Origin of the sequence: Billgrantia montanilacus (assembly GCF_003336675.1) — a bacterium.
Taxonomy (GTDB): Bacteria; Pseudomonadota; Gammaproteobacteria; order Pseudomonadales; family Halomonadaceae; genus Halomonas; species Halomonas montanilacus.
In genome coordinates this window covers 1-56,496 of record NZ_QPII01000015.1, presented here as the reverse complement: position 1 = coordinate 56,496, position 56,496 = coordinate 1, and the positions used below count along the sequence as shown (strand labels likewise).

The following is a 56,496-nucleotide window of genomic DNA, read 5'->3' as shown; positions in this document are numbered from 1 at the left end:
CACGGTGTCGTAGCCATAAGTGGTAGCGGTGTTGGCCGCCTCACCGAGCACATAGGGGGCCGATCCTTCCGGATAACGGTCGTGCAGGTTCTCGCCCTGGAACATGCCACCGAAGTGGAAGGGCATGAACACCACCTCACGGGATACTCGGGGCGTCACCAGGGCCTGGACACGGACGCGCCCGCCCTCGGCACCCTCGACCCAGACCATGTCGCCGTCTGCCACTGCCAGCTCGTTGGCCAGCGCCGGGTTGATCTCGACGAACATCTCCTGCTGCAGCTCGGCGAGCCACGACATGGAACGGGTCTCCTCGCCACCGCCCTCGTACTCCACCAGGCGTCCTGAGGTGAGGATGATGGGGTAGCGGTCGGAGTTGTCGTTGTCCTGGATGCTCTTGTAGAGGGTCGGCAGCCGATAGTGTGAGGCGACGTCGTCCCAGGTGGGATAGTCGGCGACCAGGTCGCGGCGGCTGGTGTAGAGCGGTTCGCGGTGCTTGGGGATGGGGTCGGGGAAGGTCCAGACGTTGCAGCGCGCCTTGGCATTGCCGAAGGGGGCGCACTCGTGGTCGATCGCCACCCGCTGGATGCCGCCCGACAGGTCGGTCTTCCAGTTCTTGCCCTCCGCCTCGACCTGTTCATCCGGGGTGAGGTCGTCCCACCAGCCCAGGTCCTTGAGCATCTCGGCGGTGAATTCCGGATAGCCGTCGTTGAGCTCGGATCCCTCGCTGAAGACGCCGTCGGCGAGTATGTTCTCGCCGTTGTGCTCGATACCGAAGCGAGCGCGGAAGGTCAGGCCGCCTTCGGAGACCGGCTTGCTGGTGTCGTAGAGGATCGGGGTGCCTGGATGGCCCATCTCGGCGGTGCCCCAGCAGGGCCACGGCAGGCCATAGTAGTCGCCATCGGCCGGGCCACCCTCGGCCTGCAGGGTGCGGAAGCTGAAGGTATGCCAGTTCTGCTGATGGGCCTTGAGCCGCTCGGGGCTCTGTCCGGTGTAGCCGACCGTCCACATGCCGCGGTTGAACTCGCGGGTGATGTCCTCGATGAGCGGCTCGGTGCCGTTCACCTGGATATTCTTGAACAGCTCGTCGGCAAATCCCAGCTTGCGCGACAGCAGGTACATGATCTCGTGGTCCGGCTTGGACTCGAACAGCGGCTCGATGACCTTGTCGCGCCACTGAAGGGCGCGGTTGGTGGCGGTGACGCTGCCGGTTGTCTCGAACTGGGTCGCCGCCGGCAGCAGATAGACCCCGTCGCTGCGACCGTGCATGACGCCGGCCACGGTGGGATAGGGGTCGACGATGACCATCATCTCGAGCTGCTGCATGGCCTTCTGCATCTCAGGGCCGCGAGACTGTGAATTGACCGCATGGCCCCAGTAGAACATCGCCTTGAGTTGGCTACGCTGGGAGATCGCGTCTTCCTCCTCGAGCACGCCGTCGACCCAGCGTGACACCGTGATGCCGTTGCTGTACATGGGCTGGCCATCGGCGTACTCGGTCTGATCGAAGCGACTCTTCAGCCAATCGAGGTCGAGGTCCCAGACGCGGGCCCAGTGGGCCCAGGCGCCCTCGGCGAGGCCGTAGTAGCCGGGCAGAGAGTGGGACATCAGCCCCAGGTCCGTCGCCCCCTGCACGTTGTCGTGGCCACGGAAGATGTTGGCGCCGCCGCCGGACTTGCCGATATTACCCAGTGCCAGCTCGAGGATGCAGTAGGCCCGGGTGTTGTTGTTGCCGGTGGTGTGCTGTGTGCCGCCCATGCACCAGACGATACAGCCGGGGCGATTCTCGGCCAGGCGGCGTGCGGTATCGTGCATCATCGCCTCGGGGACGCCGGTGATGCGTTCGACCTCACTGGGCGGGAAGTTGGCCACTTCCTCGCGTACCTCTCCCATGGCATAGACGCGCTGGTCGATGTACTGGCGATCCTCCCAGCCGTTCTCGAAGATATGCCACAGCAGGCCCCAAATGAAGGCCACATCGGAGCCGGGGCGGATGCGCACGAAGCTGTCGGCCTTGGCGGCGGTGCGGGTGAAACGCGGGTCGACGACGATGATCTGGGCGTGACTGCGCTCCTTGGCCAGCAGGATATGCTGCATGGCCACCGGGTGAGCCTCGCTGGGATTGGAGCCGATGAACATGATCGACCTGCTGTTCTGCATGTCGTTGAGCGAGTTGGTCATCGCCCCGTACCCCCAGGTATTCGCTACCCCGGCTACGGTGGTGGAGTGGCAGATACGTGCCTGGTGGTCGGTGTTATTGGTGCCGGCCAGGGCCGCGAACTTGCGCATCAGGTAGGCCTGTTCATTGTTGAACTTGGCCGACCCCAGCCAGTAGACGCTGTCGGGGCCGTGAGTTTCGGTAAGCTGGAGTACCTTGTCGCCGATCTCCTCGATCGCCTCGTCCCAGCTAAGGCGCTGCCACTCGCCGCCCACCAGCTTCATCGGATACTTGAGGCGCCGGCTGGAGTGACCATGCTGACGCAGCGAGGCACCCTTGGCGCAGTGGGCGCCGCGGTTGATGGGATGGTCGAAGGCAGGCTCTTGCTTGGTCCAGATCCCTTCCTGCACCTCGGCATAGACGCCACAGCCCACCGAACAGTGGGAGCAGATGGTTCGCTTCGTCTCCACTGGGGAATCAAGGACGGGGGTCTTGTCCGAGGCGTCGCTGCGGCGCATCATCGGAGCGCCCATGAAGCCGGCCGCAGCCAGGCCGCCCGTGGTGGCGCCGGTGCGCTTGAGGAACTGCCGACGGGAAATGCCCAGCCCGTGTGCCTTGGGGGCATCGCTTTTACGAGTCAGACGCATGGTGTGATCTCCTGGCTTATGGCTGTCGAGCCGTCAGTCCCGCAGGGTGGCGTAGAAGGTGCGGATATGATCGGTTTCCCGATAGCCTTGGGCCGTATCGACCACCGGCTCGGCCTTGTTCTCGGCCTGTACCAGGGTAACGTGACCGACGGCGGCAGCCGCGCCGGCGGCAGCCGCGCCGGCGGCAGCCGCGCCGGCGGCAGCAGTGCCGACCCCCAGGGTCTTGAGAAAGCGCCGGCGCTGCGGATTGTTGGTCTTGTTCATGGTGGTTTCCTCGGTCATGCCGTGGCCTTGAGTTGGCGTTGTTGTGTTTTTCTTGGTCACTCTTTCGATGCTGTTGCCCGTTCCCTTGCTGTCGGTATACGGACATCAGTCGAGGTCAGGGTTCCACCAGCCTGACGGGTTCATGCGCTGCCTCACGAGCGAGTAGCGCCTCTTCCCTGTCGATGAAGGCACGACCGAGTCGGCCGACACCGGAATAGAAATCACTCTCCACGCCGGCCAGGTCCGTCAGGCAGGTCGATGCCCATGGGGCGATGTGGGTCATGAAAAAGCGTGCCTCCGCACGAGAGCCGGATTCGATGAGCAGGGCCATCGCCTCGCAGAGCGCGGCGAGGTGGTCCTCGGGCTCACGCGTTGGTTCGTTGCGTTCGATGCCCAGCGCCTTGAGGTCGTGGCGCAGCGCGACCAATGCCTGATCCATCAGCTCGCCATTGCGGTACCAGGAGGCGTAAGGCGTCACATCGCCCTGGATGACACCGACGAGATGGCGGAAGTGCGCCCGAGCGAGCGTCTCCGGGCGCGACCCACGGGACGCTTCGCTGAGACCACGCCAGGAAACGGCCAGAGGGCTGGTGTCATCCTCCACCTGAAGATTCGCCAGCCAGCCCAGCAACTCCGTGTCGGGCGGCTCGCGTAGCAAGCGCGCCAGCAGTCGGTAGACATCGGCTCTCAGTGCATCGTCTTCGTCCAACTCACGCGCCTCCTCGTGCATGACTGTATCGCTCATGGATTCACACCTTCAGTTGCGATTCGGGGTCCCGTGCAAGTTCCCGCCACACGTCGCGCACACGACAGTCCTCACACATCTCTATCCGTGAGAGCGCATCGCCGGCGAAATAGGGATGGTCGGCCAGCTTGGCCTTGATGACGGCGATGGTGCTGGCGGTGGCGAATGGCTTCCCGCAGCGAATACAGTCGAAGGCCGCCTCTGAGTGACAGACATGCCGCTGGTTCCGAGCGGGGTCGGCCAGGAAGCCGGGGAGCAGGGCGATGGCGTCCTCGGGGCAGGCGTCCGCGCATAGGCCGCACTGCACGCAGTCGGCCTCGCGGAAGCTCAATTGGGGACTCTCATTGCCGGCTGACAGTGCGGGCGTCGGGCAGCCGGCGACACATGCCATGCAAAGCGTGCAGCGCTGGATATCTACCGCAAGCCCGCCATAGGCGGCATCGGGCGGTATGGCATGACGCTCTCCGTCCTGCCGACCCAGCGCGGCAAGGTGGTCGAGCACGCCGTTGAGCCGATCGCGCTTGCCGGTGCCGTCAAGCACGAGGCCGTCGGCGGGGAGCGGCGGATGGGCGGGCAGGGCATCCCTGGCCGCCGTGTCGCCGACAGCGATCGCCGAAATCCGCTCGCGCGGGTGGCCCAGTGCCTCGAGAAGGACATGTGCCTGGGCCAACTGGTCGTCGAGGAATGCGACCAGGCGCTCCGGCATCTCAGGGTGATGCTGTAGGCGAACCTCAGCGGCCCCGCCCGCCAAGGCAGTCAGCCACTGGTCGTGACCGGCCGCGCCGAGCTCCTCAAGGGGGACATCGATGACGTGGCCGGCGGGAGACTCGTCGGGTATCAGGTGTTCGGTCGACACGAAGCGCACCACCGGCTGGCCGCCGCCCGCCTGGCGGTAGGCCGCCAGCCAGGCCAGCAGGGTCTCCTGCTGGCGATGGGACTCAGGCATGCGAAATTCGATGGCGCCGGTGGGGCAGGCGCTGCTGCAGCTGCCGACACCGTGACAGCGATAGGGATCTATCTCGACGCGCGACTCGACCCGGCCTCGCAGGCTCTGGATGGCATCGGCGGGGCAGACATCCAGGCAGCGGGTGCAGCCCGTATTGCCACTGGCAGCGTGGGCACAGAGGTCGTGATTGATGTGGAAATAGCGAGGCTTGTCGAACTCGCCGACCATGGCGGCGAAGGCCTCGAGGCGAGCTTCGCTCTCGGCAGCCCCCCAGCGAGTGGTGACATAGCCCGGTGGGGGCAACTCCAGCGCCAGTACTGGTGTCGCGCCAAGATCCAGAATCTGGTCGAAATGGTTACGCTCGACCAGGGCCCGGGCCAGGTTCAAAGACTGATCTTCCTGCTCGAGCGTGACCTGAAAGTGACCCAGGTAGCCATTAATACGCAGGCTTGCGGCCTGCTCGCGCGTCAGGGGGTGGCAGGTCACTGTCCGTGTATCGGCCAGCAGGGTTTCGTCATCGGCGGGCGCCTCAGCGATGGCGGATGGGTCGATCGGCTCGGTGATCAGCAGGGACACCGAGGCCAGCCCGTGGCCGTGAAGCGCCCGTGCGGCGCGGCGTGCGTCACGCTCGTTGCCGAGTATCAGGGCATGTCCCTGGCTGGCATAGCTGACGCTGGATGGAGTGAGGTTGATAGGCCAGGAGACCCGGCGATGCATCGCCTCCCTTGCCTGGCGATTGCCGGCTTCATCCACCGGCATCGTGTGGATTAGATGATTCATGCCACCTCACGGTCTGGGTGCCTAATTGTTATATTGTGTTTCTAATGCTCAGTCTGGCTGATTATCGAGATCTTGCTAGACCGTCCTTGGTCTAACCTCCCTTTGTTGTCGACGTATTGCTTTCGGCGCTGGTCTCCAGCGCACGTCGGGCATCTACCGCGTCCTCGTCGTGGGAAGACGTCAATTCCTGGGGTGATTCCTGTGCGGACGCCTGGATGTTCGGCTCCTCGGGCGTGGCCAGCTCTGCACGCTCCACGGGATCGATGGTTTCTAGCTCCGGCTCTAGCTCCGGCTCTGGTTCGCTCTCTTCGAGCTTGCGAGTCCACTGCCTGAGGCGCTGGGCCATCTCGCTCGCCAGCGGCTTGAGAAGCTGGCGGTAGTCGTGATCGTAGTCGTCGAGACCATCGCGGATCCCATAGTGGTCACCCGAGAACATCCTGCGCAGGGCGCGCCGGCGCAGGGCATCGCTGACGCCGGCTTGCATGAACGCCTTGAAATCGCTGCCGGCGGGCAGGCTGTCTGGATCGGGAAGGGTGGCGTCGAGGCTACCGGGCTCGGGTGGCTCCGAGAGGGAGGAGGGGGAGTCGCTGTCGGGCTCATGCGTTGTCTGTTCCGAGGTGTGCACCGACTCGGCGAGCTCGGGCGCATCAACCTGGATGACATCGGTCTCCTCGCTGAGCTTGCGGCGTGACCAGCGGCTCAGTCGGCTCATAGGGTCTGCTCCCGGGCGCGCCCCGCCCCCTTGCGTTTCTTCTTGCGCCCCTCGTCCGGGGCCTCCCCGTGGCGGGCCAGGTAAGCCTCCAGCCAGGCCCGAATCGCCAGCGGCATCGCCACCTCCAGCACCTGCTGCTCGCCGTCGAGCCAGGAAGCGGCGACGTCCTGGCTGGCCGTGATCGCCGAGGGACGAGGTTCGCCACTGCTCTCGCCGCAGCGCACGAACAGGCGAGGCGTTCCGGCGTCGAGGTTGAAGCGGTAGGCGGCCCTTTCGGTGAGGTACAGCTGCAGCGACAGGGCCCAGGGCCCACTATCCCCAGGCACCAGATCGACGATCTGCCATCGAGTGGCGCTGAAACCCTTGATACGCCGGGTCTCGCTGGCAATATCAAGACTCAGGATTCGATGACTGCTTGGGTGGGTCATTGATGCCGCTCCCGCGGAAGTTGTCACTTCAGTAAAGACACTCGGCGGTCGGAATGCCATCATCGACTATCAACGATTGATCGAGGAGCCGTGGATGGACGATATCAGCCTTAGCCAGGCACGCCTGCCCACGACGCTGGAAGTCGAGGTGCTGGACGAGTTCGGTGAGTGCCGGCGTCAGGCCATTGCGGCCGAACGCTCGCTGACGCTTTATCTCAACAAGCGTGAGATCGTCACCCTGATGACGCTGGGAGCCGACCCGGAAGCGCTGGTGGTGGGGTATCTACGCAATCAGGGGCTACTTCAGAGCGCCGAGGATCTCGTGGCGGTACAGGTCGATTGGGAGGTGGAGGCCGCCGCCGTGGTGACCCGACGGCTGCCGGACGACATGGAGGCCCGGCTGGAGCAGCGCACCGTTACCACCGGCTGTGGCCAGGGCACGGTCTTCGGTCGGCTGCTGGAGTCGATCTCGTTGAAGCGCTTGCCCGAGACACGATTGTCGCAGTCGGTGCTCTATACGCTGCTCGAGCGTCTGGGTGACTACAACGAGACCTACCGCAGCGCCGGTGCGGTCCATGGCTGTGCACTTTGCCGCCAGGCTGACGTGCAGGACTTCGTCGAGGACGTGGGGCGGCATAACGCGGTGGACACGCTGGCCGGGCGGCAGTGGCTTGAAACCAGCGAGACCACGGGCTGCGATATCTTCTACACCACCGGCAGATTGACCTCTGAAATGGTGCTTAAGGTCGCCCAGATGGGGATCAGCGTCCTGGTGTCACGCTCCGGTGTCACCCAGAAGGGGGTGGAACTGGCCGAACGCTTCGGCGTCATGTTGATCGCCCGTGCCAAGGGGCGTCACTTCCAGGCGATCAATGCCCGGTCGAGGCTCGAGCTCGATGCCGTGCCAAAGCGGCGGCCGGGCGACCGCCAGCGTAGCTGAACTCAGGTCGTATCCCCGTGGGTACAGACCGATAGCACCACGGCATCCGCCTCGCTGAGCGAGACCAGCGCGTGGCCCATGTCGCTGTCGAAGTAGATGCTGTCCCCCTGGAAGAGCTGCAGCGGCTCGTAGAACTCGGTGTAGAGACAGATCTCGCCTTCCAGCACCATCAGAAACTCTTCCCCGTCATGACGGACCCACTCGATGAACTCATCGAAGCTGCGTGCCCGGACGATGGTCTTGAAGGGGATCATGCGTTTCTGGGCCAGCTCACAGCTGAGCAGTTCATGCTCGTAGGTGGGCGTGGGGTGGTGCTCGCCCTTGCCCTGCCGGGTCAGGTCGCGGCGCCCCATGGTACGAGGCTGGGCACGAGGGGGGGTGAGGAGCTGAGGCAGGTCGATGCCGAGGCCGTTGATCAGCTTCTGCACGGCGGTGAAGGTCGGTGAAATCTGGTTATTCTCGATCTTGGACAGGGTCGAGCGGGCAAGGCCGGTGCGCTGGCTGACGTCCTCGAGCGTCCAGTGGTTAGCCAGGCGAAGCTCCTTGAGTCGCTCGCCGAGTCGCAGCGGCTCCACGAAGGGCTTGCGACCGGATGCGATGCGCAGCGCGGCCTGCTGATCGGTGGTGGCGGGCATGGGCAGGTTCACTATAGGAAACTAGTTTCCCCAAAGCGTACCATAAATCGCGAGACGCGCGTTGCCACGGCGACATCGGCAGACTGGATCGCGACAGTCCGTTTCCTCACCGGGGAGAACGCGCCTCAGTCGCCGAAGGGAAGTCCCAGCAAAGCCTTCACATGTGCTTCGGCGCTGCGCCCGAGCGAGGCCGGGTCGTAGCCGCCTTCCAGGACCGAAACCAGGCGATTGTCGGCGTAGAGGGCAGCGATCTCCATGGCCATATGGGTCACCCAGTGGTAGTCCTCGTCTCCCAGGCAGAGTTCGGCCAGCGGGTCCTCGCGGTGGGCATCGAAGCCCGCAGAGACCAGCACCAGTTCCGGCTTGAAGGCGTGCAGGGCCGGCAGCCAGTCGTTCTCGATCTCACGGCGGAAGGCGGTACTGTCGGTACCGGCATCCAGCGGGGTGTTGACCACGTTCTGCCACTCGCTGCGCAGGTAGCGCCAGGGGTAGAACGGGTACTGGTAGCTGGTACAGATCAGGGTGTCCGGGTCGTCCTTGAAGATGTCGATGGTGCCGTTGCACTGATGAACGTCGAAGTCGAGAATGGCGATACGCCGGGCTCCGTACTTGGCCCGGGCGTGGGCGGCGCCTACGGCGATATTGTTGTAGAAACAGAAGCCCATGGCGTCGGTGGCTTCGGCGTGATGTCCCGGCGGGCGCACGGCACAGAAGACGTTGTCGGCCTGGCCGCGATAGACCTGATCCACGCCGCGAATGACGGCACCGGCGGCCATTCGCGCGGCCTGCAGGCTGTCGGGGTTCATCATGGTGTCACTGTCCAGCGTGATGATACCGGTTTCGGGCACGCACTTGTCCAGCGCCCGTAGGTGGCGAAGCGGATGAACCCGAGCCAGTTCGTCCTCGGTGGCTTCACGGGCATCCGACTGCATGGTTTGCTGCAGCAGGCCCGACAGGGCAAGGCGCGCTCTAATGGCTTCGAGTCGCAAGGGGCTCTCGGGGTGCTCCGGGCCCATATGGTGAAGATGACAGTCGGGGTGCGTGATGTAGGCCGTGATCATGCGGGCGCTCCAGAGTGACAGAGATCACCTTAATGCCGCCAAGCCCTTGCATAACAGTGGCAATAAGTCGTACACAGGATGGCAGAAACTGACCTGGTGGAGGAAGCGACTTGGGTACTCGATTCTTACGGCACTTCTTCGAGCCGCGTACCATCGCAGTGATCGGGGCATCGGAAAAGCCCCACTCCATTGGTGGTCTGGTCATTCGCAACCTGCAGGAAGCCGGGTTTCCCGGCACCATTTGGGCGGTCAATCCCAAGGGATACGAGTCGGTGTTTGGCCAGCCCTGCGTTGCGCGCATTCGTGAGCTGCCTGAGACCCCCGACCTGGCCGTCATCTGCTCACCGGCACATAGCCTGCCCAAGGTAATCACCCGTCTGGGTCGACTGGGCGTCAAGGCGACCCTGGTGCTCTCCGGAGGCTCGCGCCTTGACGAAGCCAATGATGACAAGGGCTCGATCCGAGAACGAATGTTGGTGGCGGCACGGGAATCGGGAATTCGCGTGCTGGGGCCCGAGTGCATGGGGCTGATCGTGCCGGGGCGCAAGCTCAACGCCTCCTACGCCAGCCAGCCGGTCAAGGCGGGCCGGGTGGCCTACCTGGGGCAGTCCGGTATGCTCGGCAACGCCATGATCGATTGGGCCGCCGGGCGGGGCATCGGTTTCTCCCATCTCATCACGGTGGGTGACAGTGTCGACGTGATGCTCCCCGACCTGCTCGACTATATCAACCAGTACTCTCCCACCCAGGCGATCCTTTTGCACCTGGAGCGTATCCAGGACTCCCAGCACTTCATGACAGCATTGCGCGATGCCTCACGGAATCGGCTCGTCCTCGCCATCAAGAGCGGACGGACACCAGAGTCGGACCTTTCCAATACCCCGCCGACACCGGGAGTCGCCAACCGGGACGTCGTTTTCGATGCGGCCTTTTCCCGTGCCGGTGTGGTGAGGGTCAACGATTCCGACGAGTTGTTCGATGCCTTGATGACCCTGTCCCAGATGAAGCCACTCAAGGGCGATCGGCTGGCGATCGTCTCCAATGGTCTGGGACCGGCCATGCTCGCCATCGACAAGCTCATCAGCGCCGGGGGGAAACTGGCGAGCTTTGGCGAGGAGACGCAACGCGCGCTGAAGAAAGGCGATTTCGACATGAGCAAGCCTGGCGAGAACCCGGTAGACCTGGGGGGCAACGCGACGCCGGAGACGCTGGTGGAAGCCCTGGAGATCGTCGCCGCCGACCCCGGCGTGGATGCCGTGCTGGTCGTTCATGCGCCAACGCGCCTGGCACCATCAAAGGCAACGGCACAGGCGGTGATCGCCAACCGCAAGCGCTTCCGCCGCAACCTGCTGACCAGTTGGATGGGGCTCGAGGCCGCGCTCGATGCCCGCCATGAGTGCAGCGTCGCCGGCATTCCGACCTACGTCTCGCCGGAGAAGGCGGTGAAGGCCTTCATGCACATGGTCGATTACCAGCGTGTCCAGGCACTGCTCCAGGAGACGCCGCCGACGCTGCCCTTCGTCACCACGCCCGATATCCGTGCCCGCTGCCGTACCTTGATCGAAGAAGCGAGGGCCGAGGGGCGCGAGACGCTGTCCCACTCCGAGACGGCCCAGGTGCTGGAAGCCTACGGCATTCCCATTGCGCCCAGCCACTATGTGCAGACGCCGGAAGAGGCCCTTGCAGTTGCCAGCAAGATTGACGGCCCCATGGCGGTGAAGGTCGTCCACGAGGGTAATTGTCGACCATTTCGCTACCGCCGGCAGCCGCACAGGCTGTCGGCGGGCCTGCTGCAGGACATTCATTCGCCCCAGCAGGCGGCCGAAGGCGTCACTCGGCTCGGCGACAAGCTGCGAGAACGGTTTCCGCCGGTAAGAATACGCGAGTACTGCCTGCAGCCCATGCAGCGAGGCAAGCACTCCATGCAGATCTGCGCCGGGATCACCCGCGACCCCATCTTCGGCCCGATCATTCTATTCGGCATCGGTGGCTACAAGGTCAACGTGCTGGCCGACCGTCAGGTAGCGCTGCCGCCACTGAACATGACACTGGCGGCCGACGTGGTAGGGCGTACCCACGCCGCTCGCCTGATACGCGAACACTCCAGCGATCCGGAGCGGGACCTGGAGCGCCTCTGCCGCTTGCTGGTCCAGCTGTCGCAGATGGCTTCCGACCTGCTCGAGCTGCGTGGCCTGGAACTCAACCCGCTATTGCTCAACCGCGACGGCATGCTGGCGGTCGATTTCGCCATGGACCTGGGGACGCCGGCACGCTTCGCCATCATGCCCTACCCGGAAGAGCTGCGGGAATGGACGACCCTCAACAATGGCATGTCGGTAGAGGTGCGCCCCATTCGTGCCGAGGATGCACCGCTGATCACCAACTTCCATGGCCAATTGTCCGAGGAGAGCATTCGCTTCCGCTACTTTCACAACAAGTCGGACCTGACCCAGCGTGATCTATCGATGCTGTCGCACATCAACTACGACCGTCAGATGGCGTTCATCGCCGAGCACCTTCGGGAGGACGGCAGCAAGGAGATGCTGGGCGTGGTCCGCGTATGGAACGACCCCGACAATATACGCACCGAATTCTCGGTGATCGTCCGTGACGACATGGCCGGGCAGGGGCTCGGAAGCCTGCTGATGAAGAAAATGATTGCCTACTGCAAGAGCGTGGGCACCCTGGAGATGATCGGCAAGATCATGGTCGACAACCATCCCATGCGGGCGTTGATGAAGCACCTGGGCTTTCGCTGCCGCTACAACATGGAAGAGCAGGTGGTGGATGCGGTACTACGCCTCAACGAGCCCGAGAACGAGTGGCAGCGGCATCGTCTGGAGAGCCTACCGGACTGACGGTAACCCTGATTCATTACGGCGCTCGATATATGAATCAGGGTTTCATTGTCCAGGGCTGCCTTGTCCAGGACCCTGCAGATCAGGGTGCCATGCGGAAGAAGTGCCAGCTGCCGTCGCGTAGCTCGTACCGAATACGGTCATGCAGTCGGCTGGGCTGACCCTGCCAGAACTCGATCATCTCCGGTATGACCCTGTAGCCTCCCCAGTGAACCGGGCGGGGAATCACCTGGCCTTCGTAGGCCTGCTCGAAGCGATGCTGGCGCTCCTCGATCCACTGCCTGCCGGGTATGACCACGCTCTGAGTGGCGATCCAGGCACCCAACTGGCTGGCCCTGGGGCGGCTATCGAAATAGGCATCCGACTCATCTCCATCTATCAGTTCGACACGTCCCTCGACGCGAAGCTGGCGGCCCAGCGACGGCCACCAGAAGGTGAGAGCGGCATGGGGAACATTGGCCAGCTCGCTGCCCTTGTGGCTGTGGTAGTTGGAGTAGAACACCAGGCCTCTTTCATCATAACCCTTGAGCAGGACGATCCGGGCATGGGGCAGTCCCTGGCTGTCCACGGTGGCCAGTGTCATGGCGTTGCCATCGTCACCCTCGGCGTCGAGTGCCAGGGTGATCCATTCGTCCAGAAGCACCATGGGATCAGCGGGTACCTTGTCCTCCTCCAGCTGGCCGCCCTCATAGTCGCGCCGTATGTCGGCGATCTTTCGTGTCATGGCGTTCTCCTAGAAATTTATTACATGGTCGCTGCTGCGGGGCCGAAGCACAACATGTCGACGGCCGGCCTGGGTGCAAGGGAGTGGGGCAACGTGGCAACCTGCTTGTGCCGGGGAAACTGCATGTCGTGAGTACCATTCTATTCCAGCAGCGTGGGCATTGCAGAGGTTCTGGCATCCATGCATGGAGGTCAGGTACCGCTGGCTGCCTTCATCTGGCGGCTGCGAAAGCGGGCGTAGAACATGCAACCGGTAAAGAGCCCCAGGGCGCTGATCGCTTCTAACCCGCCTAGCAGGCCCTGGCCAGGTAGTGTGGCGACCATGACGCCCTGTGTGAAGTAGAGCAGACTGACGAAGGCAAGCCAGGCATGCCCACGGGGGCGGCGGCCAATGATCGATGGCAGGAACAGGACCAGGGGCAGTATCCGAACCAGAATGGGGGTCAGCGGATTATCGCCGGCCTGCATCGACAGGCCGCTCCAGATCAACAGCACCATCAATACAATAAAGCTGCCCAGCACCAGTTGCCGTGCGCGATCAGTGAGGTTGTCCAGTCCTTGGCGTGCCTCGAGATCCTCCAGCCAGCGTCTCATGAGGTCTCCTTCAGGCTTTGTAGCGCCAAGGCCAGTCGGGCGATGCGTGCACCCTGGGCACGCACGAGGCGTCGTTCGCTATCGGCGAGAGGCTGATCGCTGCGTTGGCCGGCGACATGGCTGGCTCCGTAGGGTGTCCCGCCGGCGGTGGTGTCCATCAGGTTGGTTTCACTGTAGGGGAGCCCGGCGTAGACCATGCCGTGGTGGAGCAGCGGTAGCAGCATGGATATCAGCGTGGTTTCCTGGCCGCCATGGAGGCTCGAAGTGGACGTGAATGCCGTGGCCGGCTTGTCGATCAGGGCGCCATTGAGCCACAGCGTGCTGGTGGTATCGATGAAGTGCTTGAGTGGGGCCGCCATATTGCCGAAGCGAGTCGGGCTGCCGAGCGCCAGCGCGGCGCAGTGGCGCAGATCATCGAGGTTGGCGTAGATGGCGCCCTCGTCGGGTATCTCGGGATCGACGGCTTCGCAAGTGGGCGAGACGGCCGGTACGGTTCGCAAGCGCGCTTCGATGCCGGAATTCGACTCAACCCCGGCGGCGAGCTGCTCGGCCATGGCGCGGGTCGCGCCGTGTCGAGAATAGTAGAGGATCAATACATAGGGAAGGGGGTCGCGCATCTTGGCTCCTGTAGGGAAGGGGAGGCTGGGCTGGGGTCACTCGTCGATGTGCAGCAGAGCGAGTACATCTTCCGGCGGTCGGCCCAGCACGGCGCGCTTGCCATCGTCCGCGATGGGGCGCTCCAGCAGCCGGGGATGCGAGACCAGCGCCTGGATTACCTGCTCCTGGTCCTGCAGGTCGACGTCCAGCGTCTTCCACTCGGGCTCCTGGGTTCGAATCAGCGCCTCGCCGTCCGCATCCAGTCGCGACATCAGGTCACGCAGCTCCTCTTCATCGAGCGGATCGTCCAGGTAGCGACGGACCGTTACCTCTGCGCCATGCTCCTGGAGCAGGGCGAGCGCCTGGCGTGACTTGGAACAGCGGGGATTATGATAGAGCGTGATCGTCATGACGGTTTCCTCAATCCTTGGAAGTGGCGGCTATTGTAGAAGGGGGGTCGTGCTCACCACAACTAGGCATCCGCGGCATCGGTTTCCAATGGCGCATCGACACCAACATCGTCGTCGGCCAGCCTGCGATAGACCCACGCCGTTCGTCCGTCCGCCAGGCGCATCGGAACACGCGCATAACGAATGCCCAGTCGCTCATAGCGATCCAGCTTCTCCAGTTCATCGGCACTGACCACGATCACTTCGCCCGCCACCCGCTCGCCTGGCGCCTCGACCAGGTCCAGCCCCTCGCGACGGAAACCTTCCAGTATCGCTGGCTTGGACTCACCGGCTCGGCCCATCACGATCCAGCGAACCGGTGACAGGCGCAGGGTCCCATAGACGAAGACCTTGTGGGGCCCTTCGGCCACGTCAGGCAGGTGATCGGGGCGATCGTAGGTGAGGGGGCTGAGCATGGTAAACCAGAGCCAGGCCGCAACGGCCAGCGGCAGGGCCACCATGGCCACCAACAGGTATCGCAGTGCCTGCATTCCTGCTTCCTTATCGTCATGACACGGCGTCATCCTGCCACGGCATGGCGACGCTGTCCGCTTCAAACCCGATTCCGGGCTCTGGTAGGATATGAGGAGCCTGTCGAACTTGACGCTGATCTGCTGCGAGATCCGGTCAAATCCGACAGGCTCCTAGACAATGACGGAGGTGGCCCATGAATCAGTCTGCCCGTGACGATCAGGATTTCCGTGCGATGATGGGCGACGTGAGGCCGCTTCCTGGCGCCGCCAACCGGGCCAACCCCGGGCGGCGGATGATCCGTCCCACCGAGGCCCAGTTGGCCCGCCGCGAAAGCGCTCAGGCCGGAACGGCCGAGGACAGTTTCCTCTCCGACGATTTCGTCGAGCTATTGCCACCCTTCGATCCCGTCGAGTATCGCCGTGAAGGCATCCAGCAGGGGGTAGTGGATCGACTGCGCCACGGCGGCTATCCAGCCCAGTCGCGGCTGCACCTGTTACGCCGCCCGCTGGCGGAGTGTCGCCGGGTATTGCCGTCCTTCATCCATGAAGCCTATGCCCATGACCTGCGTTCGCTGCTGATCGTGCACGGCCGCGGTCGTGAGATCGATAGCCGGCCCAATGTGCTGCGCTCCTATCTGGTCAAATGGCTGGCCCAGTTCGAGGAGGTCCAGGCGTTCTCCTCCGCCCAGCAGGCCGATGGGGGCCTGGGGGCGACCTGGGTGATGCTGCGCAAGAGTGAGCGGGCGAGGGCGGACAATAGGGAGCGGCAGCAGAAGCGCCGCGGCTAGGCTTCGTCCGAAAAGTGCCTGCGCTTGGCCATACGGCGTTAAAAATTCAGCTCAAAGTACTCATTTACACCCCGTAAACTCCGTCTTCTCGCTGATTTTTGCCTTGCGACCCACAGGGATGTGGGAAGTGCGTTGGCCCGTAGGGAACGGGCCTAGCCCTGACCTTCGCTCGCCGACTTTTCAGCCGAAGCCTTGCGCTGGAAGCGAAGAAGCCGGCTCCAGGGAGCCGGCTTCTTCTTGGACGAGACGCGTGGCATCAGGCCATGGAGGCCTCTGCCTCGCGAATCGACTCGCGCAGCCGGTGACGAAAGAGCGGCTCCGGTTCGTCGACGGCCGGCTGGTAGGCGCGGCTGAAGGCGTTGAGTGCCTGCAGTGCATCTTCCAGCCACTGGTCTTCGCGCAGCGACAGGGCATCGAAACCGCAGCGGGTCAGGAAGAAGACCTGATCGATCAGCACGTCGCCGACGGCACGGATTTCTCCCGTATAGCCGAAACGTTCCCGCAGCAGGCGTGCCATGCTGTAGCCGCGCCCATCGGTGAACTTGGGGAAGTCGATGGCAATCAGTGGCGCATCGGCCAGTTCAGCGGCGAGTTCGGGTGTCAGCTCGGTATCGCTGCCAAGCAGGGGGGCCCGTTGCTGATTTCCTGCCTGCTTCCGCCATTCGTCCAATGGCACGATGGCGGGGCCATCGGGGAGCGACGACTCCGGATCACGGATCAGTGCCCAGCGATCCTCGGCCGGATGGCCCTGAAAGATGAAGGGGCGTGCGGTGGTAACTTGATCAGGCATAGACCCGCTCCTTGAAGGGTTTGAGGCCGATACGGCGATAGGTTTCGACGAAGGTCTCGCCCTCGATGCGTTCACCGACATAGACCTGCAGTACCTTGTCGATGACCTCGGGTACCATCTCGCGGCTGAAGGAGGGGCCGAGGATCTTGCCCAGCGACGCTTCATTGCCCTGGGCGCCCCCCAGCGAGATCTGATACCACTCCTCGCCCTTCTTGTCGACGCCAAGAATGCCGATGTTGCCGACATGGTGATGGCCGCAGGCGTTCATGCAGCCGGAGATGTTCAGCTCCACCGGGCCCAGGTCGTAGAGGAAGTCGAGGTCCTCGAAACGCTCCTGTATGGCGTGGGCGACGGGGATCGACTTGGCGTTGGCCAGGCCGCAGTAGTCGCCGCCGGGACAGCAGATCAGGTCGGCCAGGGTGCCCACGGTGGGGTTGGCCAGGCCGAGCTCGCCAAGGCGCTGCCAGAGTGCTTCCATCTGATCGACGGCCACATCGGAAAGCACCAGGTTCTGCTCGTGTGTCACCCGCAGCTCGCCGTAGCTGTACTCGTCGGCCAGGTCAGCCACCTGGTGCATCTGCTCCCAGGTCAGGTCGCCGGGTGAGTGGCCACTGCGCTTGAGCGACAGGGTCACCGCCTTGTAGCCGGGCACCTTGTGGCCATGCACGTTGTTGGTCACGAAGCGGGCGAAGGCGCGATTCTCGCTGCGCAGCCGCTCGTAGTCGGCGATTGCCGCTTCGCTGATCGGACGGCGCTCCGGGTCGACGAAGTGCTGCTGCATGTCCTCGACGGTCTGGCGGGTCAGCGTCTGGGGGCCATCCTTGAGGTGGGCCCACTCGGCATCGACGCGACGACGGAATTCATCCACGCCCAACGCCTTCACCAGTATCTTGATACGCGCCTTGAACTTGTTGTCACGGCGGCCGAACTGGTTGTAGACACGAACCAGAGCTTCCAGGTAGGTCAGCAGATGCTGCCAGGGCAGGTCTTCGCGAACTACCTCGCCGATCATCGGCGTACGGCCCAGTCCACCACCGGCCAGCACCTTGACCCGGACCTCGCCGTGGGCGTCGCGCCACAGGCGTAGCCCCACGTCATGGACCTGGATGGCGGCGCGGTCCTCGGCGGAGCCGGTGACGGCGATCTTGAACTTGCGAGGCAGGTAGGTGAACTCCGGATGGAAGGTCGACCACTGGCGGATCAGTTCACACCAGGGCCGCGGATCCACTTCTTCGTCTTCCGCGACGCCGGCGAACTGGTCGCTGGAGGTGTTGCGAATATCGTTGCCGCTGGTCTGGATGGCGTGCATCTCCACGCTGGCCAGCTCAGCGAGCATGTCGGGTACCGTTTCCAGCTTGGGCCAGTTCAGCTGCAGATTGGTGCGAGTGGTGAAGTGGCCATAGCCGCGATCATAATCGCGGGCCAGATCGCCCAGCTTGCGCAACTGATAGGAGGCCAGCATGCCGTAGGGAATGGCGATGCGCAGCATGGGAGCATGACGCTGGACATAGAGGCCGTTCTGCACGCGCAGCGGCAGAAATTCCTCTTCGCTGAGCCTCCCGGCCAGATAGCGGTTCATCTGGTCGCGAAACTGGGCGACGCGTTCATTGACCAGGGTCTGATCATGGGTGTCGTAGCGATACATTCAGCCGGTCCTGCTGCTGTGAGAGTGGCGAAGCGTCAGGGGCCACCTTAACGCCTCTGCGTTATTCTATGAAAGAATAAATATTCATATTTTTTATACGGAAAGTAATATAAGGCGTCAAGTCCCATGGCCGGCGGCTATACCGCAACCCGCTGCCAGCGGCGTCGCTGCCAGATGAGGCCGAACCAGGCCGAATTCAGGCAGCGGTAGCCGAGCTGAACCCACCAGATGCCCAGCAGGCCCTGGTCCAGCGCCACCCCGACCCACCAGGCCAGTGGCAGGAAGACCAGCCACTGAAGCGTCAGCGTCGTGGTCATCACGGTGCGGTTGGCACCGGCGCCGAGCAGCGCCTGGCCGAGCACCAGCGCCGCGGCATCCAGCACGATCATGGCTGCCGTAAGCTGCAGTGGCAACCGTCCGAGAGCGATCAGGGCAGGTTCATGGAGGAACAGGCCAAGCACCAGCTCGGGGAACAGCGCCATAGGCAGTGCCAGGGCCGCCAGGCAGAGCCAGGCCAGGCGTACCACGTCCCAGCCCCAGCGGTGTGCCTCCTGGTGGGCCTGCTGCCCCAGCGAGTGACCGACCAGGCTCATGGCCGCCATGCCCAGCCCCACGCCGGGCAGTATCAGCAACAGCGAGAGATTGACCAGGACATGCCCCACCGCCACGCTGGCGGCATCGATCTGCCCCAATATCCAGAACAGCACCGCGTAGCCTGCTGCAAACCAAAGCTGCTGGAAGGAGTGGGGTGTGGCCAGGCGCAGGGTGGTGGTGAAGGTCCTGCGCCGTGGCAGCTCGGCCAGAAAGCCACACGATACCGCATGCCGTGCGCTGACCAGCGCCCAGATGGCAAGCCCGACGAACAGCGACAGGGCGGTGCCGGCACCCGCACCGGCGGGACCCATTGCCGGTAGCCCCAGATAGCCGAAGATAAGCGTGAGGCTAGCGGCCACATTGATGACATGGGTGACCAGGATGATCCGCAGATAGATCCCGGTCTGCTGGATGCCGTTCCAGTAACCCCGGAAGCAGAAGATCATCGCCACCGCCACCAGCGAGAGGACGCGCCAGCGGAAATACTCGACGGCCACCGCGGTCACGGCGGGGTCCTGATTGATCAGGCCGAGCAGGGCGGGCGCCTGCCAAAGGCAGAGCAGGATAACAGGCAGCGATACCGTGAGTGCGATCACCAGACCGGCATTGAGTGGCATGGCGCAGTTTTGCCAATCCTTCTCTCCATGCCGCCTGGCGGTCTGCGCTTGCACGCCTGACGAAAGGCCGAACACCAGGGCGGTGATCAGGAACATGGCATAGCCGCCAATGCCGACGCCGGCCAGGGCCACTTCGCCGAGGGAACCGACCAGCGCCGCATCGACCAGGTTGATCAGGCTCTGCGAGAGCATACCGGCGATGATCGGCAGGGCCAGGCGCAGGATTTTCTGTCGGCGCAGCGATTCGGTCATGCAGGGTCGTAGGAGAGCACCGGTGAGAGCCAGCGTTCCAGCTCTTCCAGGGTCATCTCCTTGCGCTCCGCCAGGGCCTCCACCTGGTCCCGAGTGATCTTGCCGGTGGAGAAATACTTCGACTGTGGGTGCGAGAAGTACCAGCCGGACACCGCTGCCGCCGGCCACATGGCAAAATTCTCGGTCAGGTCAATGCCGGCATTCACGGAGGCATCGAGCAGGCGGAAGAGGGTGCGCTTCTCGGTGTGGTCGGGACAGGCGGGATACCCCGGCGCGGGACGAATACCCTGGTATTTCTCGGCGATCAGCTCGACGTTGTCCAGTTGCTCGTCCGGCACATAGCCCCAGAACTCCTTACGCACTCGCTCGTGCATGCGCTCGGCGAAGGCTTCAGCCATGCGGTCGGTCAGGGCCTGCACCATGATCGCACTGTAGTCGTCGCCAGCAGCCTTGTAGCGCTCGGCCAGCGCCTCGACGCCATGGCCGGTGGTCACGGCAAAGCCGCCGATCCAGTCCGGCTTGCCCGACGCCTTGGGCGCCACGAAGTCGGCAAGGCTGTAGCAGGCGCCGTCGCGGTTCTTGGTGGTCTGTTGGCGAATATGATGTAGACGCTCGACCACCTGGTTACGTGACTCGTCGGCGTAGACCTCGATGACATCGTCGTCGACACTATTGGCCGGCCACAGGCCGATCACACCACGTGCCTGGATGTGCTTTTCGTCGATCAACTTTTGCAGCATCTCCTGGGCATCGGCGAACAGGCTGCGTGCGGCTTCCCCGACCACCTTGTCGTCGAGGATCTTCGGATACTTGCCCGCCAGCTCCCAACTCATGAAGAAGGGCGTCCAGTCGATACGCTCGATCAACTCTTCGATATCGTAATCGTCGAAAACCATCAGTCCGGTCATGGCGGGGCGCGGCGGCGTATAAGCGGCCCAGTCGATGGGTAGCTTGCGCTCGCGGGCCTCGGCATAGCTGAGGTCGGCGGCCTTGGGGCGGCGACGGGCGTTGCGTTCGCGCACCTGGTCGTACTCGGCGCGAATCTCGGCGACATAGCTTGGCTTCAGCGCGGGAGAGAGCAATTTGCCGGCCACGCCCACGGCGCGCGAGGCGTCCGCCACGTAGATTACCGGGTGTTCATAGCCGGGTTCGATCTTCACCGCGGTATGCGCCTTGGAGGTGGTGGCGCCGCCGATCAACAGCGGAAGGTCGAAGCCCTGGCGCTGCATCTCCTTGGCCACATGCACCATCTCGTCGAGCGAGGGGGTGATCAGGCCCGACAGGCCGATGATGTCGGCCTTCTCCGCCCGGGCCGTCTGCAGGATCTTCTCCGCCGATACCATGACGCCGAGGTCGACCACATCGTAGTTGTTGCACTGCAGGACCACGCCGACGATGTTCTTGCCGATATCGTGGACATCCCCCTTCACCGTGGCCATGACGATCTTGCCCTTGGCCTTGGTGTCCTCGGTCTTCTCCGCTTCGATATAGGGGATCAGGTAGGCCACCGCCTGCTTCATGACCCGGGCCGACTTGACCACCTGGGGCAGGAACATCTTGCCGGCGCCGAACAGGTCGCCGACCACGTTCATGCCATCCATCAGCGGCCCCTCGATGACCTCGATGGGGCGGGCGGCCCGCTGGCGTGCCTGCTCGGTGTCGTCTTCGATGTAGGCAGTGATCCCCTTGACCAGGGCGTGGGAGATGCGTTTCTCGACCTCCCAGCTGCGCCACTCCAGGTCCTCCTTCTTGGCAGGGCCGCTGCCATCGCCCTTGTAGCGATCGGCGATATCGAGCAGCCGCTCGGTACCGTCGGGGCGCCGGTTCAGGACCACGTCCTCCACCGCATCGCGCAGTTCGGCGGGCAGGTCGTCATACACGGCTAACTGGCCGGCATTGACGATGCCCATGCTCAGACCGGCGCGGATGGCGTGATAAAGGAAGGCCGAGTGGATCGCCTCGCGCACCGGGTTGTTGCCGCGGAACGAAAACGAGACGTTGGAGACACCCCCCGAGACCATGGCGTGGGGTAGATGCTCGCGGATCCAGCGGGTGGCTTCGATGAAGTCGACCGCATAGTTGTTGTGCTCTTCGATGCCGGTGGCGATGGCAAAGATGTTGGGGTCGAAGATGATGTCTTCCGCCGGGAAGCCCACTTCGTCGACCAGGATCTGGTAGGCGCGCTGGCAGATTTCGGTCTTGCGGGCGAAGGTGTCGGCCTGGCCCTGCTCGTCGAAGGCCATCACCACTATGGCGGCGCCGTAGCGCCGGCACAGGGTCGCCTGTTCCCGGAACGCCTCTTCTCCCTCCTTCATGGAAATGGAGTTGACCACCGCCTTGCCCTGGACGCACTTGAGCCCCGCCTCGATGATCTCCCACTTGGAGGAGTCGATCATGATAGGCACCCGGGCAATGTCGGGTTCTCCGGCGATCAGGTTGAGGAAGCGGACCATGGCCTCCTCGGACTCCAGCATGCCCTCGTCCATGTTGATGTCGATGACCTGGGCGCCGTTCTCCACTTGTTCCAGAGCCACTTCCAGGGCGGTGTTGTAGTCCTCGTCGACGATCAGGCGCTTGAAGCGGGCCGAACCGGTGACGTTGGTACGCTCGCCGACGTTGACGAACAGCGAACCTTTCTCGATGTTAAAGGGCTCGAGACCGGACAGGCGGCAGGCTCGCGGCCGCTTGGGCACCTGGCGTGGCGGCATGTCCTGGATGGCGGCATGGATGGCGGCAATATGCTCCGGCGTGGAGCCACAGCAGCCGCCAATGATATTGACCAGGCCGCTCTCGGCAAACTCGGCGACGATGGCCGCCATCTCCTCGGGAGTCTGGTCGTATTCGCCGAACTCGTTGGGCAAGCCGGCGTTGGGGTGCGCGGAGACGAAGGTATCGGCCTTGGTGGAGAGTTCTTCCAGATAGGGGCGAAGCTCTGCGGCACCCAGGGCGCAGTTCAGGCCGATGGAGAGCGGCTGGGCATGGCGCACCGAGTTCCAGAACGCCTCGGTGGTCTGGCCGGAGAGCGTGCGGCCAGAAGCGTCGGTGATGGTGCCCGAGATCATTACCGGCAGGCGCTCGCCGCGATCGGCAAACAGCGCCTCCAGGGCGAAGATGGCCGCCTTGGCGTTAAGGGTGTCGAAGATGGTTTCGATCATGATCAGATCGGCGCCGCCTTCGATCAGCGCTTCAGCCGCCTCATAATAGTTCTCCCGCAGCGCATCGAAGGTGACGTTGCGCTTGGCCGGGTCGTTGACGTCCGGAGACAGCGAGGCGGTACGGGAGGTAGGCCCTAGAACGCCGGCCACGTAGCGAGGCACGCCGGTTTCGCTGGCCACGGCGTCGCACACCTCGCGGGCCAGGCGAGCCGATTCCCGGTTGAGCTCTGGCACCAGCGCCTCCATGCCGTAATCGGACTGGGAGAGGCGAGTGCTGTTGAAGGTGTTGGTCTCGATGATATCGGCACCGGCCTCCAGATACTGGCGATGGATTCGCGTCACCAGCTCGGGGCAGGTCAGGGCCAGCAGGTCGTTGTTGCCCTTGAGGTCGGAGGGCCAGTCGCTGAAGCGCTCACCCCGAAAATCGGCCTCATCGAGTTCTGCGTTCTGCAGCATGGTACCCATGCCGCCATCGAGCATCAGGATACGCTGACCGAGTTGTTCGGTGAGGGTGGCAGTCAAGGCAGAGGGAACGGCGGCCATGGGTCGGGTCGGTCTCCAGCGAAGTACGGGTAGCCGGCCGCGCAAGCGCCTCTGGGCGTCTTCTTGGGCGGGCCGAGTCGGCTCGTATGTTAACAAATGCGGCGCCCCGAGGGCAGGGCTGATCAAAAACCGACCAAAATGGTCGGGATTGTCTCGCCGGCCGGTTTTGCTTACCATGAAGGGTATGTCACTTACGGCCTGCCCGACTGGGCCGCGGCCAGAGCAGCGAGAACACCATGAGCGAGACTATCCAGATTACCGACAGTGCCCAGGATTACCTTGCCGAACTGCTGGAGAAGCAGAACGTCGAGGGTATCGCCGTGCGCATCTTCATCACCCAGCCCGGCACGCCCTATGCCGAAACCTGCCTGGCCTACTGCCGACCGGGTGAGGAGGAGCCCACCGACGAACGGGTCGAGCTGGAGAAGATCAATGTGTTCCTGGACAAGAACAGTCTTGCCTTCCTCGATGAGGCAGTCGTCGACTTCAATGCGGACCGCATGGGAGGGCAGCTGACCATCAAGGCGCCCAATGCCAAGATGCCCAAGGTCAACGCCGACAGTCCACTCGAGGACCGGGTCAACTACATCCTCTACAGCGAGATCAATCCCGGCCTGGCCGCGCATGGCGGCGAAATCAAGCTGACGGAACTGACCGAGGACAAGGTGGCAGTGCTGGCGTTCGGCGGCGGCTGCCAGGGTTGTGCTGCGGTCGACCTGACCCTGAAAGAGGGGGTCGAGAAGACCCTGATGGAGCGTATCCCTGAGCTCGCCGGCATTCGTGACGTCACCGATCATACGGACACCACGAACGCCTATTACCGCTGATGTCGTGGGGTTGGCGATGGCCTGAGGAGTGCCGAGGTTATCCATTGCGGAGGTTATCGGCTCTCGCCCTCGCTTCTGTCGACAGATTCGTTTGAAGGTTCCGTTTCGATTGAAGGTCCCGCCGACGTGGGGCCTTTTTTCGTCCTGGGTAGCGCTCGTTCCTCCGTCAGGTGCGGCTCTTCGCCCTGCCAGAGCCGTCGGCTGATCTCGGACTCCAGCAGGCGCAAGCGGCTGGCCTGCTCTTCAAGATGACGCTTCTGGTCATCGATGCGCGCCTGGAGAAGCGACTGCTCATGACGCATGGTGTCGGCCCGCTCTTCGGCTCGGGCCCGGGCCCACTGGGTCTCGCGGTGCTGCTTCTCTTCCCTGGAGAGCGCGTTCCGCATCTCCTGCAGTTCCTGTTTTAGTGCCTCCTGGCGACTTTCCAGCTGACGCACATTGGCCGCGTAGCGCTTTTCCCCCGACAGGCGCTCCTGGCGGGCCTCGTCCAGCAGGCTCATCAGCCTCGCTTCGGCGGCCTCGTGGCGCTGTTCCTCCTGTTGCTGGCGAGCCTGGTGCTGCGCTTCCCGTTCCCCCAGGGCCTGCTGGTGGGCCTGGAGCTGCAGCTCGCTCTCTGCCTGCAGTCGTTCGAGCTGTTGAAGGCTGCGGGCGAGCCGCTCACCGAGCCGGCGCGCCTTGTCGAGGGCCTGGTCGCGCTCGACTTCGGCGGTGGCCAAGGCGGCGCTGCGCGTCTCCAGGCGCTGCTCGATGCTGGCCAGGTGCGCAGAGAGTGCCACTTCGCGCTGCTCCGCATCCTCAACCTGCCGCCTGGCATCCTGCATGGCGTCCCGGGCCGCCGTAATGTCGCGGTCGGCTTCTTCACGGTACTCGGCGAGCGCTTCACCCGCGGCATCCTGTGCCTTCTCCCAGAGGCCTTCGGCCAACTGCAGAATCGGTTCGGGCATGCCCTGGGCCGGCAGTGATTCGGTGCGTTCTTCACGCCGAGCACGCCATTCGCGCAGGTGGTCGCTGATGGTGGTAAAGCTGCCGGTTCCCAGCACTTCCCTTATTTTCTGAACGCTGGGGGCTTCTCCCTTGGCCATCAACGCATCGATTGCCTGCTTCACGTCTTCGTACTGCACACCGCTGCGTGCCATGTCGCTCTCCTGACGTCATCCGCGTTCCGTGCCCTGGGCTTGGCCACAAGGCAGTATTCCCTTGCGTCATCGCCTGTCATGGCTAGTTTAGCGCCAGCTTGCAGGAAGGAAAAGATAATTACATGATAATAATTACGTATGTTACGTTACGATATGTTTATAAATTCAAGATTACCCGTCTTATCTTGAATATTTGACGTTATCCACGCGAAAATGGGCAGAACCATCCCACCTTGGAGCCGGGAGAGCGCAGCGTGAGCAAGGCAGGGCAAGAACAAGAGCAAAAAACACAGCCACAGCCGATCGTGGGGCAGGCCGCCTCGGTGGTACCGGCGGCCGACCAGGCTGCGGCACGTATCGCTGCGGACGACGACCGCCATGCCGTGGCGCTGTGGCTGGCCGAGTTTCGCGCCAGCCCGCAGACGCTGCGTGCCTATCGGCGTGAAGCCGAGCGGTTGCTGCTCTGGCTGGGCGAACAGGGCAGGGGGCTCGGTGAGCTCCGGCGCCAGGATCTCGATGCCTTCGAGGCCTTCCTTGCCGACCCGCGGCCCGGAGAGCGCTGGGTCGGACCGTCGAGACCCAGGCACTCCCCGGAGTGGCGCCCGTTTCGCGGACCGCTGTCACCGGCCAGCCGCCGGCAGAGCCTGGTCATTCTCCAGGGCCTGTTCGCGTGGCTGGTCGAGGCGGGCTGGGTGTCACACAATCCGTTTCGCCTGATGCGTGACAAGCGCCGTCGCCTCGACAACCGGCAGGTGAGGGTCGAGCGCTACCTGGAGCGCCCGCTGTGGGAGTGGCTGTGGCAATGGCTGGAACGGCCGCTGGAGGAGGGGGCCGGGCCCAGGGCACGCTTCACCCGCTCCCGACGGCGCATGCTCTTCGGCTTCGCCTATCTCCTGGCACCGCGGATCAGTGAAGTGGCGGCGACACGCATGGGTGACTTCGTCATGCGGGAAGGGCGCTGGTGGTGGCGGGTCGTGGGCAAGGGCGACAAACTGGCACGGATTCCCGTGCCGCAGGACATGCTGTCATTGCTGGCAGAGTGGCGTACCTGCCTGGGCCAGGCGCCCATGCCGGAACCTGACGACGACGCGCCGCTGCTGCGTGGGCTGGACGGCCGCCGCGGCCTAGGCGACAACCAGCTCTATCGCCTCATTCGTGAGGCCTTCGCAGAGGCTGCCGAGGCCCTGGAAGCCGAGCAGGGTGACAAGGCGCAGGTGCAGCGGCTGCGCCACGCGACGCCTCACTGGCTGCGGCATACGGCGCTGACGCACCAGGCCCAGGCCGGCGTGGAGCTTCGCTACCTGGCCAGTACCGCGCGCCACTCCCGGCTGGATACCACGGCCCGCTACCTGCACGCCGAGGATGAGGAGTGGCATCGCCAGTCGTCTCTGCACGGCTTGCCGGTAGGGGCGGACGAACCCCTGGATGAGTCGGTATAATGGACCCATTCCAACCACGGAGTTCCCATGACGACTGAAGCCACCGCCGAGCAGGCGCAGCAGGAATTGCTGGACGAGTTCGAGATGTTCGACAACTGGATGGATCGCTACCAGTACATCATCGACATGGGCAAGCAGCTCCCGGCGTTCCCCGACGAGTGGAAGACGCCCGAGCGCAAGATCCAGGGCTGCCAGTCGAATGTCTGGATGCACTATCGACGTGAGGGGGATGTGCTCTATTTCGATGCCATCTCGGATGCAGCCATTGTATCTGGCCTGATTGCGGTACTGCTGCGTATCTACAGTGGGCGTCCCGCCGCGGAGATACGTACTACCAGCCCGCACTTCATGCAGGATCTGGGGCTGGACAAGCATCTCTCACCGACGCGTAGCAATGGGCTGCACGCCATGTTGAAGACGATTTACGAAGTGGCAGAGCGGGAAGCGGCCTCTACCTGACGCGAGGTTGCGGGGCGCGCCGCGATATGGCGCGCCCGCTCCCGCGCGAGGATACCCTCCGCATCCAGGCTACCTATCGAGACGTCAGGCGCGACGGGTATCTCACCCGCCAGTTGCAGAGCCTGGTAGCGTCCGCAGCAGACTCTCAGAAAGGAAGCGAAGTTGGCGGGATCATGTCCTGCTTCAGTGCATTCCTGAGAGAGCTTCGCCATCAGCTGATTGAGCGTGAGGCCGTCGCGCTTGCCTACCTCTTCCAACACCGCCCAGAAAAAGCGCTCCAGGCGAACGCTGGTGGAGACCCCGTCGAGCCGCATGGAGCGGGTCTGAGGCTCCCAGAGACCCGGCTCTGCGCCGATGAATAGTCTGCACATGCCGTTTCCCTCCCTCGCTGGTCCGGCCGATTTTCCATCATGGCGTCGGGCGCGGACCAGGGCAAGTGGCTGGAAGTGTGATTCTCGCTTATGAACCCTTCCTGGGTTCCTATAGCTCGATGCGTGTCTCGAGTACGGCCAGGAACTGGGAGAGCCACGCTGGGTGGGCTGGCCAGGCCGGGGCGGTGACAAGCTTGCCGTCGGTCACGGCATCATCCACGGCGATGTCGGCATAGTGACCACCGGCCAGCTCTACTTCGGGCCGGCAGGCGGGATAGGCCGAGCACGTGCGGCCTTCCAGCACCCTGGCGGCCGCCAGCAGCTGGGCTGCGTGACAGATCGCCGCCACCGGCTTGTCGGCATCGAAGAAATGACGCACAAGCTGGATGACCTTATCGTTCAGGCGCAGGTATTCCGGGGCGCGACCGCCGGCAATCACCAGGCCGTCGTACTCGGCGGGATCGATATCCGCGAAATCGGCATTGAGGGTGAAGCGGTGTCCCGGCTTCTCTGTGTAGGTCTGGTCGCCCTCGAAGTCGTGGATGGCGGTGGCGATGCTGTCGCCGGCTCGCTTGTCGGGGCACACGGCATCGACGCGATGGCCCACGGCCTGCAGGGCCTGGAAGGGCACCATGGTCTCGTAGTCTTCGGCAAAATCGCCGCACAGCAAGAGCAGTCGCTTGGCGGACATGGCGTGTCTCCTCATCGGCTCGTTGTGGTGGTACTACCATTGGTGAGTCTGGCACAGGCGAGACGGAGGAGGGTGGTAGCGGGCTACTACAGGAAAGCGGTTAAAGGGAGGCTGTTCCGAGTAATTTTCAGAGCGGCCTCTCAGCGTTCCGAAGCGTGGCCGGGGCCATGGCAGCGGAAATCCTCGTCGAGCTCCGGGTCGTCCTGGCAGAGTCGTTCGCTGGGGCCGCCCGGGACCGGGTCGATGCCGCCTTCGCTGCCTGGGTGGCAGCGCACGATACGGCGCGCAGCCAGCCAGCCGCCCTTGAGCGGGCCGTGAACCTGAATCGCTTCCGTCGTGTAGTGCGAGCAACTGGGCCAGAAGCGACAGCGGGGCCCCAGCAAGGGGCTCAGGGTATATTGGTAGAGCTTCACCAGGCCCAGCAGGAGCAGGCCGACAACGCGGGCCAGCAGGTGCCCCAGACGATGGATCCATGCCGCCAGGCAGTGCATCCCTCAGCGCCCCTCCACGGGCTTCTGGTAGAGCGTGTCGGGGTCGATAAGAGGCTCGCTGGTGATGCGTGCCGAGTCGCCTTCCAGTGCCACGTAGAAGCAGCTACGCCGCCCGGTATGACAAGCGGGGCCGGTTTGCTCCACCCGCAGCAGAAGGGTGTCCCCGTCACAGTCGAGCCGGGCCTCGCGCAGATGCTGCTGCTGCCCGGACGACTCTCCCTTGCGCCACAGTTTTTGCCGCGAGCGCGACCAGTAGCAGACCCTGCCGGTATCCAGGGTCTCCTCGAGCGCCTCGCGGTTCATCCAGGCCATCATCAGCACCTCGCCGCTGTCATGCTGTTGGGCGATGGCGGGGATCAGGCCGTCGGCATTGAAGCGGACGGCAGCGAGAATCGTGGCCAGTGGGTGCCGCGCATCGAGATCGGCCCGTTCCAGTTCCTTGAAGGTATCGACCATAACGTTTCCACAAGACGGTTTGGAGTTCAGGCTCGGGCGGCGGCCTCGAGGCAGACATCGCAGCTGCCCAGCAGCTCGATCGTCTGGCGCTCGACGCGAAAGCCGAGCTGACGCGCCTGGGTGTTGAGCTGGTTGTTGACGTCGTCCAGGTGAAGTTCTTCGACCCGCCCGCAATGGCGACAGATCAGCAACTGGAAGCCGTGTGCATGCTCGGGGCAAGGGCAGGCCACGTAAGCGTTCAGCGACTCGATACGATGTACCAGCCCTTGCTCGATCAAGAAATCGAGGGCGCGATAGATCGTCGGGGGGCGGGCAGCGGCATGCTCGACTGCCAGGCGATCGAGGAGATCGTAGGCTTTCAGGCCGCCGCTGGCGCCGGCGATCATTTCGAGGACGCGCCGACGGATCGGGGTGAAGCGCGCCCCGTGGCGCTCACACTGTCTTTCGGCCTGCCGCAACAGGCTATTTGAATCGGTCATGAGAGACCCGATGCTGAGGAGAATGCCCCCATTCTACGCGCTGGGCAGTGGGGCGGCCAGCGGCTGGGGAGGAGGGGTAACACCCTGGAGCTCCCCGGAGCGGGCAAAGTGTTGCTGGGCGAAGGCGACGCGCTCTACAACGCTGAGGCCGTCAGACTGCTTTTCGATCAGGTCCAGGCGTGAACGCAGGCCTTCTCCGTTGGCCATCTGGATGGCGAGGCCGGGACGGGCGTTGAGTTCCAGCAGCATGGGGCCGCGATCGCGATCGATCACCATATCGGTGCCGAGGTAACCGAGCCCGGTCATTTCGAAGCAACCGGCAGCCAGCTCCAGCAGGTTTCGCCAGTCGGGGATGTGCAGGCTAGCCAGCTCGTGGCCGGTATCGGGATGCTCCCGCCGCGGGCGGTCGAACTGAACGCCCCGAACGGCGGTACCCGAATTGATGTCCAGTCCCACGCCCACGGCACCCTGGTGAAGGTTTGCCTTGCCATCGGAGGCGGCCGTGGACAGGCGCATCATGGCCATCACCGGGTAGCCGCGAAAGATGATGACCCGGATGTCCGGCACGCCCTCGTAGGTGTACTCCGAGAGGTGCTCGTCGAAGTTGATCAGGGCTTCGATCATGGCAACGTCAGGGGTGCCGCCCAGCGAATAGAGCCCCGACAGGATGTTGGAGACGTGTCGTTCAAGGTCCTTCAACCCCAGGCGCACGCCGCTGGGCTTGATGAAGCTGTCGCCATCGATGTGATCGATCACGAGGATGCCCTTGCCGCCGCTACCCTTGGCCGGCTTGATGACGAAGCCCTCGTGTCCAGCCACAATCTTCTGGAGCTGCTTGATGCCGAACTGGGTCGTGACGGTGCCGATCAGGGCAGGCGTGGTGATGCCGTACCGCTCAGCCAGCAGTTTTGTCTGGAGCTTGTCATCCACCAACGGATAGAGCCGACGGTCGTTGTAGCGGCCAATATAACGGATATTGCGTCGGTTCATGCCGATGATGCCGTACCGCAGGAGTTGGCTAGGTCTTGCCCACATAGAGTCAGTCCTCGGTAACAGGCTTGAAGCGCCGCAATTCGAGTAGGCGATACCCCGTATAGTTCCCGAGCAGGAGGATCAGCGACATGATGATGAGCTGAACGCCAAGGAAATTGAACGTGATATGGCGGATCCAGGGGTTGTTCATGGCCAGATAGGCCAGCACAGCCGTGACCAGGCTGCCACCGCCCTGGATCAGCACTTGCTTGGGGCCTTCCTCCTCCCAAAGGATCGACATTCGCTCGATGGTCCAGGCGAGGATGATCATCGGGAAGAAGGTGATGGTCAGTCCTGCGTTCAAGCCCACGCGGTAAGAGAGTACCGAGAAGATCGAGATGATGGCGATGACCGTGATGATCACCGCCGACACTCGCGCTACCAGCAGCAGGTTGAGATAGGAAAGGTAGTTGCGGATCACCAGGCCCACGGCAACGACCAGGAGAAAGCCGATCAGCCCGGTGGGAAGGGTGGTCTGAATAAAGGCCAGGGCGATAAGCACCGGCATGAAGGTGCCCGAGGTCTTGATGCCCACGATGATGCGCAGGAATACCACCACCAGGGCACCGATCGGTATCAGCAGGATGGTCTGGAACAGCGCCTGCTCTTCGAGGGGCAGGCTATGTATCGAGAAATTCAACAGGGTATCGTCGGCCAGCTGGCTGCGGACGGCGGCGGCGGCTGGCTGATTTCGCGACAGCATCGAGAATGTCACCCGTGAGTTGCTACCGCCCTGGACCTCCAGCACGGCGCGCCCGCCGCTCTCCCAAAGCAGGAGGTTCTCGGGTTGGCCTTGCGCACCGGTGGTCGGATTGAACAGCGCCCAGTTGTCGTCGCCTGCGAATACCTGGATCCAGGGGGTCAGGGTCTGGCGCCGGCGGCCGTCTTCAAGCAGAAGCCCGCTGACCTCCCTTGCAGGCACGTCAGCCTGGTTGAGCAGCCTGACCAGGAGCGTGCTGCGCTCGAACTGGGTCAATAGCAGCCGGGCGTTTTCGCCCTGACGATCCTCGCTGAAATCGTGAATAAGCTCGCGGGCAAAAGTATGGGGGTCGGCGCTGCGGGCCCATGCCCGCTCGATGACCTGGGCGGCCGCGGTATCGTAGGGGCGCTCCCAGGTGATTTCGCGCAGGGGTGGCGTCGGCAGCTCTCGCTGGCGCCGGTCCTCTGTCACCAACAAGCGTGCCGAGTAGTAGAGCTGTTGGCTGCCGGCCGCTTCTCGAATCGACCACTGTGCACGACGGCCGGTTTCGTCCTGGAGAAACGACAGGCCATAGCCTGGTGATGCGGTGTTCTCGGTCAGCAGGCGATAACCACGCTGGTGCTGGGGCAGGGCGAGGTCAACGCGCACCGGATTGCCCAGGGCGGTGAAATCGATGATCGCCTCCACTTCCCATACCGTTCGCTGCTCGCCCTGGGTCCAGGGAACCTCGAACTGGACGTGTCGGTGCACGCTCATGCCAATACCCACTGCCATCAGCAGGCCTACGATGAGATAGAAGGGCAATCGTGACATGAATCTTCCTTGTTGGGGCTTGGAGGCGCCGCGGCTTAGCGGTCTTCCTCCTCCTGGTCGTTGATTTCATCCTGTGCCGCTTCAGCGGCGGGGCGTCCACCGGGGAACTCGGGCCTTGGATGCAGATAGCTCTCGGCGACATCGATCAGCGCGATATCCATCAGAAACCGGCGGCCCAGCAGCACCGGGTAGTTGAGGTGGGTACGGTCGTTGAGCGTGAACTCAACCGGTTCACGAATCGACCCCAGGGTCATCAGCAGGCTTACCACCGGCCGCGATTCGCTTCCGGCGGCCTGCAGGATACGCACACGTCGTTCCACAGGCGCTTCGATCCACTCGTTGCGGACGTCGTCGACGACGATATCGTCCTCATTGACACCGAGCTTGAAGCGTACCCAATCCTCGCCGTCGCGTTCGAAACGGGTGATATCCTTGGCCGACAGTGAGGACGTATTGGCACCGGAGTCGATGCGGGCCCGAAGGTAGGTGCCGATATCGGCCAAGCCGATCCACTCGGAACGACCCACCAGCTCCTTGTCGGCAAGCGGTGCATCGTCAGGCTCATTACACTCCGCCCTGACGATGACGGGTTCCTCGCCGCGCTGCTCAAGCCGCTGGATATTGCCGCGCAGTTCCCGGAGCAAGGCGTTGGCATTCTTCACATCCGCCAGCATTTCGCTATGGCGAAGATCATGACGGGACAGCCGATCCTCCGTCTGATCGCAGCGTAGGGCAATCGTCTGCTCGAGTTGTTCGATCCGCGCATCGAAGGCATCTGGTCCAAGGACGGGCTCGGGTTCGGCCTCAGGATTCAGGGCGCAACCGGAAATCAGCAGGGAGACCAGCAACCAGGGTGTAATGGCGATCAGCGGTTTCGGTCGCATGAATGGGAATTCTCCGTGTCGGGCTTCACCCGAGGCGCGGGTGTGGCCGGGAGTGTGGAGTGGGACGCGAGCAGTGTCTTCGCGCAGGGCGCGACGAGAGATGATAAGGAGTTGGTGCCTAGCTTGTCCAACGCCGTGGAAAGATCACCGATTTAACATAATATACATTATGCGAACACACGCCCTGGTGAACACGAGCCGACACGATCGCCCGAAGGATTCGTAGCCCTGAGATACGAACACCCCCAGAGCCATCAGGCTCCAGGGGTGCAGCGTTGGCTTCAGGCTACCTGCCTGGCCAAGGCGCGACAGCTTAGTGCGGTACTCGGCCTAGAGCGGCTTCTTGTCGTCGACTTCAGCCGGCGCGTAGGAGCCATCCTCGCGGTGTACTTCCTTGCCGGTCAGCCCTGGCGTAAAGACGCAGGCCAGGTGCATGGTTTCGTGGGCCCGCAGCAGGTGTTCGTCGTGCTGGTCGAGAATATAGATATCGCCCGGCTTGATCGGCCAGATCTTGCCATCCGCCAGGGTTTCCACTTCACCTTCGCCCTCGATGCAGTAGACTGCCTCGAAGTGATGCTTGTAATGGATATGCGTCTCGGTACCCGCGTAGATACGCGTGATATGGAAAGAACAGTTGCCGCCGTCGTCGGCCAGGCTCAGCCGAGTGCTGTCCCAGGTGCCGCTCTCGGACTTGACCAGGCGGTCGGTCTGACGTGCTTCCTCGAGATTGCGAACGATCATAGAGTGTCACTCCCGTTAACTTAATGTCGGGCCGGCTGCGGACAGCCGGCCGATACACCAGACGCTATCGCCCTGCTCCCTCAGGCGATGACCTGCTTGACGCTCTCTTCGAGGATGTCCAGGCCCTGCTGGAGATCCTCGTCGGGAATGGTCAGGGGGCAAAGGCACTTGACCACTTCACCGTCCTGACCGCTGGTCTCGATCACGAGACCGTTTTCGAATGCCTTGCCGGTGATCTTGTCGGCGATGTCGCCAGTGCCGACATCGATGCCGCGCATCAAGCCCCGACCTCGTTCCGTTGCCTCGACCCCGTGCTCGGTGAGCCAGGCTGCGATCTTCTTGAAGCGGTCTGCGACAATGTCTCCCTTGCGTTGAACATCTCGCTCGAAGGTATCGTCGGACCAATACTGTCGCATGGCCGCAGCTGCGGTAGCAAAGGCCAGGTTGAAGCCGCGGAAGGTGCCGTTGTACTGGCCGGGTTTCCACTTGTCGAGTTCCGGGCGCATCAGCACGTGGGCAAATGGCAGGCCGAAGCCCGACAGCGACTTGGAATTGGTCACGATATCCGGGGTAATGCCGGCATGCTCGAAGCTGAAGAACTTGCCGGTACGGCCGCAGCCGGCCTGAATGTCGTCAACGATCAGCAGGATGTCATTGGAGCGGCAGATTTTCTCCAGGCGCTTCAGCCATTCGAGGCCAGCCACGTTGATACCGCCCTCCCCCTGCACCGTCTCTATGATCACGGCGGCAGGAGTGTCGAGGCCGCCGGACTTGTCGGCCAGCAGCTTCTCGAAATAGTCCAGGGTGTCGGTATTTTCGCCAAGATAACCGTCGAAGGGCATGAAGGCCGCGCCCTGGAGCGGGATGCCGCCGGTAGCTTCGCGGAACTTGCGATTGCCGGTGGTGGCAAGCGAGCCCATGGTGACACCGTGAAAGCCATTGGTGAAGGTCACGATATTATGGCGCCCCTTTGCTACGCGCGCCAGGCGGATGGCGGCCTCTACGGCGTTGGTGCCGGTCGGCCCCGGCAGCTGGATCTTGTAGTCCAGGCCGCGCGGCTTGAGGATCACCTCCTCGAGGGTTTCTAGGTAGTCGCGCTTGGCGGCCGTCCAGAAATCCAGGCCGTGGACTATGCCGTCGCTGGCCAGGTAATCGAGCAGTGCCTGCTTCAGGTGGGGATTATTGTGGCCGTAGTTGAGCGTGCCGGCGCCCGCCAGGAAATCGATGTATTCACGACCGTTCTCGTCGGTGAGGCGGGCGTTCATCGCCTTGGTGAAGACCACCGGGAATGAGCGTGAATAGGTGCGAACATTGGATTCCATGCGTTCAAGTGTCTGGGTCTGCATCGTGCGACCTCCTGGTGAGGGTGGAAAAACAGCATAAGGAGCGTGGGCGGCGCAGCTCATCGGCCGCCCAGCGTCTAGCGGACGGGATCAGAGGCGACCGGTATCGAAGGGACCGATACGCACCAGGTTCTCGGGATCGTGTTCACCGCCGAGCTGGTCCGTGGAGAAGTATTCACGGCTATTCAGGGGGGCCTGCCATCGATCGGCCAGACGTCGAAAAAGCCCCCACGATGCCTGGTTGTCAGGCGTGATGGTGGTTTCCAGGTGGTGGACGTCGTCAAGCTCTGGCCGGGTCATGACGGCTTCCACCAGGCGGCGGGCAAGCCCGGTGCCTCGGGCTTTCTCACCGACCGCAACCTGCCACAGGAAGTAGGTGTCTGGGGCGTTGCTCTTCACGTAGCCAGAGACGAAGCCAACGATTTCGCCCTCTTGATTGGTCGCCACCGCGCAGGTATCCCTGAACTGGGTAGCCAGCAGCAGGTAGGCGTAGGCGGAATTGACGTCCAGCGGTGGGCAGGACTTGATCAGCTCATAAATACCCCAACCGTCATCGGGATTGGGCTTGCGAATAAACAGCGGTGCGGCATCGCTGCCAACCACGGCGTCGGCCACACTGGGCCGTGCCAGATCGGCAGAAGGTGTAAATGGTTGCGGTGTCACATTCATGTTCAGACTTCGCTGTAGCGATGTTGCGCATAATGATAACAGGGCTCATGACTAAAGAAAAATAGACATTATGCCCCAGGCCCTCTTCCATAACGGCAAATTATGAAGTGACGTTTTCTGTCCGCCGACCGATGTCGTCATTTCATGTCACGCTGATAGTCTAGTCCAGCTTTTTTCTGCTCGCCTCACGCAAACGAGCCGCCCTGAGGCGGCCCGAATGAATTGTCCTGCGCTGCTCATGACATCAGGTGCGCGATGGGGTTCTCATGGTGACGAACTCCTCGGCGCCGGTTGGATGAATCCCCACGGTGGCATCGAAATCCGCCTTGGTCAGGCCGGCTCTCACGGCGATGGCGATTCCCTGGATCAGCTCACCGGCCTCCTCTCCGACCATGTGCGCACCCACCACCACGTCACTTGAATCATCGACGATGAGCTTCATCAGGCAACGTTCCTGGCTGCCGGAAAGCGTATGCTTCATGGGGCGGAAATCGGTACGGTAGACACGAATCGCTCCATACTGTTCCCGCGCCTGCTCCTCCGAGACACCAACGGTGCCGATATTCGGATGGCAGAAGACCGCCGTGGCGATATTCTGGTAGTTCAGAGGTGCAACCGAGGTATCGGCGAAGTGCTGTTTGACAAGGTGCATGGCCTCGGCAAGGGCCACCGGCGTCAGTTCCGGACCACCGGTGACGTCGCCCAGGGCCAGGATGGACGGCACCGATGTCTCGAACCGTTCATTGACCTTGAGCGTGCCGTCGATATTGAGCTCGACGCCCAGCTCTCCGAGGCCCAGCCCCTGCAGGTGCGGCTTGCGTCCGGTTGCCGCTAGTACCGCGTCGACCTCCAGTGTCTCACCGTTGGTGAGGGTCACCACCAGGCCCTCATCGCCCGGATCGATGCGTTCGATGTTGGTTTCGAAGTGGAGGTTGACGCCCTTGGCGGCCATCTGGTCACGGGTGAATTCGCGCACTTCGCGGTCGAAGCCGCGCAGAAACAGCTCGCCGCGGTAGACCAGGTGGGCGTTGCTTCCCAGGCCGTTGAAGATACTCGCGAACTCCACGGCGATATAGCCACCGCCGAGGACCAGGAAGCGTTCGGGGAAGTGCTCGAGATCGAAGACCTCGTTGGACGTCACCGTATGTTCGCTGCCGGGAAAGTCGGGTACCCAGGGCCAGCCGCCGACGGCGACCAGGATCTTGGCGGCACTGATGCGCTCGCCGCCCACGTCGACATGATGCGCATCGACCACCTGGGCGCGACCGTTGATCAGCCGTACTCCAGCGGTGTCCAGAAGGCGGCCGTAGATGTCATTCAACCGCTTGATTTCACCGATCTTGTTGTCACGCAGCGTTGCCCAGTCGAAGACCGGCGCGGCGGGGAGATGCCAGCCAAAGCCGCCGGCGTCCTCGAAAGCGTCATGGAAGTGGGCGGCGTAGGAGTAGAGTTTCTTGGGTACGCAGCCCACGTTGACGCAGGTTCCACCCAGGTAGCGATCCTCGGCCACGGCAACGCGGGCGCCCGTGGCGGCGGCGGTACGCGCTGCACGTACGCCGCCGGAGCCGGCACCGATGACGAAGAGGTCATAATCGAAGTCTGGCACGGAGTTCTCCTTCTCGAACCGGGCACTCGAACAGGGCCCGTTGGAATGGGGCGATAATACCAGTGCAGGCCGCGTCTCGGGAGTGTGGCGGTTGACCGCTGCCCTGAGCGCCTGTAAAAAAAGCCCCCGGCCATTGGCCGCGCCGATCAAGCCACCGGAACGTTTTACATGGACAAGGAAATCGCCACTCTACTCGAGAACAACCGCTCCTGGGCAGAGCGCATGTGCCAGGAAGACCCGGACTATTTCACCCGCCTGTCTAGCCAGCAAAACCCCAATTACCTGTGGATCGGTTGCTCGGATAGCCGAGTGCCGGCCAACCAGATCGTCTCGCTTCCCCCCGGGGAGGTGTTCGTCCATCGCAATGTCGCCAACCTTCTCCACCACAGCGACATGAATGCCCTCTCCGTCGTGCAGTATGCGGTGGACGTGTTGAAGGTGAAGCACATCATGATCGTCGGCCACTACGGCTGCGGCGGGGTCCGGGCGGCGGTGGCCGGCGGCGAATGCGGCATGGTGGACTACTGGCTCCACTCGGTCCGCGAGCTGTACAGCCATCATCGCGCAGCGCTGGCGGCGCTGCCGCTGGATGAGCAGGTGGACCGGATGTGCGAGCTCAACGTCAGGGCCCAGGTCAACAACCTGTGCCGTACCAAGATCATCCAGCTGGCCTGGCAGCGTGGCCAGCCCTTGGCCATCCACGGCTGGATATACGGCCTTGGCGACGGGAGAATCAGCGATCTCTCCTGTACGGTACAGGGTCTGGATCAGGTGGCGACCCTCTATCGCATCGACCGGGTCGAGCCCCCGCCGACACCCGAGTGCTGATCGATGCGGCTATCGTCCGCTCTGGGCAGTGAGCTAAACTGGCTTGAACCAGACTGCCCGGAAGGTTGCCATGACCGATCCGCTCGCTGAACTCCAGTGTAGCCATCTCGACCGGCTCGAGCGGCACTACGCCGAGACGCTCTCCAGCCTCGGCCACGATGGCGTATTGCTCTACAGCGGCCATCCCGCTCCCCATTTCGGCGACGACCAGCACGCCAGTTTCCAAGCCTACGGTCATTTCCAGCACTGGACCGGCCAGGCCGACCTCGCTCATAGCTGGCTTCTGGTCTGCCCGGGGAGGCGTCCGGTTCTCTTCCTGCACGCCCCCGACGACTTCTGGCATCTTCCAGCCAGCCTGCCTTCGGAGGCCTGGACCGAGCGTGTCGACGTGATGAAGGGGCGCTTCGATGAGCCCCCCGCCCTGCCCCGGGGCCGCTATGCCGTGATTGGTGACGTGGATGCCGCGACTGCCCGGGCGCTGGGGGCCGAGCTCAATCCCGGTGCCCTGCTCATGGCGCTGGACGAGGGGCGGGTGCGCAAGAGCGAGTACGAGGTTGCCTGCATCGGCCGGGCCAACCGACAGGCCATGGCCGGCCATATAGCCGCCAGGGGTGCCTTCCTGGCAGGTGCAGCCGAACTGGATGTGCAGCTCGCCTACCTCCAGGCATCGCGTCAACGCGAGAGCCATGTTCCCTACGGCAATATCGTCGGCATCAACGCCCACGGCGGCGTCCTCCATTATCAGCACTACGACACCCTGCCCCCGAAGAAGCCGCTTAGCCTGCTGGTCGATGCGGGGCATCGCTACCGTGGCTATTGCGCCGACATCACCCGCACCTGGGCGGGAGCCCAGGCGGACGGACTGTTTCACGCGCTCATCGAGGGCGTTGCACAGGTGCAGCAACAGCTGATTGCCGCCGTGCGCCCCGGTGCCGACTATGTTGCCCTGCATGAGCGGATGCACGACCTGCTGGCCGAACTGCTTGTCGAGCACCGCCTGGTCCTTGGCACCCCCGAATCTGCCGTGGCAAGCGGTATCACACGGGCTTTCTGCCCCCATGGGCTGGGCCATCTACTCGGCATTCAGGTTCACGATGTGGCCGGGCGTCGTGCCGTGAACGGTGCGGCCCTGCCACCGCCCGACAAGGACCCCGCCCTGCGCCTGACGCGTGAACTGGAAGCGGGAATGGTGGTCACCATTGAACCGGGGCTCTATGTCATTCCCATGCTGCTCGACCCGCTGCGAAAGGGGCCGGTTGGTCGCGAGGTGAATTGGGAACGGGTGGAACGACTGGCCCCCCACGGCGGCATTCGCATCGAGGATAACGTCCTGGTCACCAGCGACACTGCCAAGAACCTGACGCCCGAGGTCGAGTGATACCATCATGCGCGAGCGGCGACACGAAGCCGACTTCTCACCACCACTCGGGCTGACCAATGCCCACGTGCAGACGCTGCTGCCGCGCCTCCTGCCGCGTCCGCCACTGGCACGCGAGGTGGAAGTGCTCGAATTGCCCGACGGCGATTTCGTCGAGCTGAACTGGGCCAGCCCCCAGCCTGCAGAACCCGAGGCGCCGGTCTTCGTGCTCTTTCATGGGCTGGAAGGCTCCTTCGACTCCCCCTATGCCCGGTGGATGCTCTCGGCGGCCAGCCGGCTGGGATGGCGTGCCGTATTGATGCACTTCCGTGGCTGTGGCAGCCACCCCAATCGGCTGCCGAGGGCCTATCACAGCGGCGATACCGCCGACGCCTACTGGCTCTTCGGACAGCTCACCCACCGCTTTCCCAAGGCGCTCAAGGTGGCCGCTGGCGTCTCCTTGGGCGGTAACATGTTGCTCAAGCTGGTGGCCGAACAGGGGGGAGATGGCCTGGACCTGGCCGGTGCCATCGTGATCAGCGCACCCCTGGACCTGGCGGCCAGTGCCGACCGGCTCAATCAGGGGTTTTCCCGAATCTACGAGCGGCACCTGTTGAGTGCGCTGAAGCGCAAGGTCCGTGACAAGCTCGTCCGCGGGGCACTGCCGCTGCCGCTGGATGCCGGCGGATTGGACAGTCTGAGCAGCCTGCGCGCCTACGATGATGTGGTGACCGCGCCGCTGCACGGTTTCGAGGGGGCGGAGGATTACTACCAGCGCGCTTCCGCCGGCCCCCTGCTGGGAGATATCGAGCTTCCCACCCTGATTCTGCACGCCGATGACGATCCCTTCATGCCCGCGAGCCTCTATGAGCGGCTGCCCGCCCCCTCTCCTGCCGTGCATCTGGAGATCGCCCGGCATGGAGGGCATGTCGGCTTCATGGAGTGGCGCAACCGCCGGTTGGAACCCTGGCTTGCCCGGCGCATAAGCCGGGAGTTGGCGTCATGGAGCAGTCCGGCGATTCCCTGGCCGGGTCGGGCCGGGCCCCATCTTACCCGATCGGGCAGCTGATGCCGGTGCCCTTCAGGCCACAGTAGCCGCCGGGGTTCTTGTGCAGGTACTGCTGGTGATACTCCTCCGCCAGAAAGAAGTCGGTGAGTTGAGCGATCTCGGTGGTGATTCTCCCCTGCCCCGCCTGGGACAGCGAATACTGGTAGATGTCGCGGCTGTGCTCGGCCGACGCATGCTGCGCCTCGCTGGTGGTGTAGATCGCCGAACGGTACTGACTTCCCACGTCGTTGCCCTGACGCATGCCCTGGGTGGGGTCATGGGCCTCCCAGAAGGTGCGCAGCAGTGTATCGATATCGACCTTGGCCGGATCGAACACGACTCTCACCACCTCGGCATGACCGGTCATGCCGCTGCAGGTCTCCTCATAGGTGGGGTTGGGGGTGACACCGCCAGCATAGCCAACGGCGGTGACATGAACTCCCGGGGTCTGCCAGAACAGACGTTCCGCACCCCAGAAGCAGCCCATCCCCAAGACGATAACCTCATGTCCATCGGGAAAGGGTGGCAGCATGGAGTGGCCGTTGACGGCATGTATGCCCGACACGGCGAGCGGACTATCGCGCCCTGGCAACGCACGGGCTGGATCGATCATCATTTCTGTCTCCTTGAGTATCAAGCGCACTCCAGTGGGCTGTCGACGGCCCCTTGTACGCGAGCCTGGCCTATTGACCGCCATCGATCTGCGGAGGTTTCCCGGGCCGGGAGAAGGTATAGACCAGGTCAACCGCCTGCGCCGCACCCGAAACGGCCTGCACGTAGAGATTGCGCCATAAGGTGTAGCGCAGGGTCAGCTCGGCGATGGGCGAAAAGATTCCGACGCCATAGCTGATACGAAGGTCCTCGGTGAGATAGCCGGTCACCACTACCTGGCTTTCGTCCCCGATGCCGGCAGTTTCCAGCGCCAGGTCGTCGATGCCGAAGGCCTGGCCGATAGCCCCTACCGCTCCGCCGGTCTGCCCCAGAGTCAAACCGACCAGCGCAGCCGTCAGGGCCCCGTCGGTATCGCCGTCTCGCGGTGCCCGCCCGCGCAGCAGGTACGACAGGGCGCTCGCTTCATCCATGGCCGGCTCCGAGAAGATCTCCAGGCTCGGCTCGGCGGCGAAGCCGGTGACCCGCAGGCCCGCGATCACGCCGTCCTCGGTCAGGTCGGGGTTGCGGATGGCCTCGAAGTCGAGCAGTGGCTGGTCCGGCGGGCCGCTGAAGAGCAGTTGGCCCTGGCGAATCATCAGGTCCTGGCCGAAGGCGCGGAAGCGCCCATCGGTCAGGATGACGTCACCGAACAGCTGTACCGGTCCATCCTGCTGGCGCACTTCCAGCGTACCGCGCAACCCGGTCTCAAGCCCGCGGGCTTCCAGCTGCATATCAGGGCCCAGGTTCAAATCGATGCGAACATCCAGCGACATGCCAGCTTGCTGCAGGGCCACGGCAGCGGCTTCATCCGCCCCTGCCTCTTCCTCGAGGTCGGCGGTTCGCCTGGCGCGGGCCTCGTCGCGGCGAGTGATGATGATCTCGTCGGGACTGGGCGAGACGGCAGCGGGCGGTGTATCGCCTATCTCGAGCCGCGCCCACGGGACCTGCACGGCTCCTCGTACCTGAAGCCGGTTCGGGTCGATGCGTATGCGCAAGTCCGGCGCGATACGCAAGCGGCCGAACTCGGGCATCGTCACCAGCAGCGGCCGCCGTGTACCGTCCAGATCGACCCCGATACGCCAGTCGTCCGGTGACGGCCAGGCGGCATCGCCATTGATCACCAGCCGTCCTTCGTCGCTTTCCACATAGCCCATGATACGCGCGGTCTCACCGTCGAGCTCCACCCGGATACGCCCATCCGCAATGATCAGCGGGATATCCATGCCGCTGGCCTGCAGCCCGGTTAGTTCCAAGGCGCCGTTGAGCTGCGGGGATTGGCCTGTGCCGGATATGTCCACTCTGCCATCGATGACACCTTCCAGAGTATCCATGCCCGCGACCAGGCTCCGATAGCGCGACAGGTCCAGGGCATCGAGCGTCAGGGTGCCCTCCAAGGCGCCGTCACCAGCCGGGTCGTCCAGGCCGACGGTCAGTCTGAGTCGCCCGGCATCGGCCAGGCTCAAGTCCAGATTGAAATCGGTCCTCTGCTGGTCGGCGTCCAGGGTCACATTCATGCGCGTGTCGGGTAAGGTCCAGGGCTGCCCGTAGATATCCATTCCCTCAAGGGAGAGCTCGCTGTCCACGTTGCTCTCTATGCGCCACTGGTCGCCTCCCCTGCGCCACTGAGCCTGCAGATCCATGTCGGTCTGGCCCGTAGCACGCCACTCTTCGGGAAGCCATTCATTCAGCAGTTCCATGGGCAGCTCGCGAACCGAGAGAGCGGCATCTCCACTCTCGGCACTGGCTTGCAGCGTTTCGACGAGACAGAGACTGCCGCCCTGGTCGCGCCGCAGACAGAAAGGCTCAACGCGAGCGTTACCCCCCTCGATATCGGCACTGAAGGCCAGTGGCTCGTCCAGGCGAATGGCACCGTATTCCGTCGTGATCTCCAGCGGGTGAATGCGGCCGGTGTAGCGCTGGCGGTCCTCGGAGAGCCCACCCGCCAGCTCCAGGGAGGCCTGTGACAGCGGCATGCCGTGTCCGGCAATGGCGTCGAGCGTCAATGAATGGTCCGTCAGGCGTCCATCAAGGAGCAGCGAGACCTCGCTGAAGCGCTGTCCGCCAGCATTGAGGTTCTCGATGTCGAGTCTCACGTCGAGCTCGGGATCGTCGAGCCCACGGACATTACCCGACAGCTGCAGGCTCTCCAATCGGTTTTCGCCGAAGGCCAGGCTATCGCCGTTGAGCGAAATATCGAGCTGGGGTGACTCGATGCTTCCCGTGGTGGAGAATTCCCCGGCCAGGCTGCCGCCAAGCTCGTCGTGCAGGTTTGAGAGGTTGGGCAGGTCGATGTTGCCGTCGAGCGTCATTTGCTGTTCTGACACCGCACCGCTGGCGGAGAGGCGATTGTCGCCCTGGCGGAAGTCGAAGCGGTCGATATTCCAGCGCATTTCGCTGTCACCGTCGAGGCTAGCCTGCAGCGACATCGGCAGCGATTGCAGTTCGCCACCGATCTCGAGTCGCGGCACGTTCAACTGCCATCCATGAGGCCCCTGGGCGAACGCCATCTCGATATCGCCGCTCAAGCGCCCGTCGGTGGCGTCGGTGAAGGCGCCGGGGTCGACGTTGTCGAGGCGGAACACGGCGCTCACGTCCAGGCCTTCGGACCAGTCGGCACGACCCCGGCTGACCAGCGAGCCATCGCCCAGCGTCAGAGACAGGGGCAGCCAGGCAAAGTGTTCGACATCGCCGCTGCCCGACAAGGCGACACGGGTACGGGGTATCTCGGGGCCCTCCAGCTGCATCGACAGAGCCGCACTGTATTCGAGCAGACTGCCTGACAAGCGCAGAGATAAATCCTCGGCCAGATAGGGGTCGACCGGCACATCTTCGACGTCTTCGGGCACTTCGGTGGTGAGCCGCATCGGCAGCGGCCACTGCAGCAAGTCGCTTTCCAGTGAAGCGGTAAAGGGCAGGCTCGGCTCCAGTGCATCGAGCCGAGCCGTCAGCTCGGCCTCCACGGGGCCTGTGGCAGCCAGTTCGGCCTCCAGGTCGGCGAGACTTCCGCTCAGCAGCAGTTCGAGCCGCTGGCCAGCCAATTCGGGCATGATTTCCGGTAGCCACAGGGTGGTGCGAAGTCGAGCCTGAAGGGGATAGTCGCCCTGAAGTTCGACCTTCGCCGACAGCTGAGCATCGACATCCAGCGTGGCGAGATCGAGGGACGTCACCTCGACTTCCTGACCGCTGGCTTCGAGGCCGAGGGTCAGGTGCCGGATCGAGTATTCGAAGGGCCCGGTGAGTTCGACCTCCTCGAACCTGAGGTGGGGCATCGATACCGACAGCGGGAGATGAATCTCGGGAAGCCTGATGCGCTCTCGCTGGGCCAGTGCCAAACCAGCCTCGAGCTCTGCAGCGATGGCTGCCGGCAACGGCGATGCCAATGCAAGTGAGCCATCGATGGCGTCTGCTGACAGACGAGGTTCGTCGGTGTCGTGCTCCTCCAGGGCCAGCTGAGCCCCCGGAGAGAGAGGGAGGTGAATGCGCAGGCCGGAAAGGCGAGTCGGCAACACCCCCAGTTGCGACTGGGCGGCCTCGATGCCGGACGTGAACGTATCGATCTCGATACGAGTGCCATCCGCCAGTTCGATGGCCGTGTCGATGACCTGCAGGTCGGGGGCCGTCACCGCCATGGGCAGGTGAATCGTCTGCCTCTCGGCAGCGACGGCGCTTTCACTCTCCTCGGCAGTGGCCAATGGTATGTCCGCCAGATTGATGGCGGTGTCGATGGCGGGAGCGGCAAGGCGTGGCGCGTCATCATCGACAGCGACCAGGGCCAGTTCGCTACCGGGAGAAGGGGGAAGGACAACGCGAAGGCCTTCCAGTCGGGTGGTCAGCAGCTCCAGCTCAGCTGCTCGGGCCCTGGCCGCCGAAGAGAAATCATCGAAGCGGATCCGCGTACCATCGGAAAGTGACAGCTCCACGTCGACCAGCGACAGCGCTCGTATTTCCACGGGAAAAGGCAGGTGGATATCTCCAGCGGGCCCCCGCTCTTCCTCCGTATCGGTGTCACCCTCTCCTAGCTGGATACGCGCCCCCACGACAGAGAGGTGCTCGATACAGAGCCGCCCCTTCAGCAGACAGTCATCGGCCCAGGCCAGCTCGAGACGCTGCACCGACACCGTCGCAGGTCCAGCTTCCAACTCCAGCCCGTGCAGGACCAGCCGGTCGAGCGGTGCTCCTTCGGCATCCTCCAACTGGTAGAAGCCACGCTCGGCTCCCTCCTCCAGGAGGAAGCCAGTGCCCCATGGGGACAATGCCAGGCCCAGTGCAAGGATGACCCAGCCCAGTAACCAGAGTGGTAGTACAATCAGCAGGCGAACAAGTGACCAGAGCAGCAGCCGGGTCCTCAGAATTCCGGGCCGATGGCGAAATGAAGGCGCCACGAATTCTCCTCGTCGTCGAAGGGATGAGCGACATCGAAGCGTACCGGACCGACAGGCGATATCCAGCGTACCCCGAGGCCAGCTCCGGTGTTGAGCGAGTCCGGGCCCCAGTCATCGAAGGCGTCACCGGTATCGATGAAGGCGGCGCCCCACCAGTTGCCGGTGATACGACGTTGCAGCTCGGTGCTGGCGGTCAACAGCTGCTGGCCGCCACGTAGTCGACCCTCCTCGTTTCGAGGGGCGAGGCTTTCATAGTCATAGCCCCGCACCGATCGGTCGCCGCCGGTGAAGAAGCGCAGCGACGGCGGAACCTTGGCAAAGTCACTGGTCTCGATGGCACCCAGTCCAAGGCGATTCACGAAACGTAGGTCGCTGCCCAGCATGCGAATCCATTCGGTATCACCGGTCATGCGCAGGAAGTCCGCACCCGATCCCCACATGCTGTCGGAGTATTCGAAGGCGATTCTCTGGCGATCCCCCCAGCTGGGAAATCGAGGGTCGCGAGTTCGTGTCCGCGCCCAGCTCACCCCGGGGTAGTAGAGGAAGACACTGTCGGCTTCTCCGCCCTGGGTGAAATCTTCATAGGTGGCGCGCAGGAAGAGTGTCTGCACCCAACGGTTGTCGAACTCCCAGCGCCGTGCAAGCTCGATCGTGTTCTCGAGGGTGCGGGTGTCATCCAGGTCCCGATGACGCAAGCCGTACTGCAGGCGGTATTGATCGCGCAGTGGATCGTCCAGTGGCAGGAGGTAGGTGCCGGTCAGACGCTGCTCCGGCTGAGAGATGAACAGGTCGTGTTCGAGGCTATGGCCGTAACGGTTGATCCAAGGCTGCTCCCAGCCGAAGCCGAGCCGGGGCCCCACGTCGGTGGCGTAGCCCACGGCGATCTCGAACTGGTGCCGGTCCGCCGGTGCCACCACGACATCGATCGGCATGACGGCGCGTTCGGTTCGATGCAGTTTGGTGACAGTGGTGAGCGCCTCGGCCGAAAGTCGCGGTCCTGCCGGTTGCTGCGGTGAGTGCCCTGCCGAATCGCTGGGTAGTGTCGCCTCGCCCAGAGTGCCGACCTCATTCCACCACCCCAGTTCAGGCGGCGTGAGGGCCAGCTGCCGACGGCTGTCCAGCCGGGGACGTACGCTGACTGAGCTGAACCAGCCTGCTTGGCCCAGGCGCTGGGTATAACGAGCGACCTCCCCGGCAAGATAGGGCTCTCCCGGTGTGAAGGGGGCCAGTTGCAACAGTCGCTCCTCGAGGATATGACTGCCCTTTATCGTCACATCGCCAAAGGCATAGCGTGGACCACTGTCCAGTGTCAGGTAGAGTCGTGCGCTTTCATCGAAAGGCCTGACTTCCATACGCCTGTCGGTGAAGCCCCAGTCGAAATAACCCCGCTCCAGGGAGAGGTTGGCGAGTCGATTGCGCATCCGGTCCCAGGGGGCATGCACCAGCGGGTCGCCAACGGCCAGCGGGAAGGAATCGACCGTCTCACTGAAGTGTTCATCGCGTCTGGCATCCCCTTCGAGTCGAATATCCAGTACTTCGATAACGACCTGGGGACCGGGTTCGACCACCAGATCGACATGGCGAGGTGGGTCACGTGAATCGAGCTGCTGGTGGATCCGAGGCTCGTAGTAACCATAAACCCGCATGGCCTCACGAGTGCGCCGCAGGACTTCGCCTTCAAGACGTACTCGCCCGTACTGAGCGGCGTCGAGGCTGCTCAGGTAGTGGCGGACATTGTCGGCGACATCGCCTTCCAGCCCGTCGATACGGGCCTCGAGGGCAAGCGCGTCCTGGATCACGCCAAGACACAGGATCGCTGCCCCAAGGCATGCTGTTACGCGTTTTCCCATATCAACGGTTTCCTCACTGACTCCAGGCGACCGGGCGGTCTGAAGGCGCGCCCGGTGGCATTACTGCAGGGCTTCCAGCCCGGCACTGAGTGCGAGCTGAGTCTGACGCAGCTCGATCAATTCGGCTTCCATGGCAGTGAGTCTGTTGCGCAATCCGCTAACCGTTTCCTGGTTTTCCTGCTGGCCTGTCACGAGGCCTTCCACTTCGTCGTTCAGGGCTTCGAGACGTTCAGCCACACCTTCGAGCTGACGGTTCAGCTCTGCTTCCAGGGCCTGGGAGCGCTCATCCAATGCTGCCAACTCCTGTTCCAGCAGTGTCTGGAAGTGCTCATCCCGTTCGGCAAGCTCTTCCGCCAGGGTGGCACGAACATCCTGCTGGGTACCGGCCTGCTCATCGAAGCGCGCCTGCCATTCCGACAATCGCTCGGCGGTACGCTCACTGGCGTCGGCTACCGTCTCGATGCGGGTGGTCAACGCCTGCCGTCCCTCTTCGCCGGCCCTCTCCAACGCGTTCATCGAGACCTGGTTGGCACTCAACAGGGCATCCCGGTAGGCGGCTTCCTCGGCCATGACGTCCAACTGCTCGGCAACATCGTCAAGGCGCTGTTCCACCGCGTCCAGACGAGACTCGTCGATGTCGGCGGCCTGCTCGACCTCCACCTCGAGGGTCGCGGTGCGAGCAGCCAGCGATTCGCCGCGATTCTCCACCGTCGATAGCCGCGACTCGATCACTTCCAGACGATCACCCCGCCCCTCCTCGGCATCGAACCGGGCATGGACATTGGACATTTCGCCGGCCAGTTGGCTCCATTGTTCATCGAAGCGCTGACGCTCCTGCCAGCCAAACCAGGTTACCGCCATCAGGGCGATGACCAACAGGAATACCGTCAACCGAAGCGGCCACAGCCTAGGCATCGGCTGTGCGGGCCGCCGTGCCCGTGTCAGGCTGGTGTCCGGATCGGGGACGATAGGGCGTCGCTCGGGCGGACGCGCTTCTGGCATGGCAAACTCCTTTCAGCAAAGGCGGCAGGCGCCCATTGTAAGCAGGGAAACCGCCTGCACGCACGCTGTTACCTCAACGAGAAGAAGTCTGCGCGGGATCGGCCCGGCGGCCGATACCCCGGTAGGAAAGCCCCCAGCTCGCCACATGGGAGGGATCGTAGATGTTGCGCCCATCCAGCAGCAAGCCTTCCCGCAGCTGTTTTGCCAACCTGGCCCAGTCCGGGTTCCAGTAGTGCTTCCATTCGGTGACCAGCATCAGGGCATCTGCGCCCTCGCAGGCTGCATAGGGGTCGGCATCGAACAGCTCCAGCAGCGGTTGGTCGCCGACTTCGGCGCGAAGCGCCGCCGTGGCGGCGGGATCATGCAGGCGGACTTTGACACCCTGGGCCCATAGTGCCTTGAGTAGCGTGAGGACGGGGGCATGGTCAATGCGGGCCGAGCCCGGCTTGAAGGCCGCGCCCCATATCGCCAGGGTACGACCTTCCAGGCGCCCGTGGAAATGGATCCAGAGCTTGCGAAAGAGAGTCTCCTTGACCTGTTCATTGATGTCCAGCACCTGCTCCAGAAGTGCCGAATGCTGACCGCTGGCTTCCTGGACATTGGCCAGCCGCATCAGGTCGCGGGAGAAGTTGGGCCCACCGAAACCGCAGCCAGGGTAGAGGTATTCGTAGCCGATCCGCGAGTCTGCCCCCATGCCCTGGCGAACATGCTCGACGTCGACGCCCAGGCTGTCGGCCAGGCCGGCGATCTCGTTCATGTAGCTGATGCGAGTTGCCAGCATGCCGATGGTGGCGAGCTTGGTCAGCTCGGCCGCACGGCGTGGCATGCGCTGAACCACGTCTTGGCGGCGATTGAAGGCTCTCAGCAGTTCCCGCACCTGGGCCTCGGCGTGATCGTCATCGCACCCCAGCAGCCAACGGCCGGCACGGGTGAAGCTTGCCCAGGCGCGCCCTTCCTCCAGCATGTCGACGAGGGCTACGGCACGGCGCTCCGGCGCACCCAGCCGTGACTCGAGTCGTTCGGTCTCGCCCACGGGGAAAGTGGAATTGTTGACCAGTATCAGCGCACCTGCATGGCGCGCGGCGGCCTGTTCCACCAGCTCGCCGGCCTCGTCACGCTGTTCGGGAGAGAGCGCGAGCCAGAGGATGTCGATGGGACCCGACTGTGGCGTGTCACTGCCTGCCACCGTCAGGGTGCCGAGTTCACGCCCGTCCTGAAGCCCGGCCATGAGATCGGGCTCGCGCCGTAGCCAGTCGGCTTCCAGCAGGCTGGACCAGGGCATGGAGGCATTGGGCACCCAGTGCACTTGATGCCCTACCCAGGAAAGGGCGGCGGCAGCCGTGGCGGCAGCCAGCTCACTTCCATGTATCTCGAGTCGCATGACAATTACTCCGGCTGGCTGTAGCGGGAAAGCAGTTCGCGAAAGCCCTCGCCGAAGCGTGGATGACGGCGACCATAGACCATGGTGGCCTCGAGGTAGCCGAGTTGATGGCCGCAGTCGTAGGTCTTGCCGCGCATTCGCCAGGCATCGACACCCTCGGTCTGGCGCAGCGTCTCGATGGCATCGGTAAGCTGAATCTCGTTGCCGGCGCCGGGCGGCGTTTCGGCCAGTAGGGAAAAAATACGGCCCGGCAGGATATAACGACCGATCACGGCCAGATTGGAAGGTGCCTCGTCCCGTGATGGCTTCTCCACCACGCCATTGAGCGGGCAGGACTCACCCGCTGACGGCGCACCGCCCCGAGGATCCACGATGCCGTATTTGTGGACATTTTCCCACGGCACCTCTTCCACCATCAGCTGGGAACGACCGCTGGCTTCAAAGGCATCGATCATGCCGGCCAGGTCGTTGCGCTCGAGGCCCTCGTCATCCACCAGGACATCGGGAAGCAGCACCGCAAAGGGCTCGTCGTCACCGATCACCGGGCGGGCGCAGAGCACCGCATGACCAAGGCCCAGGGGTTCCGGCTGGCGAACACTGATGATATTGACGTCATCGGGGACGATCGCGCTGAGTTCGTCGAGGAGTTCCTGCTTGTCCTTGGCCTCGAGGCTCGCCTCGAGCTCGAAATGCTTGTCGAAGTGGTTCTCGATGGCACTCTTGCTGGCATGTGTCACCAGGACGATGTCACGTATCCCGGCAGCGACCGCTTCGTTCACCACGTACTGGATCACCGGTCGATCGACGATGGTGATCATTTCCTTGGGAATCGCCTTGGAGGCTGGCAGACAGCGGGTTCCGAAACCGGCAACGGGTAATACAGCCTTGCGAATCATTGTGCCATCCTTGTCGCTTGAGTCGGTTGATGAAGATGAAGACCCGGGGCCACCGATGATTCCGTCATGGGAAAGCCCGGGTCGCTACGGGTACAATAGTGCATGATACCGAAGGTACTGAATGTTGCCAGGGTGCCGACCAATTCACACGGAGAAACAACATGAGCGCAAGCCTCCATCACCACAATGTGGACCAGGCCGAAATTGCCAAGTTCGACGCGCTGGCCAGCCGGTGGTGGGACCCGCAGAGCGAATTCAAGCCACTGCACGACATCAATCCGCTGCGCCTGGATTTCATCGATGCGCGCTGTGGCCTGGCGGGTCGCCAGGTCCTCGACGTGGGCTGTGGCGGCGGCATCCTTACCGAAGCCATGGCCCATCGAGGTGCCCGTGTCACCGGTGTCGACATGGGTCATGCGCCACTCGCTGTGGCGCGCCTTCATGCCCGGGAAAGCGGTGTCGAGGTAACCTATCGCCAAGCCAGTGCCGAGGAGATGGCCGCCGAGCACCCCGGCGAATTCGACGTGGTGACCTGTCTGGAGATGCTGGAACATGTGCCCGACCCCGGTTCCGTGATCCGCGCCTGTGCCGCGCTCGTCAAGCCGGGTGGGCACGTCTTCTTCTCTACCCTGAACCGCAATCCCAAGGCCTACACCCTGGCGATCGTTGGCGCCGAATACCTGCTCAGGATGCTCCCCCGTGGTACACACGAGTACCGCAAGTTCATCCGTCCTTCCGAGCTCGCTGGCTGGTGCCGGGAGGCCGACCTGAAGGTTCTCGAGCAGAGCGGCCTGGTCTACAACCCATTGACACGTCGCTATCGGCTATCGGCGCATGATGTCTCGGTCAATTACCTGATGCATTGCCGCCGGGAGACCAGCTGATGCAGTTGCCGGATGCGCTGCTGTTCGACCTCGATGGCACCCTGGTCGATACCGCACCCGACCTGGCACGGGCCACCAATGCCCTGCGCGCCCGCCATGGGCTGGATCCCCTGCCCTACCCGGTCATTCGCGCCCAGGTCTCCAATGGCGGCAGCGCCCTGGTCCTGTTGGCACTGGGTTTGGAAACGACCCATGATGGCCATGACGAAGCCCGCCAGTTCCTGTTGAGCGCCTATAGCCGCGCCGTGGCCGATGAGAGCCGGGTCTTCCCGCCGCTCGACCGTCTGCTGGCCAGCTGGGAGTCCAGGCGTCGGCCCTGGGGTATCGTCACCAACAAGCCCCGAGCCTATGCGGCACCGCTGATCGAGGCCCTCGGCTTGATGCCCGGCGCCCTGCTCTGTGCCGATGACCTGCCCGTCAAGAAGCCGTACCCGGAGCCGCTGTGGGCCGCTGCACGCGCATTGGATGTCACGCCGGAGCGCTGCTGGTATATCGGCGACCACCTGCGTGACATGCAGGCGGCGCGTGCCGCCGGCATGCCCGCCATTGCGGTGGGCTACGGTTACATCGAGGAGGGAGATGACTTTCGTGACTGGCCTGCTGATCTATGGTTCGAAACCAGCGAGTCCCTGGCGGAGTCCCTGATGTCCTCTCCCGCACTCTGATCCAGGTGGCTGAAGTGGGGCATCGGGTTGTGCCATGACGCCGGGGGCTACGCAGACTTCGGCGGCTGTGCGTCGAAACGCTCGCCATTATGACCCTGGCTGTCAGGGCCCATCAGCCACAGGTAGGTGGGCATGATGGTTTCCGGCGTGGGCAGCGACTCGGGGTCTTCGCCCGGGTAGGCATTGGCTCGCATCTTCGTGCGGGTCGCACCGGGGTTGAGACTATTGACGCGAATGGTGCCGAGGTGCTCGAGCTCGTCGGCAAGCACTTCCATGAAACCCTCGGTGGCGAACTTGGAGACCGAGTAGGCTCCCCAATAGGCACGACCCTTGCGCCCCACGCTGGACGAGGTGAAGACCACCGAGGCGTCCTTCGATGACTGCAATAGTGGCAACAGGGCTTGTGTCATCCATGTCGGGCCATTGAAATTGACCTGCATGACCTGCTCCCAGAGCTCGGGATTGTACTGCTCGAACGGAGTGATTCTCCCCAGCAGGCTGGCATTGTGCAGGAGCCCGTCGAGGCGGCCGAATTCCTTGTCGAGCATCTCTGCCAGGTCGTGATAATCCTTCAGCGTGGCACCTTCGAAGTTCAGTGGGACTATCGCGGGCTGGGGGTAACCGGCCGCCTCGATCTCGTCGTACACCTTCTCCAGCTTGCCCAGCGTTCGCCCCAGCAGTATCACGGTGGCCCCGTGACGGGCGAACGTCAGTGCGGCCACACGACCGATGCCGTCACCGGCACCGGTGACCAGAATGATACGTCCTTCAAGCAGATCGGCTGGCGCCTGGTAGTCGATCTTGCAGCTCATCGCGGCTCCTCGGGCGGGGCCAGTCCTTACAGGGACTGGCGTAGAAAGTCGTTGGCAAGTCCGGCAGCACTACTGTCGGGGTAATCGTCCCTCACTCTTTCCAGCAGTTCCCGACTCTCGCTTGGCTCCCCCTGGCGGGCCTTGATCAGGCCGAGCTTGTAGAGGGCATCGGGAAGCTTGCTGCTCTGGGGATAGTTGTCGATGACCTGCCGAAAGGCGATTTCGGCGTCGGCCAGGTTGCCTTCGGCGGAGTGCAGCTCGCCAAGCCAGTAATGACCATTGGCAGTCAGGTTGTTGTCGGGGTGGTCGACCACGAAGGCGTCAAACGCGCTGATGGCATCTTCGAATTCACGTGCCTGGACCTTGGCGAAGGCAGCCTGGTAGGCGGCCTGGGCATCTGCAGTCACCCCGCTTGGCGAGGGGGTCTCGGCAACCTGGCGGGCGGACTCCTCGTCGACTTCCGGCCGAGCTTCGATACCGGCACTGCCGGCCATCAGTCGTTCGTCCAGATCGAGGTACTGCTGGCGTGTCTGACTGCGCAGCTGCTCGAGCTGGTGACGAAGCTCCTCGATCTGCCCACGCAGCTGCTGTATCTCACGCTGGTGTTCCTCGACCTGGTTGAAGATGACCAGGCTCCCTCGTGACTCTTCCTGGACTTGTGCCTGATCCATGAAAGAGCGCGACGGAGAGGCGGTCAGGTCCTCAACCACCGGACGCTGTTGTGCAACGGCAAGGCTCATCACGGACAGCGGGAGCACCAGGGCTCCCGCGCCGCACAGCCTTTTCAGACTGTGTCTCATGTTGGACTCCATTGGCGCACCATCGCGCCTGCTCGATCAGTAGGCGAAGACCACACGACGGTTCTGGGCGTATGCGTCGTCATTGTTGCCACGAACTGCCGGGCGCTCTTCACCGTAGCTGACGATCTCCAACTGGGAGGGCGAGACACCCTGGACTTCAAGGAAGCGCTTCACTGCATTCGCGCGGCGCTCGCCGAGGGCCATGTTGTACTCGCGGGTGCCACGCTCATCGGTATGGCCTTGCAGCGCAACGCGAGCGTTGCCATTGGAACGCAGATAGCGGGCATGGGCCACCAGCACCGACTCGAACTCGGAGCGAATGTTGTCACGATCGAAGTCGAAGTAGATGGTACGCACCTCGGGAATACGTCCGTCGGCCTGCTGTCCGGCACGATCGCCGTTCGTGCCGCTGCCGACACCGGTACCGCTAACTTGCCCGCTACCGGCAACGCCGGTTCCGGCACCGCCGTTGCGGGTGCCTTCCATAGACCCGTCCTGTGTCCCACCGGTGCTGGAACAACCGGCCACGAGCGCCAGAGAAAGAGCGAGTGCCAGGCTCCTGGCGTGCGACTTGAATTGCATGGTCTAACTCCTTGAAGGATTCGAGTGACACGGATCATCGAGTATTAATTCAGAAACGGTGACCACGCGGGTTCGCGCACGTCACCCTGGGCCGATGGCAGCCTATAGGACGCGCGTCCATCAGCCGACACCGCTGACAACACCCCGCTGTTACCTTGCTGGGTGGCGAAGATTACCATGGTCCCGTTGGGTGCAACACTGGGTGATTCATCCGAACGCGACTCACTGATTACGACCAGCCTGCCAGATCCCAGGTCCTGCCTGGCAATCTGGTAGCCATTGTTACTGCGGTGGACCAGAAAGATGGATTCACCATCGGGAGCAAAGCGTCCGCGGGCGTTATAGTTGCCGGTGAAGGTCAAGCGCTCCGTCTCGCCGCTGCCCACCGTATAGCGATAGAGCTGCGGGCCGCCGCTGCGGTCGGAGGTGAACAGGATGCTACGCCCATCCGGCGACCAGGTCGGCTCGGTGTCGATGTTGTTGTTATTGGTGATGCGTTCGAAATTACGCGACGCCACATCCATGATGTAGATTTCCGGTTGACCGTCCTTGGACAGGGCCATGGCCAGCCGGCGTCCGTCGGGCGACCAGGCCGGAGCACCATTGATCCCCTCGAAGGATGTCGCTCTGACCCGCTGGCCGGTCGCCAGATCCTGGATATAGATCGCCGGCCGCTCCGTCTCGAAGGAGACATAGGCAAGCTTGCGGCCATCCGGCGACCAGGCCGGCGAGAGAATCGGCTCCCGCGAGCTCAGCACCTCCTGGCTGTTGTGGCCATCGGCGTCCGCGACGTAGAGGGCGAATTGCATGTCATTGCCGGCACCCCGGGCCGTGACATAGGCGATCCGTGTGGCGAAGGCACCACGAATTCCGGTAATGGACTCGAAGATCTGATCGCTGATGTAGTGCGCTCCGCCGCGCAATTCGCTGCCGCTGGCGGTTACGCTTTCACCCAGCATTCGGCGGGATCCGCTGACATCCAACAGCTCGTAGCGAATTCGATAGCCATTGCCTTCGCGACTGACCCGCCCTACCACCATGTAGCGCACGTCAAGACCGCGCCATTGTCCGAACTGAACCTCGTCGCTGGTGCTGGGCCTGTCGTACATTGCCTGGCGATCAAGCGGCTCGAAGTAACCGCTTCGCTGCAAATTATCGCTGATAATCTGGGCGACATCCTCGGGCAGGTTTTCACCATCGGCAGCGAATGGAACCACTGCGATGGGAGTGGCACGGTCGCTACCACGTGTGATCTCAATGGTCAGGTTGGCCTGTGCCAGCGTGCTGAACATCAATAGCAAGGCGCTCAGCCAGGTCGTTATAAGGACTTTCATCAGCGTACATCTCCCGGTCGAAACCGCAGATTGAATTGGCGGAAATCACGCTGCGCCATAGCGGGCAATTGGCGCAGTTCACCGAACGGTGCGGCAGCTTCCACTGCCTGTATGGCAGAGCGGTCGAAGCTGCTATCACCGCTAGTCTGGTTAATAGTAGCGCCAAACAGCTCGCCAGAGGGTCCCAGTTGGACCTGAACAGTGGCTTCAAGGTTTCCCGATGCTCCCGGAGGAATCACCCAGGCCTGCTCCACTGCTCGTCGTACCAGATTAATGAAGCTGTTGGCCGCCTCCTGGGCCTGACGCGCATCGGCCACGGCTTCGCTTTCGCCTTCGATGGCACGATCCAGGCCCTGGCTGGCCTGTTCCGCGGCTCGGCGGGCCTCCTCTTCTGCTCGGCGCTGCTCCTCGGCCTCCTGCTGGCGGCGGGCCTCCTCTTCTGCTCGGCGCTGCTCCTCGGCCTCCTGCTGGCGGCGGGCCTCCTCTTCTGCTCGGC

At 63.4% G+C, this 56,496-nt stretch carries 52 protein-coding genes (1 of these 52 only partly in view); 11 read left to right on the top strand and 41 right to left on the bottom strand.

The window, feature by feature from the left end:
- From DU505_RS16995 to DU505_RS16970, 6 genes are all read right to left on the bottom strand, one after another.
- Window positions 1-2,802, bottom strand: the 5' portion of a protein-coding gene (locus DU505_RS16995; RefSeq protein WP_114480175.1) for a molybdopterin-dependent oxidoreductase. Its footprint begins 54 nt before the window's first position; the window shows 2,802 of its 2,856 coding nt (coding positions 1-2,802); the start codon lies at window positions 2,800-2,802; its stop codon lies off the left edge, out of view.
- 33 nt (window positions 2,803-2,835) lie between these two features.
- Window positions 2,836-3,066, bottom strand: coding sequence for a twin-arginine translocation pathway signal (locus DU505_RS16990; protein ID WP_114480247.1), 231 nt, complete (start codon window positions 3,064-3,066; stop codon window positions 2,836-2,838).
- 115 nt (window positions 3,067-3,181) lie between these two features.
- Window positions 3,182-3,811, bottom strand: coding sequence for a TorD/DmsD family molecular chaperone (locus tag DU505_RS16985; RefSeq protein ID WP_245948024.1), 630 nt, complete (start codon window positions 3,809-3,811; stop codon window positions 3,182-3,184).
- Between the two features lie 4 nt (window positions 3,812-3,815).
- Entirely contained in the window at window positions 3,816-5,537 is a 1,722-nt protein-coding gene (locus DU505_RS16980; protein WP_114480174.1) for a 4Fe-4S binding protein, read from the bottom strand.
- A 91-nt stretch (window positions 5,538-5,628) separates the two neighbouring features.
- Entirely contained in the window at window positions 5,629-6,249 is a 621-nt protein-coding gene (locus DU505_RS16975) for a DUF3306 domain-containing protein (RefSeq protein ID WP_114480173.1), read from the bottom strand.
- Complete coding sequence (locus DU505_RS16970; protein ID WP_114480172.1) at window positions 6,246-6,677, bottom strand: DUF3305 domain-containing protein; 432 nt, start codon at window positions 6,675-6,677, stop codon at window positions 6,246-6,248. The genes DU505_RS16975 and DU505_RS16970 overlap by 4 nt, the downstream gene beginning before the upstream one ends.
- A 94-nt stretch (window positions 6,678-6,771) precedes the next feature.
- On the opposite strand from DU505_RS16970, the gene DU505_RS16965 reads away from it, so the two are divergent.
- Window positions 6,772-7,617 carry a formate dehydrogenase accessory sulfurtransferase FdhD gene (locus DU505_RS16965; RefSeq protein ID WP_114480171.1) on the top strand — a complete coding sequence of 282 codons (846 nt, stop codon included), beginning with the start codon at window positions 6,772-6,774 and terminating at the stop codon, window positions 7,615-7,617.
- A 2-nt stretch (window positions 7,618-7,619) separates the two neighbouring features.
- On the opposite strand, the gene DU505_RS16960 is transcribed toward DU505_RS16965, so the two are convergent.
- Window positions 7,620-8,252 (bottom strand): helix-turn-helix domain-containing protein, encoded by a 633-nt coding sequence (locus DU505_RS16960; protein ID WP_114480170.1) that lies wholly within the window; start codon window positions 8,250-8,252, stop codon window positions 7,620-7,622.
- 125 nt (window positions 8,253-8,377) lie between these two features.
- Entirely contained in the window at window positions 8,378-9,313 is a 936-nt protein-coding gene (locus tag DU505_RS16955) for a histone deacetylase family protein (RefSeq protein WP_114480169.1), read from the bottom strand.
- Window positions 9,314-9,423: 110 nt separating this feature from the next.
- Between DU505_RS16955 and DU505_RS16950 the strand changes: the two genes are divergently transcribed.
- Entirely contained in the window at window positions 9,424-12,171 is a 2,748-nt protein-coding gene (locus DU505_RS16950) for a bifunctional acetate--CoA ligase family protein/GNAT family N-acetyltransferase (protein ID WP_114480168.1), read from the top strand.
- Between the two features lie 82 nt (window positions 12,172-12,253).
- On the opposite strand, the gene pdxH is transcribed toward DU505_RS16950, so the two are convergent.
- The 5 genes from pdxH to DU505_RS16925 all read right to left on the bottom strand — a co-directional run bounded on the left by pdxH (window position 12,254) and on the right by DU505_RS16925 (window position 15,025).
- Window positions 12,254-12,895, bottom strand: a complete 642-nt coding sequence (gene pdxH, locus DU505_RS16945) for a pyridoxamine 5'-phosphate oxidase (RefSeq protein ID WP_114480167.1) — start codon at window positions 12,893-12,895, stop codon at window positions 12,254-12,256.
- Between the two features lie 191 nt (window positions 12,896-13,086).
- A complete protein-coding gene (locus DU505_RS16940) occupies window positions 13,087-13,488 on the bottom strand; it encodes a DUF2069 domain-containing protein (protein ID WP_114480166.1) in 402 nt (133 codons plus the stop codon).
- Window positions 13,485-14,105 carry an NAD(P)H:quinone oxidoreductase gene (gene wrbA / locus DU505_RS16935; protein ID WP_114480165.1) on the bottom strand — a complete coding sequence of 207 codons (621 nt, stop codon included), beginning with the start codon at window positions 14,103-14,105 and terminating at the stop codon, window positions 13,485-13,487. Before wrbA ends, DU505_RS16940 begins: the two co-directional genes overlap by 4 nt.
- Before the next feature lie 36 nt (window positions 14,106-14,141).
- Window positions 14,142-14,495, bottom strand: coding sequence for an arsenate reductase (glutaredoxin) (gene arsC / locus DU505_RS16930; RefSeq protein ID WP_114480164.1), 354 nt, complete (start codon window positions 14,493-14,495; stop codon window positions 14,142-14,144).
- Between the two features lie 62 nt (window positions 14,496-14,557).
- Window positions 14,558-15,025 (bottom strand): gamma-glutamylcyclotransferase family protein, encoded by a 468-nt coding sequence (locus DU505_RS16925; RefSeq protein ID WP_114480163.1) that lies wholly within the window; start codon window positions 15,023-15,025, stop codon window positions 14,558-14,560.
- 176 nt (window positions 15,026-15,201) lie between these two features.
- On the opposite strand from DU505_RS16925, the gene smrA reads away from it, so the two are divergent.
- A complete protein-coding gene (gene smrA, locus DU505_RS16920; protein WP_114480162.1) occupies window positions 15,202-15,795 on the top strand; it encodes a DNA endonuclease SmrA in 594 nt (197 codons plus the stop codon).
- A 256-nt stretch (window positions 15,796-16,051) separates the two neighbouring features.
- Here smrA and DU505_RS16915 read toward each other — a convergent pair whose 3' ends face one another.
- The 4 genes from DU505_RS16915 to metH all read right to left on the bottom strand — a co-directional run bounded on the left by DU505_RS16915 (window position 16,052) and on the right by metH (window position 23,391).
- Entirely contained in the window at window positions 16,052-16,585 is a 534-nt protein-coding gene (locus DU505_RS16915) for a DUF934 domain-containing protein (protein WP_114480161.1), read from the bottom strand.
- Window positions 16,578-18,230, bottom strand: a complete 1,653-nt coding sequence (locus tag DU505_RS16910; RefSeq protein ID WP_114480160.1) for a nitrite/sulfite reductase — start codon at window positions 18,228-18,230, stop codon at window positions 16,578-16,580. Before DU505_RS16910 ends, DU505_RS16915 begins: the two co-directional genes overlap by 8 nt.
- Window positions 18,231-18,367: 137 nt before the next feature.
- Window positions 18,368-19,693, bottom strand: coding sequence for an MATE family efflux transporter (locus DU505_RS16905; protein WP_114480159.1), 1,326 nt, complete (start codon window positions 19,691-19,693; stop codon window positions 18,368-18,370).
- Window positions 19,690-23,391: a methionine synthase gene (gene metH, locus DU505_RS16900; protein ID WP_114480158.1), complete on the bottom strand. Its 3,702-nt coding sequence runs from the start codon at window positions 23,389-23,391 to the stop codon at window positions 19,690-19,692. Before metH ends, DU505_RS16905 begins: the two co-directional genes overlap by 4 nt.
- A 236-nt stretch (window positions 23,392-23,627) precedes the next feature.
- On the opposite strand from metH, the gene nfuA reads away from it, so the two are divergent.
- Window positions 23,628-24,218: a Fe-S biogenesis protein NfuA gene (nfuA, locus tag DU505_RS16895; RefSeq protein WP_114480157.1), complete on the top strand. Its 591-nt coding sequence runs from the start codon at window positions 23,628-23,630 to the stop codon at window positions 24,216-24,218.
- Window positions 24,219-24,271: 53 nt separating this feature from the next.
- Here the strand turns inward: nfuA and DU505_RS16890 are convergent, their stop codons facing one another.
- The gene (locus DU505_RS16890) at window positions 24,272-25,354 is read right to left on the bottom strand and encodes a DNA-binding protein (RefSeq protein ID WP_114480156.1); all 1,083 of its coding nucleotides are present in this window, start codon (window positions 25,352-25,354) and stop codon (window positions 24,272-24,274) included.
- A 302-nt stretch (window positions 25,355-25,656) separates the two neighbouring features.
- Between DU505_RS16890 and DU505_RS16885 the strand changes: the two genes are divergently transcribed.
- Window positions 25,657-26,793, top strand: a complete 1,137-nt coding sequence (locus DU505_RS16885; RefSeq protein ID WP_114480245.1) for a tyrosine-type recombinase/integrase — start codon at window positions 25,657-25,659, stop codon at window positions 26,791-26,793.
- Between the two features lie 27 nt (window positions 26,794-26,820).
- On the top strand, window positions 26,821-27,252 hold the full coding sequence (locus DU505_RS16880) for a SufE family protein (RefSeq protein ID WP_114480155.1): 432 nt from the start codon (window positions 26,821-26,823) through the stop codon (window positions 27,250-27,252).
- Here the strand turns inward: DU505_RS16880 and DU505_RS16875 are convergent.
- The 12 genes from DU505_RS16875 to gorA all read right to left on the bottom strand — a co-directional run bounded on the left by DU505_RS16875 (window position 27,216) and on the right by gorA (window position 37,528).
- Complete coding sequence (locus tag DU505_RS16875; RefSeq protein WP_114480154.1) at window positions 27,216-27,623, bottom strand: ribbon-helix-helix domain-containing protein; 408 nt, start codon at window positions 27,621-27,623, stop codon at window positions 27,216-27,218. The two genes, DU505_RS16880 and DU505_RS16875, sit on opposite strands and share 37 nt — an antisense overlap.
- Window positions 27,624-27,732: 109 nt before the next feature.
- Window positions 27,733-28,314, bottom strand: coding sequence for a DJ-1/PfpI family protein (locus DU505_RS16870; protein WP_114480153.1), 582 nt, complete (start codon window positions 28,312-28,314; stop codon window positions 27,733-27,735).
- Between the two features lie 140 nt (window positions 28,315-28,454).
- Window positions 28,455-28,805: a membrane protein insertion efficiency factor YidD gene (yidD, locus tag DU505_RS16865; protein ID WP_114480152.1), complete on the bottom strand. Its 351-nt coding sequence runs from the start codon at window positions 28,803-28,805 to the stop codon at window positions 28,455-28,457.
- A gap of 3 nt (window positions 28,806-28,808) precedes the next feature.
- The gene (gene hisI, locus DU505_RS16860; RefSeq protein ID WP_114480151.1) at window positions 28,809-29,261 is read right to left on the bottom strand and encodes a phosphoribosyl-AMP cyclohydrolase; all 453 of its coding nucleotides are present in this window, start codon (window positions 29,259-29,261) and stop codon (window positions 28,809-28,811) included.
- A gap of 26 nt (window positions 29,262-29,287) precedes the next feature.
- Entirely contained in the window at window positions 29,288-29,740 is a 453-nt protein-coding gene (locus DU505_RS16855; RefSeq protein ID WP_114480150.1) for a transcriptional repressor, read from the bottom strand.
- A gap of 33 nt (window positions 29,741-29,773) precedes the next feature.
- On the bottom strand, window positions 29,774-30,775 hold the full coding sequence (locus DU505_RS16850; RefSeq protein WP_114480149.1) for an alpha-L-glutamate ligase-like protein: 1,002 nt from the start codon (window positions 30,773-30,775) through the stop codon (window positions 29,774-29,776).
- Window positions 30,776-30,779: 4 nt separating this feature from the next.
- The gene (locus DU505_RS16845; RefSeq protein WP_114480148.1) at window positions 30,780-32,285 is read right to left on the bottom strand and encodes an inactive transglutaminase family protein; all 1,506 of its coding nucleotides are present in this window, start codon (window positions 32,283-32,285) and stop codon (window positions 30,780-30,782) included.
- 35 nt (window positions 32,286-32,320) lie between these two features.
- Window positions 32,321-33,169 (bottom strand): ATP-dependent zinc protease family protein, encoded by an 849-nt coding sequence (locus DU505_RS16840; protein WP_114480147.1) that lies wholly within the window; start codon window positions 33,167-33,169, stop codon window positions 32,321-32,323.
- Window positions 33,170-33,499: 330 nt separating this feature from the next.
- Complete coding sequence (locus tag DU505_RS16835) at window positions 33,500-33,910, bottom strand: ectoine synthase (RefSeq protein ID WP_114480146.1); 411 nt, start codon at window positions 33,908-33,910, stop codon at window positions 33,500-33,502.
- An 80-nt stretch (window positions 33,911-33,990) separates the two neighbouring features.
- A complete protein-coding gene (gene ectB / locus DU505_RS16830) occupies window positions 33,991-35,256 on the bottom strand; it encodes a diaminobutyrate--2-oxoglutarate transaminase (protein WP_114480145.1) in 1,266 nt (421 codons plus the stop codon).
- 87 nt (window positions 35,257-35,343) lie between these two features.
- Window positions 35,344-35,922, bottom strand: a complete 579-nt coding sequence (gene ectA / locus DU505_RS16825; protein ID WP_114480144.1) for a diaminobutyrate acetyltransferase — start codon at window positions 35,920-35,922, stop codon at window positions 35,344-35,346.
- A gap of 244 nt (window positions 35,923-36,166) precedes the next feature.
- Window positions 36,167-37,528 (bottom strand): glutathione-disulfide reductase, encoded by a 1,362-nt coding sequence (gorA, locus tag DU505_RS16820; RefSeq protein ID WP_114480143.1) that lies wholly within the window; start codon window positions 37,526-37,528, stop codon window positions 36,167-36,169.
- Window positions 37,529-37,696: 168 nt separating this feature from the next.
- On the opposite strand from gorA, the gene can reads away from it, so the two are divergent.
- The 3 genes from can to DU505_RS16805 all read left to right on the top strand — a co-directional run bounded on the left by can (window position 37,697) and on the right by DU505_RS16805 (window position 40,782).
- Window positions 37,697-38,356 carry a carbonate dehydratase gene (gene can / locus DU505_RS16815; RefSeq protein WP_114480142.1) on the top strand — a complete coding sequence of 220 codons (660 nt, stop codon included), beginning with the start codon at window positions 37,697-37,699 and terminating at the stop codon, window positions 38,354-38,356.
- Window positions 38,357-38,426: 70 nt separating this feature from the next.
- The gene (gene pepQ, locus DU505_RS16810; RefSeq protein WP_114480141.1) at window positions 38,427-39,734 is read left to right on the top strand and encodes a Xaa-Pro dipeptidase; all 1,308 of its coding nucleotides are present in this window, start codon (window positions 38,427-38,429) and stop codon (window positions 39,732-39,734) included.
- Window positions 39,735-39,741: 7 nt separating this feature from the next.
- Window positions 39,742-40,782 (top strand): hydrolase, encoded by a 1,041-nt coding sequence (locus DU505_RS16805; protein WP_114480140.1) that lies wholly within the window; start codon window positions 39,742-39,744, stop codon window positions 40,780-40,782.
- Here the strand turns inward: DU505_RS16805 and msrA are convergent.
- From msrA to galU, 6 genes are all read right to left on the bottom strand, one after another.
- Window positions 40,763-41,377 carry a peptide-methionine (S)-S-oxide reductase MsrA gene (msrA, locus tag DU505_RS16800; RefSeq protein WP_114480139.1) on the bottom strand — a complete coding sequence of 205 codons (615 nt, stop codon included), beginning with the start codon at window positions 41,375-41,377 and terminating at the stop codon, window positions 40,763-40,765. The two genes, DU505_RS16805 and msrA, sit on opposite strands and share 20 nt — an antisense overlap.
- 67 nt (window positions 41,378-41,444) lie before the next feature.
- Complete coding sequence (gene tamB, locus DU505_RS16795) at window positions 41,445-45,794, bottom strand: autotransporter assembly complex protein TamB (protein WP_245948021.1); 4,350 nt, start codon at window positions 45,792-45,794, stop codon at window positions 41,445-41,447.
- Entirely contained in the window at window positions 45,758-47,644 is a 1,887-nt protein-coding gene (tamA, locus tag DU505_RS16790) for an autotransporter assembly complex protein TamA (RefSeq protein WP_114480138.1), read from the bottom strand. The genes tamB and tamA overlap by 37 nt, the downstream gene beginning before the upstream one ends.
- 60 nt (window positions 47,645-47,704) lie before the next feature.
- A complete protein-coding gene (locus tag DU505_RS16785) occupies window positions 47,705-48,646 on the bottom strand; it encodes a hypothetical protein (RefSeq protein ID WP_114480137.1) in 942 nt (313 codons plus the stop codon).
- A gap of 73 nt (window positions 48,647-48,719) precedes the next feature.
- Entirely contained in the window at window positions 48,720-50,027 is a 1,308-nt protein-coding gene (locus DU505_RS16780; RefSeq protein WP_114480136.1) for a UDP binding domain-containing protein, read from the bottom strand.
- A gap of 5 nt (window positions 50,028-50,032) precedes the next feature.
- Complete coding sequence (galU, locus tag DU505_RS16775; RefSeq protein ID WP_114480135.1) at window positions 50,033-50,923, bottom strand: UTP--glucose-1-phosphate uridylyltransferase GalU; 891 nt, start codon at window positions 50,921-50,923, stop codon at window positions 50,033-50,035.
- Window positions 50,924-51,084: 161 nt separating this feature from the next.
- On the opposite strand from galU, the gene ubiG reads away from it, so the two are divergent.
- Both ubiG and DU505_RS16765 read left to right on the top strand, forming a co-directional pair.
- The gene (gene ubiG / locus DU505_RS16770; protein ID WP_114480134.1) at window positions 51,085-51,807 is read left to right on the top strand and encodes a bifunctional 2-polyprenyl-6-hydroxyphenol methylase/3-demethylubiquinol 3-O-methyltransferase UbiG; all 723 of its coding nucleotides are present in this window, start codon (window positions 51,085-51,087) and stop codon (window positions 51,805-51,807) included.
- Window positions 51,807-52,472: an HAD family hydrolase gene (locus DU505_RS16765; protein WP_114480133.1), complete on the top strand. Its 666-nt coding sequence runs from the start codon at window positions 51,807-51,809 to the stop codon at window positions 52,470-52,472. The genes ubiG and DU505_RS16765 overlap by 1 nt, the downstream gene beginning before the upstream one ends.
- Before the next feature lie 47 nt (window positions 52,473-52,519).
- Here the strand turns inward: DU505_RS16765 and DU505_RS16760 are convergent, their stop codons facing one another.
- From DU505_RS16760 to tolA, 5 genes are all read right to left on the bottom strand, one after another.
- On the bottom strand, window positions 52,520-53,284 hold the full coding sequence (locus DU505_RS16760; RefSeq protein WP_114480132.1) for a YciK family oxidoreductase: 765 nt from the start codon (window positions 53,282-53,284) through the stop codon (window positions 52,520-52,522).
- 26 nt (window positions 53,285-53,310) lie between these two features.
- Window positions 53,311-54,084, bottom strand: coding sequence for a tol-pal system protein YbgF (gene ybgF / locus DU505_RS16755; RefSeq protein WP_114480131.1), 774 nt, complete (start codon window positions 54,082-54,084; stop codon window positions 53,311-53,313).
- A 36-nt stretch (window positions 54,085-54,120) separates the two neighbouring features.
- The gene (gene pal, locus DU505_RS16750) at window positions 54,121-54,666 is read right to left on the bottom strand and encodes a peptidoglycan-associated lipoprotein Pal (RefSeq protein ID WP_114480130.1); all 546 of its coding nucleotides are present in this window, start codon (window positions 54,664-54,666) and stop codon (window positions 54,121-54,123) included.
- Between the two features lie 44 nt (window positions 54,667-54,710).
- The gene (gene tolB / locus DU505_RS16745) at window positions 54,711-56,000 is read right to left on the bottom strand and encodes a Tol-Pal system beta propeller repeat protein TolB (protein WP_114480129.1); all 1,290 of its coding nucleotides are present in this window, start codon (window positions 55,998-56,000) and stop codon (window positions 54,711-54,713) included.
- Window positions 56,000-56,496, bottom strand: a 497-nt coding sequence (tolA, locus tag DU505_RS16740) for a cell envelope integrity protein TolA (protein ID WP_114480128.1), incomplete at its 5' end; no start/stop codon positions are given. The genes tolB and tolA, both read right to left, overlap by 1 nt.

What these genes read in the sequence shown, in the direction of transcription:
- DU505_RS16990 (WP_114480247.1), bottom strand. Translation starts at nt 3,066, where the DNA reads ATGAACAAGACCAACAATCCGCAGCGCCGGCGCTTTCTCAAGACCCTG.
- DU505_RS16985 (WP_245948024.1), bottom strand. Translation starts at nt 3,811, where the DNA reads ATGAGCGATACAGTCATGCACGAGGAGGCGCGTGAGTTGGACGAAGAC.
- DU505_RS16980 (WP_114480174.1), bottom strand. Translation starts at nt 5,537, where the DNA reads ATGAATCATCTAATCCACACGATGCCGGTGGATGAAGCCGGCAATCGC.
- DU505_RS16975 (WP_114480173.1), bottom strand. Translation starts at nt 6,249, where the DNA reads ATGAGCCGACTGAGCCGCTGGTCACGCCGCAAGCTCAGCGAGGAGACC.
- DU505_RS16970 (WP_114480172.1), bottom strand. Translation starts at nt 6,677, where the DNA reads ATGACCCACCCAAGCAGTCATCGAATCCTGAGTCTTGATATTGCCAGC.
- DU505_RS16965 (WP_114480171.1), top strand. Translation starts at nt 6,772, where the DNA reads ATGGACGATATCAGCCTTAGCCAGGCACGCCTGCCCACGACGCTGGAA.
- DU505_RS16960 (WP_114480170.1), bottom strand. Translation starts at nt 8,252, where the DNA reads ATGCCCGCCACCACCGATCAGCAGGCCGCGCTGCGCATCGCATCCGGT.
- DU505_RS16955 (WP_114480169.1), bottom strand. Translation starts at nt 9,313, where the DNA reads ATGATCACGGCCTACATCACGCACCCCGACTGTCATCTTCACCATATG.
- pdxH (WP_114480167.1), bottom strand. Translation starts at nt 12,895, where the DNA reads ATGACACGAAAGATCGCCGACATACGGCGCGACTATGAGGGCGGCCAG.
- DU505_RS16940 (WP_114480166.1), bottom strand. Translation starts at nt 13,488, where the DNA reads ATGAGACGCTGGCTGGAGGATCTCGAGGCACGCCAAGGACTGGACAAC.
- wrbA (WP_114480165.1), bottom strand. Translation starts at nt 14,105, where the DNA reads ATGCGCGACCCCCTTCCCTATGTATTGATCCTCTACTATTCTCGACAC.
- arsC (WP_114480164.1), bottom strand. Translation starts at nt 14,495, where the DNA reads ATGACGATCACGCTCTATCATAATCCCCGCTGTTCCAAGTCACGCCAG.
- DU505_RS16925 (WP_114480163.1), bottom strand. Translation starts at nt 15,025, where the DNA reads ATGCAGGCACTGCGATACCTGTTGGTGGCCATGGTGGCCCTGCCGCTG.
- smrA (WP_114480162.1), top strand. Translation starts at nt 15,202, where the DNA reads ATGAATCAGTCTGCCCGTGACGATCAGGATTTCCGTGCGATGATGGGC.
- DU505_RS16915 (WP_114480161.1), bottom strand. Translation starts at nt 16,585, where the DNA reads ATGCCTGATCAAGTTACCACCGCACGCCCCTTCATCTTTCAGGGCCAT.
- DU505_RS16910 (WP_114480160.1), bottom strand. Translation starts at nt 18,230, where the DNA reads ATGTATCGCTACGACACCCATGATCAGACCCTGGTCAATGAACGCGTC.
- DU505_RS16905 (WP_114480159.1), bottom strand. Translation starts at nt 19,693, where the DNA reads ATGACCGAATCGCTGCGCCGACAGAAAATCCTGCGCCTGGCCCTGCCG.
- metH (WP_114480158.1), bottom strand. Translation starts at nt 23,391, where the DNA reads ATGGCCGCCGTTCCCTCTGCCTTGACTGCCACCCTCACCGAACAACTC.
- nfuA (WP_114480157.1), top strand. Translation starts at nt 23,628, where the DNA reads ATGAGCGAGACTATCCAGATTACCGACAGTGCCCAGGATTACCTTGCC.
- DU505_RS16890 (WP_114480156.1), bottom strand. Translation starts at nt 25,354, where the DNA reads ATGGCACGCAGCGGTGTGCAGTACGAAGACGTGAAGCAGGCAATCGAT.
- DU505_RS16880 (WP_114480155.1), top strand. Translation starts at nt 26,821, where the DNA reads ATGACGACTGAAGCCACCGCCGAGCAGGCGCAGCAGGAATTGCTGGAC.
- DU505_RS16875 (WP_114480154.1), bottom strand. Translation starts at nt 27,623, where the DNA reads ATGTGCAGACTATTCATCGGCGCAGAGCCGGGTCTCTGGGAGCCTCAG.
- DU505_RS16870 (WP_114480153.1), bottom strand. Translation starts at nt 28,314, where the DNA reads ATGTCCGCCAAGCGACTGCTCTTGCTGTGCGGCGATTTTGCCGAAGAC.
- yidD (WP_114480152.1), bottom strand. Translation starts at nt 28,805, where the DNA reads ATGCACTGCCTGGCGGCATGGATCCATCGTCTGGGGCACCTGCTGGCC.
- hisI (WP_114480151.1), bottom strand. Translation starts at nt 29,261, where the DNA reads ATGGTCGATACCTTCAAGGAACTGGAACGGGCCGATCTCGATGCGCGG.
- DU505_RS16855 (WP_114480150.1), bottom strand. Translation starts at nt 29,740, where the DNA reads ATGACCGATTCAAATAGCCTGTTGCGGCAGGCCGAAAGACAGTGTGAG.
- DU505_RS16850 (WP_114480149.1), bottom strand. Translation starts at nt 30,775, where the DNA reads ATGTGGGCAAGACCTAGCCAACTCCTGCGGTACGGCATCATCGGCATG.
- DU505_RS16845 (WP_114480148.1), bottom strand. Translation starts at nt 32,285, where the DNA reads ATGTCACGATTGCCCTTCTATCTCATCGTAGGCCTGCTGATGGCAGTG.
- DU505_RS16840 (WP_114480147.1), bottom strand. Translation starts at nt 33,169, where the DNA reads ATGCGACCGAAACCGCTGATCGCCATTACACCCTGGTTGCTGGTCTCC.
- DU505_RS16835 (WP_114480146.1), bottom strand. Translation starts at nt 33,910, where the DNA reads ATGATCGTTCGCAATCTCGAGGAAGCACGTCAGACCGACCGCCTGGTC.
- ectB (WP_114480145.1), bottom strand. Translation starts at nt 35,256, where the DNA reads ATGCAGACCCAGACACTTGAACGCATGGAATCCAATGTTCGCACCTAT.
- ectA (WP_114480144.1), bottom strand. Translation starts at nt 35,922, where the DNA reads ATGAATGTGACACCGCAACCATTTACACCTTCTGCCGATCTGGCACGG.
- can (WP_114480142.1), top strand. Translation starts at nt 37,697, where the DNA reads ATGGACAAGGAAATCGCCACTCTACTCGAGAACAACCGCTCCTGGGCA.
- pepQ (WP_114480141.1), top strand. Translation starts at nt 38,427, where the DNA reads ATGACCGATCCGCTCGCTGAACTCCAGTGTAGCCATCTCGACCGGCTC.
- DU505_RS16805 (WP_114480140.1), top strand. Translation starts at nt 39,742, where the DNA reads ATGCGCGAGCGGCGACACGAAGCCGACTTCTCACCACCACTCGGGCTG.
- msrA (WP_114480139.1), bottom strand. Translation starts at nt 41,377, where the DNA reads ATGATGATCGATCCAGCCCGTGCGTTGCCAGGGCGCGATAGTCCGCTC.
- tamA (WP_114480138.1), bottom strand. Translation starts at nt 47,644, where the DNA reads ATGGGAAAACGCGTAACAGCATGCCTTGGGGCAGCGATCCTGTGTCTT.
- DU505_RS16785 (WP_114480137.1), bottom strand. Translation starts at nt 48,646, where the DNA reads ATGCCAGAAGCGCGTCCGCCCGAGCGACGCCCTATCGTCCCCGATCCG.
- DU505_RS16780 (WP_114480136.1), bottom strand. Translation starts at nt 50,027, where the DNA reads ATGCGACTCGAGATACATGGAAGTGAGCTGGCTGCCGCCACGGCTGCC.
- galU (WP_114480135.1), bottom strand. Translation starts at nt 50,923, where the DNA reads ATGATTCGCAAGGCTGTATTACCCGTTGCCGGTTTCGGAACCCGCTGT.
- ubiG (WP_114480134.1), top strand. Translation starts at nt 51,085, where the DNA reads ATGAGCGCAAGCCTCCATCACCACAATGTGGACCAGGCCGAAATTGCC.
- DU505_RS16765 (WP_114480133.1), top strand. Translation starts at nt 51,807, where the DNA reads ATGCAGTTGCCGGATGCGCTGCTGTTCGACCTCGATGGCACCCTGGTC.
- DU505_RS16760 (WP_114480132.1), bottom strand. Translation starts at nt 53,284, where the DNA reads ATGAGCTGCAAGATCGACTACCAGGCGCCAGCCGATCTGCTTGAAGGA.
- ybgF (WP_114480131.1), bottom strand. Translation starts at nt 54,084, where the DNA reads ATGAGACACAGTCTGAAAAGGCTGTGCGGCGCGGGAGCCCTGGTGCTC.
- pal (WP_114480130.1), bottom strand. Translation starts at nt 54,666, where the DNA reads ATGCAATTCAAGTCGCACGCCAGGAGCCTGGCACTCGCTCTTTCTCTG.
- tolB (WP_114480129.1), bottom strand. Translation starts at nt 56,000, where the DNA reads ATGAAAGTCCTTATAACGACCTGGCTGAGCGCCTTGCTATTGATGTTC.